The 57,671-nt window shown below is 65.8% G+C and carries 48 protein-coding genes, 1 tRNA gene and 2 pseudogenes (2 of these 51 cut by a window edge); 25 read left to right on the forward strand and 26 right to left on the reverse strand.

The features are described 5' to 3' along the window. The 7 genes from xylB to E3T50_RS09040 all read right to left on the reverse strand — a co-directional run. Positions 1-929: the 5' portion of a xylulokinase gene (gene xylB / locus E3T50_RS09010; RefSeq protein WP_134551535.1), read on the reverse strand. 487 nt of this gene lie to the left of the window's left edge; 929 of the gene's 1,416 nt are visible here — the first part of the coding sequence; its start codon is at positions 927-929; its stop codon lies off the left edge, out of view. A 40-nt stretch (positions 930-969) separates the two neighbouring features. Beyond that, positions 970-2,472, reverse strand: coding sequence for a mannitol dehydrogenase family protein (locus E3T50_RS09015; RefSeq protein WP_134551536.1), 1,503 nt, complete (start codon positions 2,470-2,472; stop codon positions 970-972). A gap of 11 nt (positions 2,473-2,483) precedes the next feature. After that, on the reverse strand, positions 2,484-3,188 hold the full coding sequence (locus E3T50_RS09020) for an HAD-IA family hydrolase (RefSeq protein ID WP_134551537.1): 705 nt from the start codon (positions 3,186-3,188) through the stop codon (positions 2,484-2,486). Continuing rightward, a complete protein-coding gene (locus E3T50_RS09025) occupies positions 3,185-3,991 on the reverse strand; it encodes a DeoR/GlpR family DNA-binding transcription regulator (protein ID WP_134551538.1) in 807 nt (268 codons plus the stop codon). The genes E3T50_RS09020 and E3T50_RS09025 overlap by 4 nt, the downstream gene beginning before the upstream one ends. A 37-nt stretch (positions 3,992-4,028) precedes the next feature. Continuing rightward, positions 4,029-4,919, reverse strand: a complete 891-nt coding sequence (locus E3T50_RS09030) for a carbohydrate ABC transporter permease (RefSeq protein ID WP_338145352.1) — start codon at positions 4,917-4,919, stop codon at positions 4,029-4,031. Further along, on the reverse strand, positions 4,916-5,902 hold the full coding sequence (locus E3T50_RS09035; protein WP_134458733.1) for a carbohydrate ABC transporter permease: 987 nt from the start codon (positions 5,900-5,902) through the stop codon (positions 4,916-4,918). Before E3T50_RS09035 ends, E3T50_RS09030 begins: the two co-directional genes overlap by 4 nt. A gap of 109 nt (positions 5,903-6,011) precedes the next feature. Further along, positions 6,012-7,352, reverse strand: coding sequence for an ABC transporter substrate-binding protein (locus E3T50_RS09040; protein WP_241990843.1), 1,341 nt, complete (start codon positions 7,350-7,352; stop codon positions 6,012-6,014). A 264-nt stretch (positions 7,353-7,616) separates the two neighbouring features. On the opposite strand from E3T50_RS09040, the gene E3T50_RS09045 reads away from it, so the two are divergent. Both E3T50_RS09045 and E3T50_RS09050 read left to right on the forward strand, forming a co-directional pair. Further along, entirely contained in the window at positions 7,617-8,381 is a 765-nt protein-coding gene (locus tag E3T50_RS09045) for a DeoR/GlpR family DNA-binding transcription regulator (protein ID WP_134551540.1), read from the forward strand. Positions 8,382-8,599: 218 nt separating this feature from the next. After that, on the forward strand, positions 8,600-10,048 hold the full coding sequence (locus E3T50_RS09050; protein WP_134551541.1) for an amino acid permease: 1,449 nt from the start codon (positions 8,600-8,602) through the stop codon (positions 10,046-10,048). A 4-nt stretch (positions 10,049-10,052) separates the two neighbouring features. Here the strand turns inward: E3T50_RS09050 and mmsB are convergent, their stop codons facing one another. The 3 genes from mmsB to E3T50_RS09065 form a co-directional block, all read right to left on the reverse strand. Next, positions 10,053-10,961, reverse strand: coding sequence for a 3-hydroxyisobutyrate dehydrogenase (gene mmsB / locus E3T50_RS09055; RefSeq protein WP_134458729.1), 909 nt, complete (start codon positions 10,959-10,961; stop codon positions 10,053-10,055). 71 nt (positions 10,962-11,032) lie between these two features. After that, positions 11,033-11,995, reverse strand: a complete 963-nt coding sequence (locus E3T50_RS09060; RefSeq protein WP_241990844.1) for a serine hydrolase — start codon at positions 11,993-11,995, stop codon at positions 11,033-11,035. 97 nt (positions 11,996-12,092) lie between these two features. Then, entirely contained in the window at positions 12,093-14,057 is a 1,965-nt protein-coding gene (locus tag E3T50_RS09065; RefSeq protein WP_134551543.1) for a M13 family metallopeptidase, read from the reverse strand. A 267-nt stretch (positions 14,058-14,324) separates the two neighbouring features. Between E3T50_RS09065 and E3T50_RS09070 the strand changes: the two genes are divergently transcribed. Continuing rightward, positions 14,325-15,605, forward strand: coding sequence for an MATE family efflux transporter (locus E3T50_RS09070; RefSeq protein ID WP_478213422.1), 1,281 nt, complete (start codon positions 14,325-14,327; stop codon positions 15,603-15,605). A 68-nt stretch (positions 15,606-15,673) separates the two neighbouring features. Here the strand turns inward: E3T50_RS09070 and E3T50_RS09075 are convergent, their stop codons facing one another. The 3 genes from E3T50_RS09075 to E3T50_RS09085 form a co-directional block, all read right to left on the reverse strand. After that, positions 15,674-16,942 carry an ABC transporter ATP-binding protein gene (locus tag E3T50_RS09075; RefSeq protein WP_166784258.1) on the reverse strand — a complete coding sequence of 423 codons (1,269 nt, stop codon included), beginning with the start codon at positions 16,940-16,942 and terminating at the stop codon, positions 15,674-15,676. After that, positions 16,942-18,522, reverse strand: a complete 1,581-nt coding sequence (locus tag E3T50_RS09080) for an ABC transporter permease (protein WP_198417972.1) — start codon at positions 18,520-18,522, stop codon at positions 16,942-16,944. The genes E3T50_RS09075 and E3T50_RS09080 overlap by 1 nt, the downstream gene beginning before the upstream one ends. Positions 18,523-18,594: 72 nt before the next feature. Further along, positions 18,595-19,635: an extracellular solute-binding protein gene (locus E3T50_RS09085; RefSeq protein WP_134551546.1), complete on the reverse strand. Its 1,041-nt coding sequence runs from the start codon at positions 19,633-19,635 to the stop codon at positions 18,595-18,597. Between the two features lie 222 nt (positions 19,636-19,857). Here E3T50_RS09085 and E3T50_RS09090 point away from each other — a divergent pair, with 222 nt between their 5' ends. Beyond that, the gene (locus E3T50_RS09090; protein WP_134551547.1) at positions 19,858-20,676 is read left to right on the forward strand and encodes an SDR family NAD(P)-dependent oxidoreductase; all 819 of its coding nucleotides are present in this window, start codon (positions 19,858-19,860) and stop codon (positions 20,674-20,676) included. A gap of 221 nt (positions 20,677-20,897) precedes the next feature. On the opposite strand, the gene E3T50_RS16835 is transcribed toward E3T50_RS09090, so the two are convergent. The 3 genes and pseudogenes from E3T50_RS16835 to E3T50_RS16960 all read right to left on the reverse strand — a co-directional run bounded on the left by E3T50_RS16835 (position 20,898) and on the right by E3T50_RS16960 (position 21,602). Then, complete coding sequence (locus E3T50_RS16835; protein ID WP_338145353.1) at positions 20,898-21,041, reverse strand: hypothetical protein; 144 nt, start codon at positions 21,039-21,041, stop codon at positions 20,898-20,900. Further along, complete coding sequence (locus E3T50_RS16840) at positions 20,990-21,247, reverse strand: hypothetical protein (RefSeq protein WP_338145357.1); 258 nt, start codon at positions 21,245-21,247, stop codon at positions 20,990-20,992. Before E3T50_RS16840 ends, E3T50_RS16835 begins: the two co-directional genes overlap by 52 nt. Further along, positions 21,244-21,602, reverse strand: a pseudogene (locus tag E3T50_RS16960) (alcohol dehydrogenase catalytic domain-containing protein). Before E3T50_RS16960 ends, E3T50_RS16840 begins: the two are co-directional and overlap by 4 nt. A gap of 500 nt (positions 21,603-22,102) precedes the next feature. On the opposite strand from E3T50_RS16960, the gene E3T50_RS09105 reads away from it, so the two are divergent. From E3T50_RS09105 to E3T50_RS09135, 7 genes are all read left to right on the forward strand, one after another. Beyond that, a complete protein-coding gene (locus E3T50_RS09105; RefSeq protein ID WP_134551549.1) occupies positions 22,103-23,404 on the forward strand; it encodes a GAF domain-containing protein in 1,302 nt (433 codons plus the stop codon). Positions 23,405-23,519: 115 nt separating this feature from the next. After that, positions 23,520-24,380, forward strand: coding sequence for a class II fructose-bisphosphate aldolase (locus E3T50_RS09110; protein ID WP_134551550.1), 861 nt, complete (start codon positions 23,520-23,522; stop codon positions 24,378-24,380). A 3-nt stretch (positions 24,381-24,383) separates the two neighbouring features. Further along, positions 24,384-25,175: an HAD-IA family hydrolase gene (locus E3T50_RS09115; RefSeq protein WP_134551738.1), complete on the forward strand. Its 792-nt coding sequence runs from the start codon at positions 24,384-24,386 to the stop codon at positions 25,173-25,175. Further along, a complete protein-coding gene (gene dhaL, locus E3T50_RS09120) occupies positions 25,172-25,804 on the forward strand; it encodes a dihydroxyacetone kinase subunit DhaL (RefSeq protein WP_134551551.1) in 633 nt (210 codons plus the stop codon). The genes E3T50_RS09115 and dhaL overlap by 4 nt, the downstream gene beginning before the upstream one ends. A gap of 43 nt (positions 25,805-25,847) precedes the next feature. Further along, entirely contained in the window at positions 25,848-26,843 is a 996-nt protein-coding gene (gene dhaK, locus E3T50_RS09125; protein ID WP_134551552.1) for a dihydroxyacetone kinase subunit DhaK, read from the forward strand. A gap of 169 nt (positions 26,844-27,012) precedes the next feature. Continuing rightward, positions 27,013-27,708 carry an endonuclease NucS gene (gene nucS / locus E3T50_RS09130; protein ID WP_134551553.1) on the forward strand — a complete coding sequence of 232 codons (696 nt, stop codon included), beginning with the start codon at positions 27,013-27,015 and terminating at the stop codon, positions 27,706-27,708. 99 nt (positions 27,709-27,807) lie between these two features. Continuing rightward, positions 27,808-28,476, forward strand: a complete 669-nt coding sequence (locus tag E3T50_RS09135; RefSeq protein ID WP_241978241.1) for an HAD hydrolase-like protein — start codon at positions 27,808-27,810, stop codon at positions 28,474-28,476. 58 nt (positions 28,477-28,534) lie between these two features. Here E3T50_RS09135 and E3T50_RS09140 read toward each other — a convergent pair whose 3' ends face one another. The 3 genes from E3T50_RS09140 to hxlB form a co-directional block, all read right to left on the reverse strand. Then, positions 28,535-29,965, reverse strand: coding sequence for an NAD(P)/FAD-dependent oxidoreductase (locus E3T50_RS09140; RefSeq protein WP_134551739.1), 1,431 nt, complete (start codon positions 29,963-29,965; stop codon positions 28,535-28,537). A gap of 203 nt (positions 29,966-30,168) precedes the next feature. Continuing rightward, on the reverse strand, positions 30,169-30,792 hold the full coding sequence (gene hxlA, locus E3T50_RS09145) for a 3-hexulose-6-phosphate synthase (protein WP_134458707.1): 624 nt from the start codon (positions 30,790-30,792) through the stop codon (positions 30,169-30,171). Positions 30,793-30,849: 57 nt separating this feature from the next. Further along, complete coding sequence (hxlB, locus tag E3T50_RS09150) at positions 30,850-31,443, reverse strand: 6-phospho-3-hexuloisomerase (protein ID WP_134551554.1); 594 nt, start codon at positions 31,441-31,443, stop codon at positions 30,850-30,852. A gap of 113 nt (positions 31,444-31,556) precedes the next feature. Between hxlB and E3T50_RS09155 the strand changes: the two genes are divergently transcribed. The 5 genes from E3T50_RS09155 to E3T50_RS09175 all read left to right on the forward strand — a co-directional run bounded on the left by E3T50_RS09155 (position 31,557) and on the right by E3T50_RS09175 (position 38,070). Then, positions 31,557-32,387, forward strand: a complete 831-nt coding sequence (locus tag E3T50_RS09155) for a LuxR C-terminal-related transcriptional regulator (protein ID WP_134551555.1) — start codon at positions 31,557-31,559, stop codon at positions 32,385-32,387. Positions 32,388-32,539: 152 nt separating this feature from the next. Then, on the forward strand, positions 32,540-34,180 hold the full coding sequence (thiC, locus tag E3T50_RS09160) for a phosphomethylpyrimidine synthase ThiC (RefSeq protein ID WP_277612663.1): 1,641 nt from the start codon (positions 32,540-32,542) through the stop codon (positions 34,178-34,180). Between the two features lie 661 nt (positions 34,181-34,841). Beyond that, positions 34,842-35,843: an AfsR/SARP family transcriptional regulator gene (locus E3T50_RS09165; RefSeq protein ID WP_134551557.1), complete on the forward strand. Its 1,002-nt coding sequence runs from the start codon at positions 34,842-34,844 to the stop codon at positions 35,841-35,843. Positions 35,844-36,104: 261 nt separating this feature from the next. Then, positions 36,105-36,731: a response regulator transcription factor gene (locus E3T50_RS09170; RefSeq protein WP_166784259.1), complete on the forward strand. Its 627-nt coding sequence runs from the start codon at positions 36,105-36,107 to the stop codon at positions 36,729-36,731. Between the two features lie 67 nt (positions 36,732-36,798). Further along, entirely contained in the window at positions 36,799-38,070 is a 1,272-nt protein-coding gene (locus E3T50_RS09175; RefSeq protein WP_166784260.1) for a sensor histidine kinase, read from the forward strand. 62 nt (positions 38,071-38,132) lie between these two features. On the opposite strand, the gene E3T50_RS09180 is transcribed toward E3T50_RS09175, so the two are convergent. Further along, positions 38,133-39,824: a multicopper oxidase family protein gene (locus tag E3T50_RS09180; RefSeq protein WP_134551560.1), complete on the reverse strand. Its 1,692-nt coding sequence runs from the start codon at positions 39,822-39,824 to the stop codon at positions 38,133-38,135. Positions 39,825-39,948: 124 nt separating this feature from the next. Beyond that, on the reverse strand, positions 39,949-45,726 hold the full coding sequence (locus E3T50_RS09185; protein ID WP_166784261.1) for a peroxidase family protein: 5,778 nt from the start codon (positions 45,724-45,726) through the stop codon (positions 39,949-39,951). A 245-nt stretch (positions 45,727-45,971) separates the two neighbouring features. On the opposite strand from E3T50_RS09185, the gene E3T50_RS09190 reads away from it, so the two are divergent. From E3T50_RS09190 to E3T50_RS16230, 4 genes are all read left to right on the forward strand, one after another. Continuing rightward, positions 45,972-46,694 (forward strand): TetR/AcrR family transcriptional regulator, encoded by a 723-nt coding sequence (locus E3T50_RS09190; protein WP_134551562.1) that lies wholly within the window; start codon positions 45,972-45,974, stop codon positions 46,692-46,694. Between the two features lie 75 nt (positions 46,695-46,769). Next, entirely contained in the window at positions 46,770-47,951 is a 1,182-nt protein-coding gene (locus E3T50_RS09195; protein ID WP_166784262.1) for an acyl-CoA dehydrogenase family protein, read from the forward strand. A 56-nt stretch (positions 47,952-48,007) separates the two neighbouring features. Beyond that, positions 48,008-50,509 (forward strand): excinuclease ABC subunit UvrA, encoded by a 2,502-nt coding sequence (locus tag E3T50_RS09200; RefSeq protein ID WP_134551564.1) that lies wholly within the window; start codon positions 48,008-48,010, stop codon positions 50,507-50,509. A gap of 69 nt (positions 50,510-50,578) precedes the next feature. After that, on the forward strand, positions 50,579-50,743 hold the full coding sequence (locus tag E3T50_RS16230) for a hypothetical protein (RefSeq protein WP_166784246.1): 165 nt from the start codon (positions 50,579-50,581) through the stop codon (positions 50,741-50,743). 7 nt (positions 50,744-50,750) lie between these two features. On the opposite strand, the gene E3T50_RS09205 is transcribed toward E3T50_RS16230, so the two are convergent. The 3 genes from E3T50_RS09205 to E3T50_RS16645 form a co-directional block, all read right to left on the reverse strand. Continuing rightward, a complete protein-coding gene (locus E3T50_RS09205; RefSeq protein WP_134551565.1) occupies positions 50,751-51,386 on the reverse strand; it encodes a hypothetical protein in 636 nt (211 codons plus the stop codon). Positions 51,387-51,398: 12 nt separating this feature from the next. Further along, positions 51,399-51,956 carry a type 2 periplasmic-binding domain-containing protein gene (locus tag E3T50_RS16640; RefSeq protein WP_338145356.1) on the reverse strand — a complete coding sequence of 186 codons (558 nt, stop codon included), beginning with the start codon at positions 51,954-51,956 and terminating at the stop codon, positions 51,399-51,401. 200 nt (positions 51,957-52,156) lie between these two features. Continuing rightward, complete coding sequence (locus E3T50_RS16645) at positions 52,157-52,372, reverse strand: hypothetical protein (RefSeq protein ID WP_241990847.1); 216 nt, start codon at positions 52,370-52,372, stop codon at positions 52,157-52,159. A gap of 116 nt (positions 52,373-52,488) precedes the next feature. Between E3T50_RS16645 and E3T50_RS09215 the strand changes: the two are divergent. Continuing rightward, a pseudogene (locus E3T50_RS09215) lies at positions 52,489-52,872 on the forward strand (NAD(P)-dependent oxidoreductase); the annotation flags it as partial. Between the two features lie 160 nt (positions 52,873-53,032). Next, positions 53,033-53,821: an EI24 domain-containing protein gene (locus E3T50_RS09220; protein ID WP_134551567.1), complete on the forward strand. Its 789-nt coding sequence runs from the start codon at positions 53,033-53,035 to the stop codon at positions 53,819-53,821. Here the strand turns inward: E3T50_RS09220 and E3T50_RS09225 are convergent. Both E3T50_RS09225 and E3T50_RS09235 read right to left on the reverse strand, forming a co-directional pair. Beyond that, complete coding sequence (locus tag E3T50_RS09225) at positions 53,818-54,759, reverse strand: cytochrome b/b6 domain-containing protein (protein ID WP_134551568.1); 942 nt, start codon at positions 54,757-54,759, stop codon at positions 53,818-53,820. The two genes, E3T50_RS09220 and E3T50_RS09225, sit on opposite strands and share 4 nt — an antisense overlap. A 598-nt stretch (positions 54,760-55,357) precedes the next feature. Next, positions 55,358-55,441, reverse strand: a tRNA-Leu gene (locus E3T50_RS09235). A 337-nt stretch (positions 55,442-55,778) separates the two neighbouring features. Between E3T50_RS09235 and E3T50_RS09240 the strand changes: the two genes are divergently transcribed. The 3 genes in view from E3T50_RS09240 to E3T50_RS09250 are tightly spaced (at most 3 nt apart) and all read left to right on the forward strand, a layout consistent with a single transcriptional unit that may run on beyond the window. Next, the gene (locus E3T50_RS09240) at positions 55,779-56,528 is read left to right on the forward strand and encodes an FhaA domain-containing protein (protein WP_134551569.1); all 750 of its coding nucleotides are present in this window, start codon (positions 55,779-55,781) and stop codon (positions 56,526-56,528) included. Further along, positions 56,525-57,079 carry an FHA domain-containing protein FhaB/FipA gene (locus E3T50_RS09245; RefSeq protein ID WP_134551570.1) on the forward strand — a complete coding sequence of 185 codons (555 nt, stop codon included), beginning with the start codon at positions 56,525-56,527 and terminating at the stop codon, positions 57,077-57,079. Before E3T50_RS09240 ends, E3T50_RS09245 begins: the two co-directional genes overlap by 4 nt. Positions 57,080-57,082: 3 nt before the next feature. Continuing rightward, on the forward strand, positions 57,083-57,671 hold the 5' end (the start) of the coding sequence (locus tag E3T50_RS09250; protein ID WP_134551571.1) for a PP2C family protein-serine/threonine phosphatase. The gene runs 641 nt beyond the window's last position; 589 of the gene's 1,230 nt are visible here — the first part of the coding sequence; its start codon is at positions 57,083-57,085; its stop codon lies beyond the right edge, outside the window.

Below are 57,671 nucleotides of genomic sequence, written 5' to 3' on the forward strand. Positions count from 1 at the left end.
GCACCGAAGCGCTCGATGTCGACGTCGAGCATGCGGGCCGTGGCCACGAGGGTGCGGGCGCCGTTGATGGTGGCGATGAGGGGAAGCTGGCCGCCGGCCGCGTCGGCGAACCCGGCGACCGAGCCGGAGGCATCCGTGATGCGGGCCGCGGTACTCGCGAACACGGTGCCGCTCGTGCCGATCGAGACGACCACGTCGCCCTCGTCGGCGCCGAGACCGAGCGCGGCCGCGGCGTTGTCACCGGCGCCGGCCGACACGATCACGCCGCCGAGAGTCCGGCCAGCGCGCGCTGACGGCCCGAGCACGCGTGGTACCCGGGCGGCACGGCCGAGGGCCGCCTCGAGCAAGTCGAGGCGGTAGTCGTTGCTGTGCACCGAAAAATATCCGGTGCCCGAGGCGTCACTGCGGTCGGTCGTTGGCTCGTCGGGCCGCCCGAGAATGTTCCAGGTGAGCCAGTCGTGCGGCAACAGCACCTGCTCCACCTGCGCGGCCAGTTCGGGGCGGGAATCACGCAGCCAGGCCAGTTTCGTGATGGTGAACGAGGCGACCGGTACGACGCCGACCTCCTCGGCCCACATCGACGCACCATATTGTTCGGTGAGCGCTGCCGCCTGCGGGGCGCTGCGCACGTCGTTCCAGAGCAGGGCGTCGTGCACCGGCGTGCCGGCAGCGTCGAGGGCGACCATTCCGTGCTGCTGGGCGCTCACGCCGAGGGCGAGAACGTTATCGGCGCCGGAGGCGGCTTCGGCGCCTCCGGCGGCCTCGAAGGCCTCCCACCAGCGCTGGGGGTCGATGCTCGTGCCGTCGGGGTGTGGCGCGCTGCGCAACTGCAACAGCTCTCCGGTGTCGGCGTCGACACTCACGACCTTGCAACTCTGGGTCGATGAGTCGACTCCCACCACCACACGACGATTCAGTGCCAACGACATCTCCTTTGTACCGGTTCCTGGGACAGCCTAATCGAGCGGGTTAGTTCGATTCCATGAGCTGCTCGAGAGTGCGACGGGCGCCCACCGTGTGCAGCAGGCCGAGCGCGCGGTCATACGCCGCCACGAACGCGGCGTCGTCGATCAGATCACCAAACAGGTTTCGGTCGCGCAGGAACGAGTGCGGGTCGGTCATGTTGCCGGCGGCGCTTTGCATGACGGCGTCCTTGATCCGATCCACCACGTCGATCGGTTCGCCCTGCTCGTCGGTGCCCTCGGCGTATCGCGCCCAACTCGCCACGATCGCGGCCGAGAGTGCGAGTGGGCCACCATGAGCCGACTGTTCCCGAATCACCGGCAGTAGCCACTTGGGAATGCGGTCGCTCGACTCGGCGGCCAGACGGGCCACGGTGTCTCGCACTCCCGGGTTGCTGAAACGCTCGATCAGCTGCGTCTTGTACTCTTCCAGGTCGATTCCGGGTACCGGCTTGAGGGTGGGTGAGCCCTCGCGGTCCATGTAGGCGCGCAAGAACGTGGCGATCAGCGGGTCGGCCGCGGCGTCGTGCACGAGGCGGTAGCCGCACAGGTGCGCGAAATATGCCAGGCCCTGATGGCTGGCGTTGAGCAGGCGCAGCTTCATGAGTTCGTACGGCTCGACGTCGCTCACGAGCTGGGCGGCCGATTTCTCGTACGGCGGGCGCCCATCGGTGAATGCGTCTTCGAGCACCCACTGCAGAAACGGCTCGCAGACGACGGGCCAGCGGTCGGCGAGCCCAAACGTCTCGGCGATCTGGGCTCGGTCGTCGTCGGTCGTGACCGGCGTGATGCGGTCGACCATGGAGTTCGGAAAACGAACCTCGGCGTCGATCCAGGCGCCGAGGTCGGCGTCCTGGGCCGTGGCGAATGCCACGAATGAGCGGCGTGCGACGCGACCGTTGTCTTGCAGGTTGTCGCAGGACATGACGGTGAACGGCTTGATCGCGCGGTCGCGACGGCGGCGCAGGGCTTCGACCACGAGGCCGAAGACGGTCGCTGGAACGGCATCCGCGTGCAGATCAGCGGCGACCTGCGGGTTCGTCAGGTCGAAACTGCCGGTGACCGGGTGAATGTTGTAGCCGCCCTCTGTGACGGTGAGTGAGACGATTTTCACCTCGGGGCTGGCGAGCCGTTCGATCACGGCTTCCTCATCGTCGGGGGCGAACAGGTAGTCGATGATCGACCCGATCACGCGGGCGTCGAGGCTGCCATCGGGGTGCTTGACCACCAGCGTGTACAGGCCGTCCTGCGCGAGCAGCGCGTCGCGCATGCGGGCATCGGAGGGCATGACGCCGACACCGCAGATGGCGAAGTCGCGAGCGAGGCCCTGCTCGAGCAGATCGTCGATCATGAGGGCCTGGTGGGCGCGGTGAAACCCGCCGACACCGAAGTGCACGATGCCGGCCGTGAGACCGGTGCGGTCGTAGCTCGGCACATGCACGGCAGTCGACAGCGACGAGAGCGTCGCCGCGCTCAGTTGGACCAGCGCGGGGGTCGTGGTGTCGCTCATGCGTTCCTCATTCATTGTGTAGTCAGTTCATGGTCGGGGTCGGGGCGCAACTGCAGCGCGTCGCCGAGGTGCAATCGGGTGCCGTCAAAGCGGATGCCGGTCAGGTCGGCCAGCACGAGATTGGCCCGGGTGTCGAGCCCCCGCTGGCCGATGCCGACGGTGAGGCCGATCTGCGCGGCCTGAGCCGAAACCACACCGGCGTCGGCGTCTTCGAACACCACGGCGTGGCGCGGATCGATGCCCAGCCGCTTCGCACCGAGCCGGTACGGATCGGGGGCGGGTTTGCCGCGGGCGACGTCGTCGAAGGTGACCAGGTCGGCCGGGCACGGCAACCCGGCAGCTTGCAGGCGGGCGCGGGCCACGAGGGACACGGCGCTGGTCACGATGGTGAAGCAGCCGGTCGGCAGGGCCAGGAGTAGGTCGCGGGCGCCGGGCAGGGCGCGCACGAGCGGGGCCGTCTCGATCTCCTTCTGCATCAGCGCGCGGTCGGCGCGGTCCACGTCGGCGGCCGGCACGAGTTCGGCGATCGTCTCCCGTGCGGGTCGCCCGTGAATAATGTCGCGGTCGAAGTCGAAGCCGGGCGCGTACAGCGCTGCCCACTCATTCCAGGCGACGGCGGCCGCCTCGTCGGAGTTGACGAGCACGCCGTCGCAGTCGAACAGCAGGCCGTCGACCGGATAGCTGCCGGTGTGATGCTCCAGCCCCGTGCTGCTCACTGCGCGACCTCTACTTCCAGCGGCACCGCGCGTAAAACGGGCACGCCGGCCTCGGCGGCCAGGGCGAGCACCGCGTCGCTCACACCGGCATCGACCACGAGATGGTCAACCTCGTGGAGCTGGGCGAACTTCACCAGCCCGTGTTCGGCCAGCTGGTCATGGTCGGCGATGAGCACGACGGTGCTGGCGGCATCCATTGCGGCGCGCTTGATGACGGCCGCCTGCGGACTGGCGGCGAGCAGCTGGCCGCCCGCAGTGAGCCCGCACACGCTGATGAACGCCGTGTCGAGGCGGATGTGTTCGAGCGACTGGCGCGTCCACTGACCGGATTGCGAGTCGTCGGCGGGGTCGACGGCGCCGCCGAGGTTGTAGACCGAGAGTTCGGCGTTGCGGCTCGCCACGAGCGCCACCGGAATCGACGTCGTGACGACCTGCAGGGCGGCCGAGTCTGGCACGCACACCGACAGTGCCTCGGCGATCGGCCCGGCATCGATAAAGAGGATGCCGCTGGCCGGCAACAGGGTCGCCGCGAGCGTCGCGACCGGGTGCGCCGCCGGTTCCGGCGCCGTCACGCGGTCGAGGTCGGTCACCGGGTCGGCCACGCTGATCGCCCCGCCGTGTGCCCGACGCAGCAATCCGTCGTCCTCGAGGGTGCGCAGGTCGCGTCGAATCGTCTCTTCGGACACGGCGAGTGAGTCGGCGAGTTCGTTCACCTCGACCCGGCCCGCGCCGGCGAGCGCCGTCAGAATGCTGGTGCGACGGTCGTCGGCGCTGCGGGTCGTGCCCGCTGGATCCGGTTTCATCTGGGTTCCCCTGGGTGTTCGTGTGTGAAACAGCCGGCTACTTGATCGCGCCCATGGCCAGACCGGTCACGAGACGCTTCTGCGCCAGCCAGCCGGCCAGGACGACCGGCAAGACCGCGAGGGTCGATGCTGCCGAGAGTACCGCGAGAAACTGGCCGCGCCCGTCGACGAAGCTGCCAAGGAACGGCGGTGTGGTGCGCGCCATGGTCGAGGTGAGCAGACTCGCGAGAAAATATTCGTTCCAGGCGAAGATGAAGCAGATCAGCGCGGCCGCGGCGATACCCGGCGCGACGATGGGCATGACCACCCGCACGAGTTCGGTGAAGAAGTTCGCGCCATCGATCTGGGCGGCCTCGACGATCTCGAGCGGTACCTCGCTGAAGAACGAACGCATCATCCAGACCGCGAGCGGCAGATTCATGCCGACGTAGAGAATGCTCAGGGCCGAGATATTGTCGAGCATTCCAAAGCCCTGCAGCAGCAGGTAGATCGGAATGATCGCGGCAGCGATCGGCATGAACCGGGTGGAGATGAAGAAGAACAGGGCGTCGGTCGACTTGATGATCGGACGAATCGACAGGCCGTAGGCGGCGGGGATGGCGAGCAGCAGCACGATGACGGTACTCAGGACGCTCGCGGTGAGGGAGTTGAGCAGGTAGACGCCGAACCCGCGGTCGAGCACCTCGGCGAAGCGGTCGAACGAGAGCGACGTGAAAATGGTCGGGGTTCTCGTCGCCGCTGCGGCTTCGGTCTTGAAGGCCGTGAACACCATCCAGGCCACCGGAAAAAAGAACCCGAGCGTGACGACCCAGGTGAAGAGGGTCAGGGCCGTGCTCGTGGCGCGGTGACGCATGCGCTTGGTATGCCGGCGCGGCGGGGTCGGGGCGTTTGCGCGATGAGCGGTGCTGACCGGGGTGGCGGTACTCATGGCTTGGCCCCTTCATTGGAGAAGATCTTGAATAGCAGGCGCAGCGCGACGCTCGCCACGATGATGGTCAGCAGCACGGTGATCACGCCGTAGGCGGCCGCCTCGCCGATTTCGAGTCCGACGAAGGCGCGTTCGTAGAGCAGGTACGACAGGGTCTTGGTGCCGCCGGTGCCGCGGGTCATGATGGCGATCGGGTCGAAGACCTGCAGCAGCATGATGCCGCCGAGCAGCACGGCCAGCTCGATGTACTGGCGCAGGTGCGGCAGTGTCATGTGCAGAAAACTGCGAATGGGGCCGGCCCCGTCGACGGATGCCGCCTCCAGCGTCTCCTTGCTCTGGCTCTGCAGCCCGGCGAGCAGAATGAGCATCATGAACGGGGTGTACTGCCAGGTGAGCACCATAATGACGGTCAGCGCCGGAAAATCGGTGTTCCACTGCACGGGGTCGACGCCGAGCGTCGAGAGGCCCCAGTTGACCATGCCGACATTCGCGTCGAGCATGGACCATTTGAAGATCAGTGCTGCGGCGGCCGGCATCATCAGAAACGGCGTGATGACGAGGGTGCGGGCCAGGCCCTGGCCGAAGAACTTGCGGTTGAGCAGCAGGGCGATGCCGAGGCCGAACAGTACGGAGAGCACGATCGACGAGCCGGTGATGACCACCGTCGCCGAGAGCGACTGCATGAACGCGCCGCCGGTGAAGACGGTCACGTAGTTGTCGAACCCGGCGAAGCCGCGCGAGCCGGGGCGCATCAGGTTCCAGTTCTGGAACGAGTAGTAGATGGTGACCAGGAAGGGAATCTGCGTCACCAGGATAGCGACGACGATGGCCGGCCAGACCAGGGTGCGAGCCAGGCGAAGGGCCTTCTTCTGGCCTCCAGTCAGGGGAGTTTTCGCGGGGCGACGTACCGAAGTGGGCGGCGCGGCGTGTGCCGGGCCGTGCCCGGGCTCAGCCACAGTCCTGATCAAGTCTGGCGCGGTCATGTCTGGCTTCACTCTCTCGGCAGTGCTTCTTGGCGGTGCTTCTCGGCAACGAAAGACGAGGGCGTCGCGGGCGGCGCCGACCTGGTCGGCGCCGCCCGCGCTCTACTGCCTACTTCTGGGCGTCCCCGGCTTGCTGCGCAAGCTCCTGGCCCTTGTCGAGAACGTTCTTGACCGTGTCCCGACCGGCAAACACGTCGGCGATGTCCTGCGACACCTGGTTGCCCAGGTCCTGGAACTCCGGCACGGTGACGTACTGGATGCCCACCCACGGCTGCGGGTTCACACCGGGCTGCGTCGGGTTGACCGCGAGCATGATGTCCTTGGTGATCGGCGCGAAAGCCTCAGCGGCAGCGAGGTAGTTCTCGTTCTCGTAGGTCGAGGTGCGCGATCCCGGGGGAACGCGCTCCCAGCCGAGAGTCGTGCCGACGAGGTCGATGTACTCGGTGCTGGTGGCCCAGCTCACGAATTCCCAGGCAGCATCCTGGCTCTTGCTGGTGTTCGGGATAGCGAGGTTCCACGCCCAGAGCCAGCCGGACTCCTTGGTCTCCTTGACCGGAGCGTGCACGTAGCCGACCTTGCCGGCGACGGCGGAGGTCTCACTCTCGAGGGGGCCAGCGGCGCTCGTGGCGTCGTACCACATGGCCGCGTTGCCCTGGGAGAACAGGTTGAGGCACTCCGTGAAGCCGGTCGAAACGGGGTCGGCCTCACCAGCATCCTTCACCAGGTCGGTGTAGAACTGCACGGCTTCGGCGAACTCCGGGGAGTTGACTTCGGCATTCCAGCCCTCATCGAACCAGCTGCCACCGAAGGTCTGCACGACGGTGGTCAGCGGGGCGAACAGCTCGCCCCAGCCGGGCTTGCCGCGCAGGCAGATGCCGGCCACGTCGTCGGTTTTGAGGGTGCGGGCAAAACCGGCAACCTCGTCCCAGGTGGGGTTGGTCGGCATGGTGAGGCCGGCGGCGGCGAACATGTCCTTGTTGTACATGAGGAAAGAAGACTCACCGTAGAACGGTACGGCGAAGAGGCTGTCGTCAACGGTGAGGGCTGCGCGCACGGGCGGCAGCAGGTCGTCGACGTTGTAGGCGGGGTCTGCTTCGGCGAGCGGGCCGAGGTCGACGAGCCAGTCGTTCTGGCCCCAGATCGGGACCTCGTAGCTGCCGACGGTGACAATGTCGTATTGGCCGCCCTGGGTGGCGACGTCCTTCGTGACGGCGTCACGCAGGTCGTTTTCCTCCATGGCGACGAAGTCCACCGTGATGTCGGGGTGGGAATCTTCGAAGGCGCCCTTGAGCTCCTCCATGTCCTTCATCTGCGGGTTGTTCACCGTAGCGAGGGTCAGGGTGACGGGGCCATCAGCCTGCTGAGCACCGCCTCCGGCTCCGCTGCATCCGGCCAAAAGCACACCCACCGAAGAGAAGGCGACTGCGCTGAGCACAAGCCTTTTCTTCATGGAATAAGACTTCGTCATCTCAAACCTCTTCATCGTCGACACGTCCTTGTGGACTGGTATGTAGCTACTTTGGCCCGATTGAGTGGAAAAAGCAACCAAATTTGTGGTTTAGTGACGTTTTGCGAAGATAAAATGCCCGAATCTACATATGTACCGATGCGATACCAACAAAAACGGATGACGTCGCCCGTCGCCCGCGCTCCCTGCTTGCTAGTCTGAGTCCACGAGAAACGACCGGTGCCGGGCACCTGCACGGAGGCAGTCATGTACCCAGCGGAACGACAGGCCGCGATCATCGCGCTCGCCCAGGGGGGCACAGGGGAGATTTCGGTGGCCGCGGCCACTGTTGCGCTCGGGGTCTCCGCGGAGACCATTCGCCGCGATCTTGTCGTACTAGAACGCCAGGGCCTCATTCGCCGCCAGCACGGCGGCGCCCGCCTCGTGCAGAGCACCCCGTTCGAGATTGCGCTCGCCCAGAGACGGCTCGAGAACGCCCCCCAAAAGCATCGGATCGCCCAGAGGGTGCTGCAGGAGCTGCCGGACGACGGGGTCGTCCTGCTGGATTCCGGCGCGCTCACGCTCGTGATCGCATCCGTTTTTCCGGAGGACCGGCGACTGATCGTCGTGACCAACAATCTGCCCGCCGTGCGGCTGCTCTCGCGCAAGCCCTTGCTCACGGTGCTCGCCCTGCCCGGTCGGGTGCGGAGTGTCTCGCAGGGCGCCGTCGATGAGTGGACTCGGGCACGCATCAGCCAGCTCAATGTCGATGTCGCGTTCGTCGGTGGTAACGGGCTGACCGCCGAGGCCGGGCTCACCACGACCATTCCTGACGAGGCCGAGGTGAAGCGCGCCATGATGCTGTCAGGGCGGCGGCGGGTGCTCGCGCTCACCTCGAGCAAGATCGGCCAGAACTCGTTCTGCCACGTCGCCGACGCCAACGAATTCGATCTCATCATCACCGACGATGGCATCGATCCGCGTCAGGCTCGCAAACTGAGCGCCGCCGGGCCGGAGCTCGCGATCGCCTGAGTCGCGATCGCCTGAGTCGCGGTCGTCTGAGTGGCGATCGTCTGAGTCGCGGTCGTCTGAGTGGCGATCGTCTGAGTGGCGGTCGGCGGCGGGTCGCTTCGCCACGATCCGCGCCAAAAGTCGACCGATCTGTTTTTGCAATCAGGAAAATCAGACGGTATAGGGTTTCTACGTGCCCCTCGCACTGAGGTAGACAGCATTTAGCCAATGGAGGCGTCATGTCCATTCAGAATCCCAACTCTGTCTTGCGGCGGAAGCCCATCGATGATGTCGGCGATGAATCCAAGAAGAATGGTCTGTTCAAGAGCCTCGGGCTGTGGCAACTCACCGCGATCGGCGTCGGTGGAATCATCGGCATCGGCATTTTCACCCTGGCCGGCCTTGTCGCCAACGGCGGCCCCGACGGCAAGGGCGCCGGCCCCGCCGTAGTCATCTCCTTCCTCATCGCCGGTCTGGCCAGCGCTGCCGCCGCCCTGTCCTATGCCGAGTTCGCCGGAATGATCCCGCGTGCCGGGTCGGCCTACACGTACGGCTATGTCGCCCTCGGCGAGATCGTGGGCTGGTTCATCGGCTGGGACCTCCTGTTGGAATACATTGCCATCGTGGCCGTGGTGGCCATCGGCATCTCCGGCTACTTCACCGAATTCATGTCCGGTATTGGCGTGCAGGTGCCAACCTGGATGCAGGGGACGGCCGACACCCTCGACGGCGGAGTGATCAACCTGCCGGCGATCATCGTCTGTCTGCTCGTCACATTCATCCTCAGCCGCGGCACCCAGACTTTCGGCCGCTTCGAACTCGTCGCGGTCGGCCTGAAGGTGCTGCTGATTCTCGCCATCATCGTGCTCGGCTTTTTCTACATCAAGACCCAGAATTACGTCCCGTTCCTGCCCAATGGATTCGGTGCCGTCTTCACGGGCGCGGCCACGGTGTTCTTCGCGGTGTTCGGTTACGACGCCATGAGCACCGCGGCCGAAGAGGCCAAGGACGGCAAGAAGCATATGCCGAAGGCGATTCTGCTTTCCCTGGCCATTGCGATGGTGCTCTATGTGCTGGCTACCCTGGTACTGACCGGCATGCAGAACTGGCAGGAGATCGACCCGACGGCCGCGTTCGCCGTGGCCTTCCAATCGGTCGGTCTGCCGGTGATCGCCACCATCATCTCGGCTTTTGCCGTTGTCTCCATCCTCACCGTGATGCTCACCTTCTTGCTCGGCGTCAGCCGGGTCTGGTTCTCAATGAGCCGTGACGGCCTGCTGCCCAAGTGGTTCTCGGGCACCGACAAAAAGGGCACTCCGCAACGCGTCACCTGGATTGCGGGCATCGCCTCTGCCGTTCTGGCTGGGGTCTTCCCGATTCGTCTGATCGCCGACCTGACCAACATCGGCATCCTGGCTGCCTTCGTTGTGGTCTGCGTCGCCGTCATCGTGCTGCGCCGCACCCGCCCCGATGTGCCACGCACGTTCAGGCTGCCGTTCATGCCGATCGTTCCCGCGTTCGGTGTGCTGGCATCCTTCTTCTTAATCACCCAGCTGCACTGGGAAACGTGGCTGAGGTTCGCCATCTGGCTGGTGATCGGCCTGGTCATCTACTTCGCCTACGGTCGGCGGAACTCCGTCATGAACCCGAAGAGCCCGCGCTACGTGGAGGTTGCGGCCGAGAAATAAGTCTTCACTCCGCTCGATCGGCGGCCAGGGTGCCGTCGACGAGCTTGACGATCATCGAGCAGTCCTTGCCGCCCTGGCCCTGGTCGATCAGGCGCTGGAACAGCTGCTGCACGTGCTGGCCGATCTCCAGCGGTGTGTCGGTGGCCGCAGCGGCCGCGATCGCCAGGCCAATGTCCTTATTGGCAAGCTCGGCGGTGAAGGTCGGCGCGAAGTCGCGGTTCACGGCCGCCGATGGCACCACGCCCGCAATTGGATACCAGGTGCGCAGCGGCCAGCTGTCGCCCGATGAAACGGATGCGATATCCCAGAACACCTGCGGGTCCAGTCCCAGCCGATCGGCCAAAACGGCACCCTCCGACGTTGCGGCCAGGTTGATGAACAGCATCAGGTTGTTGCAGATCTTCGCGGCCTGGCCGGTCGTCGCTCCCCCGGTCGGGATGATGTTCGCGGCCATTGGCTGCATATAGGCGGTCGCGTCGGCGACAGCATCCGCCGCACCGCCGATCATGAAAGTGAGCGTGCCCTTCTCGGCGCCGGTGATGCCGCCCGAGACCGGGGCGTCGACGAAACGAAAGCCCGCCGCCGCTGCGGCATCGTGCAGGGCCCGGGACGATTCGATGTCGATCGTGGACGACTCCACCAGGAGGGTTCTCGTGTCGGCGTGGGCCAGCACGCCGGAGTCGCCGAAATACACCGCACGGGCGTGCTCGCCCTTGGGCAGGATGGTGAAGACGACGTCGGCGCCGGCCACGGCATCGGCAATGCTGGTGGCACGGGTGACGCCGGCGGCCACCGCCAGGTCGAGGGCTTCGACGCTCAGGTCGAAGCCGCGCACGCTATGCCCCGCCTTCACCAGGTTTGCCGTCATCGGGCCACCCATGTGGCCGAGTCCAATCCATCCGATGACCGCCATGGCCCAGCTCCTTCGCGTCGATGACGGGCGTCTATGCCCGTCACCACCACGATGGCACAACTTGTCGGCGGCTAGTGCACGTATTCGAGCAGGTCAGCCCCGACCGCGCGCATGCCGTCGAGCACCGCGAGCCGGGTCATCAGCTGCGTATCGTCGAACAGCATCGAGACGGCGTAGGTCACGCCGGCACGCGGACCGCGCAGAATACCCACCTCGCTGCGTACGCCGGTGGTCGTTCCCGTCTTGTTGACCATGAGCAGACCGTGGTCGCTCTCCCGGTGCGCGAGCGGATCCAGGCCGAAGGCACTGGCCACAAGGGACAGGTCGGTGTTGAGCGACAGCCAGCCAATCACCCGCGCGCTCGTCTCAGCGTCGACGATCTCGCCGCGGGCGAGCGCGGTGAACAGCCAGGCGAGTTCCTTGGCGCTGCCCACCGAGAGATGTGGCGCGTCATCGGGTCCGCGTTTGTCGCGCACCAGGTCGAGCAGCGCGGTACGGCTGAGGCCCAGTTGCTCGGTGCGGGTGCGTACCGAGTGCAGCCCGACAGCGCGAATGAGAACGTTCGTCGCGAGGTTGTCACTCGACGCGCCGACCAGCGCGGCAAGGTCGGCGACGCCGAGCCGGGAAATCTGCAGGTGCTGCCAGACGCCCGAATCACTCACGGCGTCCAGGGGCGTGCGCTCAAACATTGTGGCCGGGCCGAATTCGGCGTCGTTCAGGCGCGCTGCCACCTCGATCAGCAGCAGCACCTTGCCGATGCTCGCCGTGGGCATCGACACGTGGTCATCGACCGAGAACAGCACCCGACCGGTCGAGAGGTCGGTCGCCCGAGCCGAGACCTGCACGCCGTTGATGGCGAGCTCGCCCAGGGCCACAAAGCCGCGGGCGAAGTCGTCGGGGGTATCCGTTGTGCGGTGTTTGCCGGTGGGCGGAGCGGCGTGGCGGGAACGACCGGGGTCGCCGGCTTCCGCTGAACCGGACGCGGCATTCAGCCGATCACTCGCACCGTCGGCGTCTCGACTGGAAAAGACCACTGGTGATTCGATCCTTTCTGCGGCGACGACCTGCGCCGGCCTCATCCCCGGCTCAGAAGCGCCTGTTACACACTAGTCCCGACGGGGGACAGGCGCGTTACCAGATGGTGACGCGATTCTCGGGGGCCAGCCAGAGGGCATCCGCTTGGGTCACATCGAAGGCCTCGTAGAACGCGGGAATGTTGCTGACGATCTGGTTGCAGCGAAACTCGTTCGGCGAGTGCGGGTCGATGGCCAGCAAACGGATCGCCTCGGCGTCGCGCAGCTTCATTTGCCACGCTTGGGCCCAGGAGAGAAAGAACCGTTCGGCACCGGTGAGTCCGTCGATGACCGGGCTCTCTTCGCCATTCAGTGAGAGCAGGTAGGCCTTCCAGGCGATGGAGAGCCCGCCGAGGTCACCGATGTTCTCGCCGATCGTCAGCGCACCGTTCACCGTATGGCCCGGGATGGCCTGTGGGGCGAGACCCTCGAATTGCGCGATGAGCGCGGTCGTGCGCAGCTCGAACGCTGCCTTGTCGTCGGCGGTCCACCAGTCGGTGAGCCGGCCGTCGCCATCGTACTTGGAGCCCTGGTCGTCGAAGCCATGACCGATCTCGTGGCCGATGACCGCGCCGATCGCACCGTAGTTGGCGGCCGGGTCGCGCGCATCGTCGAAGAACGGAAACTGCAAGATGGCGGCGGGGAAGACGATTTCGTTGAATCCCGGGTTGTAGTAGGCGTTGATGGTCTGCGGGGTCATGAACCATTCGTCGCGGTCGAGCGGCTTGCCGATCTTGCCGAGCTCGCGCTGAAACTCGAACTCCCCCGCAGCCTTGACGTTGCTGATGAGGTCGCCGGCGGCGATCTCGAGGCTCGAATAGTCGCGCCATTTCACCGGGTAGCCAATTTTCGGCGTGAACTTGCTGAGTTTTTCGAGGGCTCGTGTGCGTGTCTCCTCGGTCATCCAGTCGAGCGTGCTGATGCTGTTCTGGTAGGCCGCGACGAGGTTGGCCACGAGCACGTCCATGCTCACCTTGGCGCTCGGCTTGAAGTGGCGCTCCACGTAGATGCGGCCGACGGCCTCGCCCAGGGCGCCCTCCACGAGCGAGACGCCGCGCTTCCAGCGGTCGCGCAGCTGCGGGGTACCACTCAGGGTGCGGCCGTAGAAGTCAAAGTTCGCTTCGACGAATTCACCCGACAGATACGCCGCACTCGAGCGGATGACCTGCCAGCGCAGCCAGTCCTGCCACGTTTCGAGCCGGTCGTCGGAGAGGGCGGTAGCGAGCCCGGAGATGTAGCTGGGTTCCCGTACGACGACCTCTTCGAAGGCACCAGCCGGGGCGTCGAGGCCTTCCAGCCAGAGGTCCACGTTGGCGCCGGCAGCAAGCGCGGAGACCTGACCCCAGGTGCGGAGGTTGTAGGTCTTCTCGCTGTCGCGGGTGGAGACCTTGTCCCAGTGGTGCGAGGCGAGTTCGGTCTCGAGGTCGAATACGCGCCCGGCGCGTTCGGCGGCGTCGGCGAAACCGGCGAGGGTGAACATCCGCTCGAGGAATTCCTGATACTTGGTGCGGATCTCGGCGAACTTTTCTTCGCGGTAGTAGCTCTCGTCTGGCAGGCCGATGCCGCCCTGCGCGATGAAGACAAGATAGCGCTCGGGGTTGCCCGGGTCGTTGTCGACGTAGAGGTGGAAGGCACCGGCGACGCCGCCACGTTCGAGGCGGCCCAGGGTCGAGAGGAGTTCGGAGATGGTGGTGACCGCGTCGACAGCGGCAAGGTCGTCGCGCAGCGGGGTGGCGCCGAGCGCTTCGATGCGTTCTTCGTCGAGAAAGCTCGTATAGAGGTCGCCGAATTTGCGCTCCAGGCTGCCCGCAGGCGCGGTCTGCGCCTCGACGATGATCTCGCGCACGGCCTTTTCGGCGTCTTCGGCCAGCATCATGAACGAGCCCCAGCGGGCCTTGTCGGCGGGAATCTCGCTGCGCGCGATCCACTTTCCGTTCACGTGCCGAAAGAGATCGTCTTGCGGGCGCACCTCCGGGTCAAGTTCGTTCTGGTTGATTCCGGATGCAGTCGCCAGCTCAGTCATGTCTTCAGCCTATCCGGGGAGGGTGACAGGTTGTCGATCGGCCGGGTCGCGTCCGCTGCTCGACAGACTATTCGCCGCTCGTGTCTGCAACGCCTCGCGGGCGAGCCAGGTACCGGTGGTTGCGCCCACCAGAGCGGGCGCGGCGACCCACAGTTGGCGCGGCGACCGGTTGCCGGCCCCGCCACGGGGCGCGCGGGCCCGCCGTAGAGTCGAATCATCAATATTCTGCGGGCACAGCCTATCGACCGTGACATCCTGCGGCTCGCCGTGCCCGCGCTCGGCGCCCTCGTGGCCGAACCGCTGTTTCTGCTGGCCGATTCGGCAATGGTCGGGCACCTCGGCACCACCCCGCTTGCCGGACTCGGCCTCGCGAGCGCCGTGCTGCAGACCATCATCGGCCTCATGGTCTTTCTCGCCTACAGCACGACCCCGGCCGTGGCCCGCTGGCTCGGCGCCGGCGACACGAGACGGGCGGTGTCGGTGGGCATTGACGGGCTGTGGCTCGCCCTCGGCCTCGGCCTCGTTCTGGCGGCCGGCGGCCTGCTCGCCACCCCGGTGCTCGTCGGCGCGTTCGGCGCCGGGTCCGCCGTGACAGCGGATGCCGCCACCTACCTCGGCATCTCCATGGTCGGCCTGCCCGCCATGCTGCTGGTGTTCGCCGCCACCGGACTGCTGCGCGGCCTGCAGGACACCCGCACCCCGCTCTACGTCGCCGGGATCGGCTTCGGCGCGAACATCGCGCTCAACTATGTCTTCATCTATCTGCTGGGCTGGGGCATTTCCGGATCGGCCATCGGCACGGTCGTGGCGCAGTGGGGAATGGCCCTGGTCTACCTCGTGGTCGTCGCCACGCATGCCAGGCGCCACAGTGCCCCGCTGCGCCCGCACCGGGCCGGAATGCTGCTCGGTGCCCGCAGCGGAGGCTGGCTGTTCCTGCGCACGCTGAGCCTGCGCGCCGCCATGCTGCTCGCCGTCTTCGTCGCCGCCCAGCTTGGCTCCCCCGAGCTCGCCGCCTTCCAGATCGCGATGACCCTGTTCGCGACGCTCGCGTTCGCCCTCGACGCTCTCGCGATCGCCGCCCAAGCCCTCGTCGGTCTCGGCCTCGGCGCCGGGGATGTGGCCGGGGTGCGTGCCGTCCTGCGCCGCTGCCTGGAATGGGGCCTGCTCGCCGGCCTCATCCTCGCGGTCGTCGTGATCGGCACGAGCGGAGTACTCGGGCATGCGTTCACCAATGCCGACGCGGTGACGCAGCTACTGCCGCTGACTTTGATCGTGCTGGGGGCATCCGTTCCCCTCGGCGCGGTCGTGTTCGTACTCGACGGCGTGCTCATCGGAGCCGGCGACGCTCGCTATCTCGCACTGACCGGGCTGGTCAACCTCGCCGTGTTCGTGCCGCTGGCTGCCGCGGTGCTGTTCTGGGCACCGACCGGCGCGACCGGGCTCGCGCTGCTCATGGCCGCGTTTGCCTTCGGCTACCTCGGCGCCCGTGCCGTGACCCTGAGCCTGCGCGCCCGCACGCTCGCCTGGATGGTCGTCGGCGCGCGCTGATCCGTCGCAGAATCGCTCGTTCTGCCCGGTGAGAACAGGGAAGCCCGGGCGCCGGCCGAGCTATATTCTTATTCTGGAATATTCGCAGCACGCGCCTCGGCCAGAGGATAGGCCAAAGCGTTCTGGCAAATCCCGAGCGTCACCCGGTCGCCGACGCGGGGCAGGTCGGGCGCTGCGATACGCGCGCGCACCAACGTCTTCTCCGGGTCAGCGAGGGCGAAGCTGACCAGGGCATCGTGGCCAGCGTAGGCGATGGCCGTGGCGACGGCATCCACTGGCGGATGGGTCGAACCCCGCGCGCCCAGGGTCAACCATTCGGGTCGCAGCAAAACGCGCACGCGCGTACCGTCGCGAGGGACCATTTCGGCGCCCATCCAGTCCGCCGCCAAGACCCCGAAGGCGCACTCCACCCTGCCGTCTTTCCACTGGCCGTCGAGCTCAACGGTGTCGCCGACGAACCCGGCGACCCAGGGGTTCACCGGGCGCTCGTAGACATCCGCGGGGGTGCCGAATTGCAAAATCTCGCCGCCGCGCATGACGGCGACGTAGTCGGCGAGGGAGAGCGCTTCTTCCTGATCGTGCGTCACGAGCAGGCTCGTATTGTGCTGACCATGCAGCAGGGCTGCGACCTCGGTACGCAGGGCCGAACGCAGCAGCGGATCCAGGGCGGCGAACGGTTCGTCGAGCAGCAAGAGGTCGGGCCGCGGAGCAAGCGCGCGGGCCAACGAAACACGTTGGGCCTGGCCGCCGGAGAGCTGGGAGGGTGCGCGGTCGACAAGTTCGGCCAGGCCAACCAGAACGGCGAGCTCCGCGATGCGGCCCGCACGGTTGTTCTGGCGGCTCCGGTCGGGGCTGATGGGCGCCGGCGCGAGGGGACTGGCGTGCAGCGGAGCATTCGATCGCACGAGGGCGCGTCGGGTGCGGGCCATGCGACCACTCGGGGTGAGGCCCTCCAGCAGGCCGGCCACTCCCCCGGGAGCTTCGCCAGGTTCGCAATAGAGATCGTCGCTCTGCTTCGTGCGGGGCAGCCCGAAGCCGATGTTCTCGCCGACCGTGAGGTGCGGAAACAGCGAGGCGTCCTGCGGGACCCAGCCCATTCCGCGCTTTTCGGGCGCCCGTTGCACACCGGGGCCGGTGACGAGGCGTCCGCCGACCGTGATGGTACCGGCGGTGACCGGCAATAGCCCCGCGACCGCGCGCAGGAGGGTGGTCTTGCCGCATCCGCTCGGGCCGAGAACGGCCACGAGGGAGCCACGCGGAATGCGAAGACTGACGTCATCGAGCACCCGCGTGTCACCATAGGAGACGCTCAGCGCCTCGATTGTTACCCAGCCCACTAGTTCTCCCTTGCTGTGCCGCGGATGCCGGAGAGCAGCACCGCGGGCACCATTGCCACGAGCACGAGCGCCGCCGCGTAGGGCGCCGCAGCGCCGAACTCGAACAGGGCCGTGCGACTCCATAACTCGGTCGCGAGCGTGGACACGCCCGTTGGCCGCAGCAGCAGCGTCGCTGGTAATTCTTTCATGGCCGAGATGGCTACGAGCAGCGCGCCGATCGCGATGCCGGGCAAGGCCAGGCGCGCGGTGACCCGAAACCAGGTTTGAAACGGTGACAGGCCGAGCATGCGCGAGACATCGCCGAGGCTCTGCGGCACCGCAGCAATGCTGCTGCGCACGCTGCCGATGGCGCGCGGCATGAACAAGACGACATAAGCGAAGACGAGCACAACCGATGTTTGGTAGAACATCGGCACCGCGGCGAGCGCAAAAAACACGAGGGCGAGTCCCACGACGATGCCGGGCAGGGCGTGGCCGAGAAACCCCACGGCCTCGATCGCGGCGACCAGCCGGCCGCGGTAGCGGGCGGCGAGCGCGGCAATCGGCAGCGCAACCAGCACGGCGACCACGGCGGCGGCGAGCGCGAGGCCCAGTGTCGCGCCGATCGCCTCGATCAGTCGGGGCACGTCGATGGCCCGCAGGGTTTCCGCCTCGAGGAGGCGGCTGAGCAGCCCGACCACCGGAACCACGACCCCGCCCAGCGGCGCAGCAATGAGCAGCCCCACATACAGGAGACTCGCTTTGCCGGGCGCGCGAGCCGGCATGGTACTGCGACCGGGCACACGGTCGACCTGGCGCCGGCTGCGGCGTTCGCCGGCCACGACCACGAGGGCGAGCACGACGAGCACGAGTGCGAGCAGGGCCGCCTGGTTACGGTCGAAGCTCGCGCCGTATGCGGCGTTGATCCCCCAGGTGAGCGTCTGAAAACGCAGCATCGAGACGAGCCCGAAGTCACTGAGGGAGTAGAGGCAGACCAGCAGCGCCCCGGCGATCGCGGCCGGGCGGATCTGCGGCCAGGTCGCCGCCGCGAAGGCGCGCAACGGTCCACGACCGAGTGTGCGGGCCACCGACTCGAGATCAGCGGATGCCCCGCGCAGCGCCGCCGCAACCGGCAGCGTCACGTACGGCGTGCAGACCATGGTCATGACCAACCAGCTGGCCCAGAATCCGTTGAGGCTGGGAAACCAGACCAGCCAGCCGTAGGCGGCAAGATAACTCGGCACCGCGAGCGGCAGCGCCGAGACCAGCAGCAACGTGCGCTGGAATGGCAGGCGGATACGGGTGAGGATCCAGGCGCAGATCGTGCCGAGCACGAGGCACGACAGGGTGACGGCCGCGGCGAGCAGCACCGTGTTGACCGTGAGCTGCAGCACCCGCGGGCGCAGCAGGGTGTCGAGAAGCTCAGTGATCCCCGCCTCGGTTGTGCGCACCACGAGGTAGACCAGCGGAATAGCGGCCGTTGCGGCGCAGAGCGCGGCGAGCAGCAGCAGCCAGGCTGGGACGCCGGCTCGATACCGGCCGGTCACGCGCGCTGGTGGCGGTGCATCCGTCTCCAGCGGTGGACTAAGCAGTTCGGTCACGAGAGGCCACCGACGAAGGGTAGGGCGCGGCTGTCGATCTGAGCCTGCAACCGCGCCTTCACTACTTCAATGTTAGATCAGGCCGTGCTTGCCGAGCAGGGCCTGGGTGTCGGCAAGGGTCTCGAGATCGGCGAGGTCGAGATCCGGGTTGACGAGCGAGTCGAGCGTTGGCAGGCCGGCGGGGGCGTCGATGCCGGCAATCAGCGGATACTCGAACGTTTTGTCGACGAAGTACTGCTGCGCCTCGGCGCCTACGAGATAGTCGATGAATTCGAGCGCGTCAGCATCTCCCGCCGCTTGGGCCAGCAGGCCAGCACCAGCCACGTTCACAATGGATCCAGCGTCGCCAGCCTCCGGATAGGAGAGTTGGGCGCGCATGTTGGCCTCGCCGGTCTCGGCGGCCATGGCAAACCAGTAGTAGTGGTTGATGAGTCCGGCCTCGATGACCCCGTCGTTGACCGCGGCGAGGATGGCGCGGTTGCTGTCGAAGATGACCGGGTTGTTGGCGGCGACGGCCTTCACCCACGCGTCGGCGGCTTCTTCGCCGTTGAGCACCCGGTAAGCGGTGACAAAGGCCTGAAAGCTCGCATTGGTCGGCGCAATGCCGAATTTTCCAGCCCAGGCCGGGTCGGTGAAGGCGTCGACGGATGTCGGCACGTCGGCCGCCACCATGGCCTCACTGTCGTAGGCGATCACGCGGGCGCGGCCGGTGACGCCGACCCAGGTGTCGTCGGTCGAGGTGAATCCGGCGGGGACCGCATCGGTCGTCTGGGCGGGGAGCGTCGCGAACAGGTCGGCGTTGCTCAGAGCGCCGAGGGCCCCCGCGTCCTGAGCGAGGAAGACCTGGGCGGGGGTGGCGTCGCCCTCTTCGAGCAGCAGAGCACCGAGCTCGGCGGTGTTTCCGTACCGCACCTCGACCGTGATTCCGCTCTGCTCTTCGAACTGGTCGATGAGCGGCTGCACGAGCGCTTCATCGCGACCCGAGTAGAGCGTGAAGGCGCCATCACTGGTAGCTTCGGCGGTCGTTGCGGGTTGGGCAGCCTGCGTGCAGCCGGCCAGGGCGAGAACGATGGCGCCGGCGACGAGTCCGGCGATGGTGAGGGGGATGCGCATGGGACTCCAGGGACAAGGCGAACGATTTATAAGGTAAGGCTACGCTAACACGGCGGGGAGGGCGAATCGTGTGCCGCCGCCACGGCTGCGCACCCCGTCGTCTGACACGCGCGATGTTCGGCAATCGGCGTGCGGGGAATAGCCCGCGTCAGCGGTCGGTTAATTTACCTGAGCACCGCGGTTCAGGTCGCATTCGCGGCCCGTCTCGCCCGAATCGAAGGAATGATTATTTTGGATCTCAACAACCGACACGGCATCATCACCGGAGCAGGGCAAGGTATCGGGCGGGCCCTGGCGGTCGAATTCGGCTCTCGCGGCGCACACCTGCTTTTGGTGGGCCGCAAAGAGTCCACGCTCACCGCAACAGCCCAACTGGTCGAAGCCGCCGGAGGCACGGCCGAGGTCCTGGCGCAGGATCTCACCCTGCAGGGCAGTATTGACCGCGTGGCCGAGGCCGTCGGGTCATGGGCTACCGTCGACCTGCTCGTGAATAATGCCGGCAACGTTCGTGCCGGGCGGCTCGAAAACACCAGCGAGGCAGACATTCGATCGATGATCGATCTCAACCTCGTTGCCCCCCTGCTTCTGACCCGGGCACTGCTGCCGCGTCTTCGGGCCGGTGCGGACCGAGACAGCATCGTCCTGAACATTTCCAGCGGAATCGCCCTCCTCGGCATACCGTTCTATTCTGTATACGCCGCCACCAAGGCCGGCCTCGCTCGTTTCGGAGAGTCCCTGCGGCGCGAACTGACCGGAACCGGAGTGCACGTCGCGACCGTTTATCCCGGCGCGACGGATACGGACATGATGACGTCGCAGAACGCCGCCGCCTCACCGGGCTGGGAGCGCCGACCCCTCGACGACGTCATCACTGACCTGCTGGCCGGGCTTGAGGCTGGCGACCACGAAATCAACACCTCCCCCGAAGGTGGGCGTGGCATGCAGGAGCTCAACACTTCAGACCCCATGGCCATCGACGCCGCGATGGCCCCCGGGCTCGCCGATTTGGAAGCCGCGGTCAGGGACCACCGCAGCATCTAGGTGATCGCTCGCCGGGCTGGCGGCCCGTCCGCCCGGCCGGCGGCATCCGTTCGCCGATAAAACGGCACAAAAGCCTGGCGACCGCCGCGCGTGAACGCGCAGTGACCGCCAGGCCGGGAATACGATCTATCGGCTGATGACAACCTTCAGGGCCTTGGTTTCGGCCGCACGACCGAAGATGTCATACGCTTCCAGCATCTGATCGAAGCTGAAGTGGTGGGTCACGAATTTTTCGGCGGGGAGCAGTCGGCGGCAGAGGACACGACCGTGCTCGTCGCGCCGAATTCCTTGGCCTGCTCGAGACGGTTGGCGTCTAGGTCGATGGCGATAATCGTCGCGGCGCCATAGAGGCCAGCCGTCGCCATCGCCGACAGGCCAACCGGCCCGGCTCCGATCCGGCGACCACGTCACCGGGCTTGACCTGACCGTTCTGCACGCCGATTTCAAAACCGGTCGGCAGGATGTCAGACAGCTTGACGGCCTGATCTTCGGTGACGCCATTCGGCACTTTGTAGAGCGAGTTCTCGGCGTTGGGCACGCGCACGAATGCTGCTTGGGTGCCGTCGATCAAATGACCGAAGATCCAGCCGATGCCGCTCGTTCCTCGTCATCGAGGCAGTGCGAGTACAGTCCGGTCTTACAGTTGGCGCAGTGTCCGCAGGACTTGACGCACGAAATGATGACCCGATCTCCGACGGTCAGCGTGCTCACAGATGAACCGATTTCGGTAATGGTGCCACACCCTCATGGCCGAGAATTCGGCCCTTCGTGATGGCGGGCACATCACCCCTGAGAATATGCAGATCCGAGCCACAAATGGTGGTCGTCTCAACCCGCACGATCACGTCGATCGGGTTGATGATCTCGGGATTTGGAACGTCGGTCCCGGACTTGTCGCCGGGACCGTTATAAACCAGTGCCTTCACGGACTTTCTCCTTTTATTGCATCGCGGGCCTCTTACGGCAGGAGGGTTCGCCCCGTTCCGGGCTCGTTACTTTTAACATGCGCCTCGAGTCTGAGAGCCTGAGGCACGTTCTGCGGCGGCGGGTGCGCGACGCGGCATCGCTCAAACCGGTCCAATACGCCTTACTTGCGAAATGCTCCGTTGACTGCGCCGAAAGGCTCAGCGCGCACCTGCCGTTCGCCACCCGGCGGCTGATGATCAAGTCCGACGGCAGTGCTCTTCGTTCTCGCGTCGACCACCCCGCTCGTGCATGTCGGCCCGGCAAAGCCTTTGGCATCCTCAACGCGCTCTATCTGGTTTTTGTGCTGATGGTGCTGGTCGGGCTCGCCGTGCGTGGTGACAGCGGGTGGTTCCCAGCCACATCGAAGCACCAGCCGGTAGCGCCACGGGGGCCCGGCCCATAGGGTGAAGTGCTGTTCCCGGAACTCGGTCGTGCTTTCACACTCAGAGACGAGAAAACTATGGCCCAGACCTCGCCTGCCGTACCGGCCCCGAGCGACATCCTGATCGATGCCCGACCGCAGGCCGACCGGCCCGGCGACAAAGTGGCGGTGTTCCTCGCTGAAGGCCTGACCGGCGATGCGGGGCTCGGACCGCTGCTGGAACGGATCCTGCTGAGCGCCGCCCAGCTGCTCGGGTGCGGCATGGGCTCGATCTGCACCATCGATGAGACCGCTCAGGTCTACCGCAAGGAGGTCGACCTCGGCGCCGAGTGCCGGGCGGGCCAGGTCTTCCCGCTGGACGAAGGCGTGACCGGCGCCGTCGTGCGCGCCGGCGGATCCGTCGTGTTCAACGAGTACTCCCAAGTACCTGGCGGTCACCTCGGCCAAGACGACGCCCGCTACCAACGGCCGGTCATTGGCGTGCCGATCAGGCTCCCGTCGGGTGTCATCGGCGCCTGCGTCGTCTTTGCAAACACCTCCGAGCGTCTCTTCACCAGCCAGGATGCCCGGATGCTCGAACTCTTCGCCGCCCAGGCGGCCAGCGCCATCGCCGACTTCCGGCTGCACACCGTCGCCATTGAGGTCAGCATCAGCCTGGCCGAATTGCACAAGACCGAGCGCGCGGCGCTGGCGCAGGGGTTCGGCCGGCCGGGCGGCGATGGACGGGCCGGGCCGGCCCGAGTGTCCCCCGGGCGCCTGAGCGGGACACGCCCCCATCGGGTGCTCGTCCTGCACGAACAACCGGTGATCCGCGCCGGCCTGGTGCACCTGCTGGCTCAGGAGGGGACGGGGATCGAGGTGGTCGCCGAGTACGGCGACGCGGCCGGCGCACTGTCTGGGGCACGGCACCTCCAGCCCGACGTCGTCGTCACCGACATCAATCTGGTCGACCGGCCAGGCGCCGACCTGTTGGGGTCGCTGGCCCGCACCTGTCCGGGAACGGCCGTGGTGCTCCTGGTCGGAGACCCGCACGATGAACGGATCCGACAGGCGGCTCGCTCCGGCGCCCGGGGGTTCCTGAACCGTTCCGCCGACGGGCAGTCACTCGTCCGGGCGGTTGACTCGGCCGTTGCCGGGGACGCCGTTGTCTCGGGCTCCCTGCTGGAACAATGGGGCGAACCGGCCGGTCCTGCCCGCCTGACGTCTCGCGAGCGAGAGGTGCGTCGCCTCGTGGAGAGCGGGCTCCGAGACAAGCAGATCGGTGCCGAGCTCGGCATCTCGGTGAAGACCGTCGAGAAGCACGTCGGAACAATCCTCCGGAAGACCGGGGCGGCCAACCGCACAATGCTGGCCGGGCTGGCTCATCCACGGCCTTCCTGAGCGGATGCCACCGACCGCGAAGAGCAGGGACTTCCCCCAGACGGATGGGGGGACTCCCCGATAGCGAACGATCCGGGTGCGGGGATATCGTGACACAAAGCCAAAGGGGGCAGTCGTGCCAATCGTTTCGTTGAAGGAAATCGTCGATCGCGCGTTCCAGGAACGCTACGGCGTACCGGCCGTCAATGTGTTCAACGACCTCACCATGCAGGGTGTGCTGGATGCGGCGGTCGAGGTGCGGTCGCCCATCATCGTGCAAACCTCGGTCAAGACCGTTCGGTCGATCGGCACGAAGGTACTGTTCTCGATGTGGCAGTCCATGACCGCCGACATCGAGGTGCCGGTGGCCCTGCACCTGGACCATTGCCCCGACCGCGACGTGATCAGCGAATGCCTCGCCATCGGCTGGAACTCGGTGCTGTTCGACGCGTCTGCGCTGCCGGTCGCTGAGAACCAGCGCCAGACCATCGAGGTCGTCAAGGAGGCTCGGGGTTACGGCGCCCATGTCGAGGGTGAGATTGAATCCATCACCGGCGTCGAGGACGGCGTCGGCTCCGACCAGACGGCGGCGCGGCAGACGCTGGACGTCTCGCTCGCATTCATCGAGGCGACCGGTGTCGACGTCTTCGCGCCGTCGATCGGCAACGCCCACGGCGTGTACACGTCGAAACCAACACTGGACTTCGACCGGGTCAGCGACCTGGTAGCGGCGCATCCGCTCCCCATCGCCCTGCACGGCGGCAGCGGAATGACGGATGCGCAATTTCACGATTTGATCCAGCGCGGCTGTTCCAAGGTCAACATCTCCACCGCGCTCAAGATGACCTACCTCCAGTCCACACTGGCCAACCTGCGGCTCGCCGAGCAGGCCGACAAGTGGGACCCGCCGACGCTTTTTCGCGCCGTGAGCGGCGATGTCGTCGACCTGACCCGCGGCTTGGCCCGTACATTCGGTTCTGCCGGCAAGGCGTGGTGAGTGATGCCGGCGCTCATCTTCGACTGCGATGGTGTGCTCGCCGACACGGAACGTGACGGACACCTGCCCGCCTTCAACGCCACCTTCGCCGAATTTGGTCTGCCCGTGCACTGGAGCGAGGAGGACTACGCCGGGAAGCTGCTGATCGGCGGCGGCAAGGAACGCCTCACGAGCCTGCTCACCCCGGAGTTCGTTCAGGCGGCGGGATTGCCCGTCGACCCAGCCAGCCAACAGGAGGCGGTCGCCTCCTGGCACCGGCGCAAGACGCAGATCTACACCGACCTGGTCGCCTCCGGAGCCCTGCCTGCCCGCCCGGGAATCGCCCGGATCGTCGCTGATGCTGCCGCTGACGGTTGGCTGCTGGCCGTCGCCTCGACCTCGGCCGAAGCCTCCGTGCGTGCGGTGCTGCTCTACACCGTGGGCGAGATGCTGGCCGCACGGTTCCAGGTTTTCGCCGGGGACATCGTGGCCGCCAAGAAGCCAGCACCCGACATCTACACCTATGCGCTCGAGCACCTCGGCGTGACCACTGACGAGGCGGTCGTGATCGAGGACAGCAGCAACGGCCTGCGCGCGGCCCGCGCGGCCAGGCTGCGCACCGTCGTCACGGTGAGCAGCTACACGGCCGACGAGGACTTCGCCGGTGCCGCCCTCGTCGTCACCTCGCTCGGCGAGCCGCACGGCGTGACCACGTCCGTGCTTCGTTCCCCCGCCGGCGTGGTGCCGCGCGGGTTTGTAACGCTGGACGACGTCCTGTCCGTACTGCGCTCCCCCGACCCCGAGGAAGAATCATGACCAGCTCTCAGGACACAACGGAATTCGTGGTGCGGTCCATCGCCGAGGAAGCGCTGGCCAACGAGAAGTATTTCGGTGAACTCGACTCGGTCGTGGGCGACGGGGACTTCGGATACTCCCTCGCGCGCGGGTTCGAAGTCGTGCTCTCGGGCTGGGATGGCGTTGACCGAAGCGACCCCGGCATTTTCCTGAGCAAGATCGCCATCATCATCACCAGCACCATCGGCGGCACCTCCGGGCCCCTCTGGGGTACAGCCTTCCTTCGCGCCGGCACACAACTCACGGGCCTCAACGAGGTCACGCCAGCGAACTCGATCGCCGCCCTGCGCGCGGCGATCGAGGGGATCAAACATCGTGGCAAGTCCGATGTCGGCGACAAGACCCTCCTCGACGCCCTCGTTCCCGCTGTCGACGCACTCGAGAATGCATTTCAAGCCGGGGACGACGCGAAGACGGCGCTCGGAAAGATGGCGACGTCCGCCCGGCAAGCCGCAGACGCCACCAGTCTCCTCCAGGCTCGCCGCGGTCGCGCGAGCTACACCGGTGAACGCAGCATCGGTTCGCCCGACGCGGGCGCGATCGCCATCGCCGTGCTGGCCGAGCACCTCGCCCGTACCTGGCCCACCTAGTACCCCATCAGCCATCCGATCCCGACAACGACGTGGAGACAGCATGAAGAAGTTCATCAACGACCCCAAGCAGTTCGTCCCCGAGATGCTCGAGGGCATCGCCCTCGCGAACCCCGACACGCTGCGCTACGTACCCGAATACCACCTCATCCATCGCGCCGACGCCCCCAACCATGACAAGGTCACCATCATCCAGGGCTCCGGCTCCGGCCATGAACCCGCCCACGTCATGACGGTCGGCCGAGGAATGCTCGATGGCGCGTGCCCCGGGGACGTCTTCGCCGCGCCGCCGATCGACTACATCATCGGGTCGACCAAGCTCCTCGCCTCCAACAAGGGCGTACTGCTTTTGGTCAACAACTACACCGGCGACCGGATGGCGTTCGAGATGGCGGAGGAAGCATCCAGTGCCGACGGCATCACGGTGCGCACGCTGTTCATCGATGATGACGTCTCGGTGCAGGACTCCACGTACACCGTCGGCCGCCGAGGGGTGGCTGGCAACTTCTTCGTGATGAAAGCAGTCGGGGCCGCCGCGGAGACCGGGGCCGACCTCGACGAACTGGTGCGCATCGGCGAGAAGGTAAATTCGGTCACACGGACCATGGGCGTGGCGCTGACGGCGTGCACCCCGCCCGCCCGTGGGGCGCCCCTGTTCGAACTCGGCGACGACGAGATCGAGATCGGTGTCGGAATTCACGGCGAACCCGGACGGCGCCGCGCGTTGTGGATGCCCGCCAACGAGATCGTGGACGAGTTGCTCGGCGCGATCGTTCCCGATCTGCCGTTCGTCAGTGGAGACCGGGTCGCCGTGATGGTGAACGGTCTGGGCGGCACTCCCATCAGCGAGCTGTACATCCTGTACGGGATCATCCACAAACGCCTCACCGAGCTCGGCATGACGATCGGTCGCAATTACGTGGGTGAGTACTGTACGTCCCTGGACATGGCCGGAGCTTCGATCACGCTCGTGCGACTCGACGACGAGATCGAAATGCTCCTGGCCGCCCCGGCGGAGATCGCCATGCGCGTTTTCTGACCCGCCCGACGCGGGGCCGTAACCGCGGCCGCCGAGTTCCCCGCCGGCGCGAATGCCCGCCAACGAACATGGCCGGTACGTTGGCGGGGGCAACCTCGTCTCGCACGTGAGCACGGCGATCGGCGAGGTGCTCGCACCCACGAACCACGAGAAGCCGTAAGCTCGACCAGTGCGCCTTGTAATTGCGAAATGTTCCGTTGACTATGCCGGAAGGCTCAGCGCGCACCTGCCGCTCGCCACCCGGCTTCTGATGATCAAGTCCGACGGCAGCGTGCTCGTGCACTCCGACGGCGGCTCCTACAAACCGCTCAACTGGATGAGCCCGCCCTGCTCGGTCACCATCTCCGAGCCGGACAGCGATCAGACGGATGCCGGCATCACCGCCCTCTGGACGGTCACCCACGCCAAGACCGCCGACCAACTCGTGGTCAGCGTCTACGAGGTGCAGCACGACTCCGCGCACGATCTCGGCATCGACCCCGGCCTCATCAAGGACGGCGCCGAGTCTCACCTGCAGAAACTCCTCGCCGAGCACATCCACTTGCTTGGTGAGGGATTCACCTTTGTACGCCGCGAATACATGACGGCGATCGGGCCCGTCGATATTCTCGCGCAGGATGCCGCCGGCCGGTCCGTCGCGGTCGAACTCAAGCGCAACGGCGACATCGACGGAGTCGAACAGCTCACGCGCTACCTCGAGCTGATGAACCGCGACCCGCACCTCGCGCCGGTCAATGGGGTTTTTGCCGCCCAGACCATCAAACCGCAGGCCCGCAAGCTGGCCGAGGATCGCGGCATCCGCTGTCTGCTGCTCGATTACGACGCCATGCGCGGCCTCGACGACACGGCCTCGAAACTGTTCTAGCGCAGGTTTACGGCGTCGGGTCGCACAGACGCAACCGCGGGAAAGCTGATCAACATGGGCAAATGGGAGATTTCACGGCTCAGCGATTAGGCTTGTTGAGTGAATCCAACATTGACGCGCACCTGGAGCGCTATCCTTTTTGACCTCGACGGAACCATCACCGATTCCGCCCCGGCCATCACCAGCTCTTTGGCCCGCACCTTCACGTTGCTCGGCCGCCCCGTTCCCTCCGATTCCGAGCTTCTCTCGTATGTCGGTCCGCCGATGCTCGAGGCCTTCCAGGAATACGCTGGAATGACCCCCGACGAGGCCGTGGAGGCCATCGCGGTCTACCGCGCCGAGTACCACGGTGCCGCCTCACTCGATACGGCTGTCTATCCCGGGATCGCCGGTCTGCTCGAGCGCATCCATGCGGCCGGAATTCCCCTGGCACTGGCCACCAGCAAGCCAGAGCTCAGCGCGATCGCCATCCTGACCCACTTCGATCTCGCCAAGTATTTCACTGCAACCGTCGGTGCTTCCGCCGACGAGACCCGCAGCAAGAAGACCGACATCGTCGCCGAAGCACTGGCCCGCCTGGCTGTGACCGGGGTCGACACGAGCGCCGCCGTCATGGTCGGTGACCGCAGCTACGACGCTGTCGGCGCCCAAGCCAATGGCATTCCGGCCATTCTGGTGGAGTGGGGCTACGGCTCACCCGCCGAGGCCGCCGCGGCGACCGCCGTCGTGCACTCCACCGACCAGCTCGCCAAGCTACTGCTCGGTTGAGTCCCTGGCCGCGAGGGGCGGGGTTGCCCGTACCCTGGTGGCCAGAAGTCCTTGGTTGCTAGGAATCGAAGCCGAGCCCCAGGGCATCGAGGGTTTTGAGCAGTGCGTTGCGGCGACCCCGGTTGTGGTCGGCGCGATTGAGCGCCCAGCGCGTCGCCTGAATTCCAGCGGATGCCATCGGCTCCGGTGGAAACGAAAGCGGCCGTCCCCGCACCATGGCCAGTTCAGTGCGTTCCGTGGTGCGGCCGGCCAGCTGGTCGAGCATGACCTGGGCCGCGAAGTGTGTGGCGCCCACGCCGAGCCCGGTGAATCCGGCCGCATAGCTGATCCGCCCGGCGCGGGCCTGGCCGAAGAAGGCACAGAACTGCGTGGAGGTGTCGATGGCGCCGGCCCACTTGTGGCTGAAGCGCACTCCGGCCAGCTGCGGGAACGTCGTGAAGAAGTGACTCGCGAGCTTCTCGAAGGTCTCCGAACGGTTCTCGTAGCAGCTGCGCACTCTGCGTCCGTAGTGATACACAGCGTCGTAGCCGCCGAACAGAATGCGGTTGTCGGCGCTCAACCGGTAGTAGTGGAACTGGTTGGCGAGGTCGCTGAGGCCCTGCCGGTTCTGCCAGCCGATCGCGGCCAGCTGGCTCGCGCTGAGCGGTTCGGTCATCAGCACGTAGTCGTAGACCGGCACGGTGGCGAGCCTGTTGCGCTTGAGCAGGGACGGAAAGACATTGGTGGCGAGCGCTGTCCTCCGGGCCGTCACGGTGCCGCCCGCGGTCATGACCCGGGTGCCCTGGGCGACGGTGAGCGCGGTCGTGTCGAGGTTCTGCACGAGCGAACGCTCGAAGATCTCCACGCCGAGCTCGGTGGCCACCCGCGCCAGCTCGGCGGCGAGCTTGCCCGGATGCACAAGGGCATTGCTGCGCCGGTGCCAGACCCCCGCCAAATAGGTCGGTGACGCAATCTCGGCCTGCACGGCCGCCGCATCGAGAAACAGGGTGTGCTCATCGGGCGTCACCTCGCGCAGCCAGTCGATCTGATGCTCCTCGGTGGCCAGGTCGATGGCCCCGGTGCGCTCGAAATCGCAGTCGAGGCCAAGGGCGGCCACCGCCCGCTCAATTTCATCGAGGTTCTCCTGACCGAGTTCGGTCAGACGATCGATCTCCTGGGGCCACCGACTGCGCCCGTTTTCTTCGCCGTGGGTCAGGCTCGCTTCACAGAAGCCACCATTGCGACCGGATGCCGCCCATCCAACCGTGCGCGCCTCCAGCAGCACCACCCGGGCAGCGGGATTCTGTTGCTTGGCCAAGACCGCGCTCCACAGGCCGAGGTAGCCGCCGCCGACGATGGCGAGGTCGCAGGTGAGGTCGCCCGAGAGCCGGGGATAGTGCGCGCGCGGCCCGAGGTCATCGAGCCAGAAAGAACCCTGCCGCGTGCCGGCGAGCGAGGCGGCGACGACGGATGCCGCTGGCCGGTCTCGATCGAAGATGGTACTGGTCAGGCGGTTACTCACGGCGGGCGCGTCCTCTCACGGCAACGATGCCGCTGACTGGTCTTGGGCGCCCCCAGCCTAGCGGCGCTCGACGACAGTGCTGGAATCCGTTCTTGATGCGCTTCGCGCGCTGGCCGCCCCGTGCCGGACGTCCCACACGCACAAAAGTGCCGCCCCGCGTAAGCGGGACGGCACCAGGGTAAGCGTTGAGACTAGATGATTGCGGCGCGCAGGGCGGCGGCGGCAGCGGCCGGGTCCTCGGCGCCATAGATCGCTCCGCCGGCAACGGCAACCGTTGCTCCGGCGCGCTGCACCGCGGCGATGGTCGCGAGGCTCACACCACCGGCGAGGGAGAACGGAACCTTGGCGGTCTCGCCCTGGTTGAGCAGCTTCGCGAGCGAGAAGCCGGGCTCAGCCTGCTCGTCGAGTCCGGCGTGCATCTCCACGAACTGGGCGCCAAGCGCGGTGACCTCGCGGGCGCGGGTGACCTTGTCGGCGACGCCGATGAGGTCAACGACGATGCCCTTGCCGTGCTTGGTCGCGGCGGCGACAGCACCGATGATAGTGCTGTCCCCGGCCGTGCCGAGCACGGTGACAAGGTCGGCACCAGCGGCGAAGGCGATGTCGGCTTCGAGCTCGCCGGCATCCATCGTCTTGAGGTCGGCGAAAACAATCTTGTCGGGGTGCGCGGCCTTGATCGCGGTGACGGCGCGCAGGCCTTCAGCCTTGATCAGCGGGGTGCCGAGCTCGATGATGTCGACGTGCGGGGCGACCTGGGCGGCGAGCGCGAGTGCGGCGTCGGTGGTCAGTACGTCCATTGCTACCTGAAGCTTCATGGGGTTCTACTTTCTGTTCGTGAGTAAGGGTGGAAGGTTTGTGTAGAGTTGCGCGCCTTATTCGAGGTTCGCATGGCGTGGCCAGAGCTGCTCGGCCGTGGCCCCGCTCGCCTGCCACAGCGCATGAAAAATTGCGTCGCCCACGAGCAGAACGGACTGCTCGAACAGGCCGCCCGAATACTGGGCTGATACCTGGCCGGCATGGTCCTGCTTGGCGGCCGCGGGAATGACCACGGTCACCGCGGCCAGCCGCCCGAGCGGCGACTCGGGCGCCGTGGTGAGCGCGAGAATGCTCGCGCCGACGCCGTGCGCCGTCTCGGCGGCGCGCACGATGGCTCCCGTCGTTCCGGAACCGCTGGCAACGAGCAGCACGTCGCCCGCCGTGATCGCCGGGCTCGTCACCTCGCCCACCACGTGCACGTCGAGGCCGAGGTGCATGAGCCGCATCGCGGTCATCTTCAGAGCCAGGCCCGAACGGCCGGCACCGAGCACGAAGACCCGTGGAGCCGACGCGAGCAGGGCCCCTGCATCGTCCAGCGACGAATCGGATGCCGCTCGGAGCGCGTCGACAACGCGACCGTTCTCTGCAGTAATGATACCGATGGCATCCGCTACTGCAAGTCGCGTTTGGGTGGTTGTCGTTTCGTTCATAGAACAATCATCCATTCCGCTGAGCGGGAGTGCAGCCCGCCAAATGGGCGGTTTTACTATCCAAACGAATGGCTCCGAGTTGGCTATCAGGGTGGTTCGGATAGGATGACCGCATGACGCTTTCCCCGCCCATCCAGCCCGCGCAAAACTCGCGCACCGCGGCCGCCGAGCGCTCCAAACTCATCGCCGACTTGACCGATGCGCACGCGACCACACTGGAATCATTGCTTGCCGTACTGCGCTCGAGCAGAACGAGTGACACCGCTGCCCGCCAGAGGGCGACCGAGCTCGCCGCCGCCGCAATGGTCGCGCTGCGCGCGGTGAGCGACCTCGACCGCAGCCTCACCGAGGAACCCGTTGCGCGTGCCTTCGAACGGCTGCGCGATGACCTGCGCCCGCTCGTGCGTTTCGGCGACCTCGACGTACAGTTCATCGAGCCACCGGTGAACGGGCGTGCGCTGCCCGGCGAGGTCGCCCACGAAGCCAGGGCCATCGTGCGCGGCGCCGTGCTCGCTCTGGTCGAGCAGACCGGTGTCGCCCGGGTGCGGGTGCAGTGGGACTGCGACGGCAGCAACCTGCTCATTCACATTCGCGACGACGGCCCGGGTGACCTCGACGCCGAGGTGGCGAGCGTGCGCCAACTGGCCGCCCGCGTCGTCGCGCTCAGCGGCACCCTCAACGTGGAGGCAACGGCGGGGTGGGGATCCGAGATGGCGGTGTCGCTTCCGCTGGACGCGCCGACAGCATCCGTCACGGCCGCCGCGACCTGGGGGCTCAGCCCGCGCGAACGCGGTGTGCTCGAACTCGTGGCCTCGGGCGCCCGCAACAAGGCAATCGCCGAGACATTGACCATCAGCGAGAACACGGTGAAGTTTCACGTGGCCAACCTGCTCCGCAAGGTTGGCGCATCGACCCGCGCCGAACTGGCCTCCCTCGCCCGCTGACCGCTAAGGTGAAAGCGTCAGAAGACACACACCAACCACGGGAGCGCGCACCAGCGAGCTGAGAGGACGGCCAGGGCCGTCGACCGTTGAACCTGTCCGGGTAATGCCGGCGTAGGGAGCTCCACGCAATGCGCACACCTGACGAAATAGCCATGTCAGAAACCGTCACCACCGGCCCGATCAAGGGCAGCAGCAAACGATACGAACCGGTTCCCACGTGGCCCGGGCTTCAAATCCCAGTGCGCCGGGTGCACCTCAGCAACGGCGAACACTTCGATCTGTATGACACGTCCGGCCCGTACACCGACGCTACGGCTACCATCGATCTCCAGAAGGGGCTTCCGCAGATGAGAGCCGGGTGGGAACATCCGCTGCCCATCGACGGTGCCTCCACCCAGCTGGTCTGGGCTCGGGCGGGTATCGTCACACCGGAAATGGCCTACATCGCCGCCCGCGAAGGCGTCTCGGTCGACCTCGTGCGCGACGAAGTGGCGCGCGGCCGGGCGGTCATTCCAGCCAACCGCAAGCACCCCGAGAGTGAGCCGATGATCATCGGCAAGGCCTTCACCGTGAAGATCAACGCGAACATCGGCAACTCGGCCGTCACCTCGTCAATCGCCGAAGAGGTGGAGAAGATGGTCTGGGCCGCCCGCTGGGGCGCCGATACCCTGATGGATCTCTCCACCGGCAAAGACATTCACCTCACCCGGGAGTGGATCATGCGCAACTCGCCCATTCCGGTGGGCACCGTTCCGCTTTACCAGGCCGTCGAGAAGGTCAACGGCGACCCGGCACTGCTCACCTGGGAGATCTACCGCGACACAGTGATCGAGCAGTGCGAGCAGGGCGTCGACTACATGACCGTGCACGCCGGCGTGTTGCTGCGCTACGTGCCACTCACCGCCAACCGCGTCACCGGCATCGTCTCGCGCGGCGGCTCGATCATGGCCGCGTGGTGCCTCGCGCACCACGAAGAGAGCTTTCTGTACACCCACTTCGTGGAGCTGTGCGAAATTCTGCGCCGCTACGACGTGACCTTCTCGCTCGGCGACGGCCTGCGCCCCGGCTCGATCGCCGACGCCAACGACGAGGCCCAATTCGCCGAATTGCGTACCCTTGGGGAACTGACCAAAATCGCGAAATCCTACGGCGTGCAGGTGATGATCGAGGGGCCGGGTCACGTCCCGATGCACAAGATCGTCGAAAATGTGCGCCTGGAGGAGGAACTGTGCGAGGAGGCCCCGTTTTATACGCTCGGCCCGCTTGCCACCGACATCGCGCCAGCCTACGACCACATCACGAGCGCGATCGGCGCGGCCATCATCGCCCAGGCCGGCACCGCCATGCTGTGCTACGTCACCCCCAAAGAGCACCTCGGGCTGCCCAACCGCGACGACGTGAAGACCGGCGTGATCACCTACAAGATCGCCGCCCACTCCGCCGACCTGGCCAAACAGCATCCGCGCGCCCAGGAACGCGATGACGCCCTCAGCCGGGCCCGGTTCGAGTTTCGTTGGACCGACCAGTTCGCGCTCTCTCTCGACCCCGACACCGCGCAGAGCTTCCACGACGAAACGCTTCCGGCCGGCCCGGCCAAGGCCGCCCACTTTTGTTCCATGTGCGGGCCCAAGTTCTGTTCCATGCGCATTTCAGCGGATGTTCGGGTCTACGCCGAAGAGAACGGCCTCACCAGCCTCGAGGCGATCGAGGCTGGCATGGCCGAAAAGTCGGCGGAGTTCACTCGCCTTGGCAGCTCGGTCTATCTACCGCTGCGCGTGGTCTCGGCGGAGTAACACTGAGCGCGCGGGCGCGCGCATCCGTTCGCCGATTCGTGAGTATGAAACGTTTCCCGCAAGAAATGGTGTCAAACCCACGCGTCTTTCAGTGCCGACTCCGATCCGGCAAAGTCGACCCCGAGTCGATGAATTGCTCCCGACCGGCGCTCTGAACGCCCGCGAAACCGTCCCGGGTTGCAGGGTGTTCCCTCGGTGCTGACACAAAGATTCCGCCATGACTTTCGCAGACGCGACGCTCCCCTTGGTTCGTCCTGACAACGGTGGGAAGCATCCAGGGACCACCCGTCGAGCGCGGACGCGACACGCACTCACCCATTTCCAGCAGCGCCGCACCGCGCTCCGGGTTTGCTCGACCCAGCAGGCGGCGTCGGCTGGCATGTCCATTCTCACGACCCTGGTTTTTAACGTTCCACATGAGGTCATCGCCGTGGTTTTCGACGTTCCACATCAGGCTGTCGCTGTGGTTTTCGACGTTCCACATCAGGCTGTCGACGTGGTTTTCGATAGCCGCAGGGGTCACGGTTTTCGCTCGGTACCGGGCACCACAGCACACCCTGAACCGACCCCCGAAATTAGGGGTAATCGACTAGTCCACACGCGGCTTCCCCCCTCAACAGCGACCGGGCACCATGGGCACATTCCAACAGTGGAGGTCGCCATGACAACCGTATTCGAGACTCGAGCACAGCCCACCACGACAGCCATAGCCCATCTGAACGTGCACGTATTCGGAAACCTGACCGTTCGTCGCGGATCGGTCGTACTGCACTCCCACCAACTGGGTGGCCCGAAGCCGCGCCAGATTCTGGAGATTTTGCTCGTGCACCTCGGACTGCCCGTCTCGAAGGACCGCCTGATCGAATTACTCTGGGGTTCGAACGCCCCGGTCGAAGCCCTACCGACCCTCGAAAGTTACGTGAGTGTCTTGCGCCGCCATCTGCAGCCCGGCGCAGGAAAATTCGGTCCGCTGCAGACCACGACCGGCGGCTACGTGCTCGACCGGGACCTGGTCGACGTCGACCTCGACCAGTTTGACGTTTTGCTGCAACGAGCCCAGAAGACTGTTCCGAGCCTGGCCTACCCCCTGCTGCTGCGGGCTCTCAACCTCGCCAAAGCACCCCTTCTCGGCGACGAACTCGTACCAGCCTGGGCAGCGGAAGCCCGCGACCTGCACGCCGCCCGACTCACCGGCGCCCGCATTCTCGCCTCAGAGACCGCCGCGGCTCTGCACCGAATCGATGAGGCGCTCGAGTTCGCGAACCGGGCACTGGCCGACGAGCCATTCAATGAACGAGCCTGGACGGCTCTCATCCTCGGACTGGAGACGAGCGGGCGCCATACCGAGGGCCTGCAGGCGTACGACCGCTGTCGCCACGCCATGCGAAACGAGTTGGGCTGCGCTCCCGGGCCGATTCTGCGCGCTGCCCAGCTTCGGCTGCTGAACGCGACAGCAGACGGTGACGGCGACCTGGCGGACGTGCTCTCCGCCCTGCTCATGCTGCACGACCGACTCCGCCTATCGCCGGCCAGCGGGCCGAATATCCGTCCTAACGCGAGGGCGGCCTCTATTCTTGCGCGACCACAGCCGGTTGCGGAGTCGATCCGGGAGGCCACCGATGTTGTCACGTCATTTCTGCGGCGCGCTGTCACTCACGCCTGAGCTGGCAGCCCGTGTACCCGTCGCCCCACCACATGGGGGAATCGAGGGACGGGACTCGACAGATGCTCGTGTTTTGCGCATAATGGTGTCGCCGACCGGAATAGTGCACTGCTCTCCGCCAGCAACGAGGCTCGAAAACGGGCAGAGAGGTCGCCGGAAATGACCTCGCAGATGTTCCCGAGTGAACCCGTTGTGCATGGGACAACCGCGACCGCCTCCCTAACGGGATTCGCCACCACAGAGCAAATTCGCATTCTCATCGTGGACGACCACACCACCTTCGCCGAATTGCTCACCGGTTCCCTCAATCGTGAACCCGACCTGTGCAGTGTCGGCGCGGCCAACAGCGTGGCTAGCGGCATCGCCGCGTGCCTTGCGCTTGCCCCTGACGTCGTCGTCATGGACTACCACCTTCCCGACGGCAGCGGCCTCGTCGCGGCCACCGCGATCCTCGCCCGCGCGCCACACACCCGCATTGTCATTCTCACCGGCGACCCGGCACTGGAAGCCCTCGAGCAGGCCGCCGCGATCGGTGTTTGCGCGTTCCTGCCCAAAGACGGCTCCCTCGCGACGGTGCTTGAGACCCTGCGACACGCGCGCATCGGCGGTTTCATCGTGCATCCGTCCCTCGTCAGCCTGCTGAGTGCTCGGCGTCGGCAGCACAGTGCGGAGATTCCGTTTCCCGACCTGACCAAACGTGAGCTCGCCGTGCTCCGACTCATGGGCGAGGGTTCCGACGTGCGGGCCAACGCCAAGACCCTGGGAATTTCCGAAAATACCTGCCGCGGCTACGTAAAATCCATCCTCGGCAAGCTGGGCGCGCATTCTCAGCTTGAGGCCGTCGTGATTGCGACCCGACTTGGTCTGGTGCCGGCCCAACATGTCTAAGCGACCTCCGAGGCTTTCCCGGCGGGAAGAGAATCAGGCTGCCGAGCGCTCAGAGGTACGAGCAGCGGTGCAGCGTTTTCTCCTGACCGGACTCATCGCCCTGGTGGTCGTCGCCGTTCCCGTGGGGCTCTGGGTGCGCGCGCAGGCCGCAGCCAACGCTTTGAATAACGCCGTGTTGTTAACGCAACGCCTGGCCGACTTCTCGCTCGGCCCGCTACTGACCGAGGCGGTGCTCGACGGCGTCGCCGGTGCTGACCGCCAGCTCAATGAGCGGCTGGAACCCCGTCTGGCCGACGGTGCCCTCGTGCGCATTAAGGTTTGGGACGCCTCCGGGCGAGTGATCTACTCGGACCTACCGATGCTGGTCGGTCGACGTTTCGACCTGCCAAGTTGGGCTCCCGACCTGCTGGCTGGCGGCCAGGGGCGGGCCAGCCTGGAGGCCCAAAACGAAGTTGAAAATCAATTTGAATCTGGTACCGGTGATCTGGTGGAGGTCTACGTTCGCACGATCGCCGTCGATGGTCAGGCTTTGGTCGTGGAGGCGTATTTCGATGACGCGGATGTGCGCGCGGATCAGAGCTCCGTCCTGCTCGGCTTGATCCCCACTTTCCTGTTGTCGCTGGGCGCCTTGCAGCTGGCCCAGCTCATTCCGGCCATTCAGCTGGCCCGTCGAATACAGGGCCACCAATCGATCCGCCGCAAGCTGCTGCAACACGCCATCGACGCCTCCGATCTGGAACGCCAGCGCATCGCCCGCGACCTGCACGACGAGGTCATCCAGGATCTCGCTGGCTTGTCGTATGCCCTCGAGGCCGAGGAGATGCACTCGACGCCCGAGAATCGCCCGCTCTTCGCGCAGGCCAAGGCAATCCTGCAAAAGAACGTGAGCACCCTGCGCTCCATGTCCTCTGAACTGTATCCGCCCGACCTTGATGAGCTGGGCCTGCCCGAAGCACTCGCCCAGCTTGCCGCGCGCGTGCTCGAGCACGGAATCGAAGTCAAGCTTCAGATACCGGCAAACTGTGACCTCGACCGCGATCGAGCTGCCATGTTCTACCGGGTGGCCCGAGAGGTGCTCGCCAACACCGTGAAGCATGCCCACGCCGGCATCCTGGAACTGACTCTCATGCAGGACGACGACCGTACCATCCTGCTCATCCACGACAACGGATGCGGCTTCGACCTGTCCGCCGACGCACCAGACACCCACCTGGGCCTGCGCATCATGCGCGACACCATCCAGGTCGCCGGTGGTTCACTCGAGGTACGTTCCTGGATGGGCGGTGGCACCTCCGTCATGGTCACTCTGGATCGACAAGCTCCCGCTTGGACGCGGTAACAGGCAGCTCGGTCACCTCGGCTGCCGAAACAGCCCCGCACCGAATCGATTCACCTGAAGCTCTACGTGCCCGCCGGGAATCCCGGGCGATAGACCGGCGGGAAGGAACCCATCGCTGTGGTGTCAACCACGGGAACGTCCGAGGTGATCGGATCGTTCACCCGGTAATCGCCCACGGCAAACTGGATCATCATGTCATGGTCCTCGTGCGAGAGATTGTGACAGTGAATCATGTAGCGGCCGCCGGCCTCCTTCCCGGTATCGAACTGCATCAGCACCGTGACGGATTCATTCTCACCGACATAGAAGACGTCCTTGGGCCCCTTTTCCCAGGCAAACGGTTTGCCTCCGTTGATATTGCGGCCGATGATCTTGCCGTCCACCAGGTGGACGTGCACCGGGTGGAACCAGCCGCCCGAGGAGTTGGTGATGGTCCACTGCTCCACGTCGTAGGGCTGAGGATTGCCGAACAGCTTGGTGAAATTCGACTGCTCCACGTCGGCCCAGGTCGTGCCGTTGATTTTCCACAGGCCGTTCCCACGCTCCACCACCATTCTCCGCTTCACCTTGGCCATGTCGGGGGTGAGGCTCATGGTGGTCAGGCCGCCCAAAGCGGAATGGATCGCGCCGCCATCGTCGAGGGAGGTGGGGATGGCCGAGATGGAACCGGTGTTCGAACCGGAGTCGGCTACGACCTCGAATTTCATGATCTTGCCGGTATCGGCGAAGTCCACGTTGTTCTTGTTGCTGAGGTTGCGCATCTCGACCGTTTGCCCCGGCTTGTACCGGCGGAAGTCGATCAGAATCTCGTAGCGTTCGGCCGTGCCCTGACGCCACGATCTCACCGCTTGAACGGTGGGCATCATGCCGCCGTCGGTGCCGACGATGTAAATCGGCTCACCGGTCGAGAGGGTCGGCCGGTAGGAGCGTCCGACTGAGGCGATCAGCACTCGAAACCGGTAAATGCGGGGCTTGACCTTCATCGTGGGCCACGGCACACCGTTGACCATGATGATGTCACCCCACACTCCCTTGTGGTCGTTGTCGTTGTAGCCGAGCGAGCCGTCGGCTTTGAACATGGCATCCGAGATCATGAGCGGCACGTCGAATTCGCCCTGGGGCAGCTGCGCCTGTTCGAACGGGTCGTGCAGGGCATAGATGCCAGCCAACCCCGCGTACACATTCTGCGCGGTCTGATGCATGTTGTGGTCGTGGTACCACAGCGTGCGCGCCGACTGCCAGTTGGGGTACTGATAGTTCTTGACCTTGCCGACGGCGGTGAAGTCGTTAGCGTAGCCGTCGTACTGCGGCAGCGACGCCGAGCCGTGCAGGTGGGTGACGGTGTTGAACGCACTCGGGTGTAGCAGACCGTTGGTTGACAGGGCGTTGCGAATGCGCACTTCGCTCCGGGTGCCTTGGCTCAGCCGGATGGTCGGGCCGGGGAAAATCCCGTTGTAGCCGGCGACCGTCGTGGACAGTCCGGGAACGAACTGGGCCTGACCGAGTTTCTGGGTGAGGGCGTAACGGGCAAAGGGGCGCGACGGGTCTCCGTCATCGAAGCCTGTCTCGTATGGCAATAATTCCGGGGGACGACGGAACACGCCGGCGTAGGGCACCGGCATGTTCGCGGGTGCGAGCAGGCTTTTCGTCAGAAGCGGGGCTGTGGCGATCGGCGCGTCATCGCCTCCGCTCATCCCAACAACGCCGAGCGCGCCGAAGGCCCCCAGCTGCAGGACTTCTCTGCGTGATGTCATGACTTCTCCTCAAGGCTTGGCTGTTGGATGGTGCTGTTCAACGGCGTTGTACTGACTTTGACAATGGGGACCGGCCGGCGACTGGAAACCAGTCGCCGGCCGGGTGGAGCGGATCAGCTATCCCTTAGAGCAGGGTTCCGGTCGTGAACGTCCAGGTGCTCGTCACCAGCGGGTTACCGACCAGATCTCGAACACTCGTGTTGCCGCCGGTGACAGTCACCCGGTACTGAACGTTCGAACTCAAAGTCACCGACGGGTTGATGGTCAACACGTTGGTGGTGGCGTTGTACGCTGCCACCGAGGTGACGACCGCGCCGGTGGAGACCCGCGTGATCTGAACCGTGGTGGCGCTGACTCCGGTGATGTCTTCACTGAAGGTCGCGCGCACGTTGGCATTCCGCGCCACTCCGGTCGCTCCCGCTGCGGGAGTCCTCGAGGTGATCGTCGGTGCCGGACCGGTGGTGAAGGACCAGGAACTGGCCACCATCAGGTTGCCCGCCACATCACGGATGCCCGAAAGGGTGGCCGTGTAGGTGCGGTCGGCGAGCAGGGTCGCGCTCGGGTTCAGCGTCGCGACTCGCGTCGTGGCGTTGTACGACACCACTGCGGGGACCGCCGTGGTACCCAGCCGAAGCACGAACGTCGTGCCGCTGACCCCGGTGACCGGCTCACTGAACGTCGCCGTCAGGTTGCCGGTCTGGCTGACCGAACGAGCTCCCGATGCCGGGGTGCGCGCCGTCACCGTCGGCACCACGAACTCCGTGCGCGGCGTGACCGCCACCGACCGGGCCGAGACCGCGCCGATGCCGACCGCATTGATCGCGGCGACATCGAAGGTGTACCCGGTTCTGTTCGTCAGCGACCCGATCACCGCGCTGGTGACGTCGCCCACCGTCGTGGTGCCCGTTGCCGTCGCGCCCGCTCCGATGAAGGTGCGAACCCGGTAGCCCGTGATCGGCGCGGCGTTAGCCACCGGCGCCGGGGGCGTCCAGTTCACCGTCACCGAGGCGTTACCAGCGATCGAGGTTCTGATCGTCGGAGCTCCAGCTACCACCTGCACAACCGGTGCGGTCGGTGTGACTGCCACCGAACGATCTGAGGCAACTCCGGTGCCGACCGAGTTGATCGCGGCGACATCGAAGGTGTACCCGGTTCCATTCGTGAGCGATCCGATCACCGCGCTGGTGACATCGGCCACCGTCGTGGTGCCCGTCGGCGTGGTGCCCGCCCCGGTGAAGGTACGAACGACGTAGCCGGTGACCGGCGGAGCGTTGGTGACCGCTCCCGGCGCCAGCCAGTTCACGGTGACCTGGGCGTCACCGGCGACCGAGGTGCCGATCGTTGGGGCTCCCGGCACCACCTGCACAACCGGCGCTACCGGCGTGACCGCGTTGGACGAAGCCGAGAACAGACTCGTTCCCTCCGCGTTCGTGGCGGACACCTGGAACTGATACGTGGTTCCGTTGGTCAGACCGGTCACGACCAGGCTGGTCGCGCCTGCAGCTGCCGTCTGGACAGCGCCAACCTGCGCACCAGCGGCATCCAGCACCTTCACCGAGAAGCTGGTGGCGATGCCGCCAGCTGCCGGGATCCAGTTCACGGTCGCCTGCGCGTCACCGGCAGTTGCAGTGCCGATGACGGGAACGCTCGGAGCCACGGTGTCGGAGAACACCAGTCGTTCGATGTTCCGCAAGGTGTCGGTGCCATTGGTGCCGACGTTGTCGACCACCGTTGTGGTCGAGCCCGGCGAGCCGACGGCTGCGCCAACGGGCACCGTGGTGACGGTGTAACCGGCTTCCGCATTGGTGAACACGGCGGAGTCGATGCCGCCAGATCCCTGCAGGATCTCGCGTACCGCCACTATGTCGCCCGGGTCGACCGTGCCAGCGAAGACAGCTTCCTGCAGCGTCGGTCCGGTGAGTGCACCAGCACCGTCAGTCAGGTACTGGCTGCTCATCGCGCTCTGGTTCGAGCCGTTGAGGCTGGCGCTGCCGATCTCCGTCGCCGGGTCGCTCGGGTTGGTCCGAACGCTCAGTCGCAGGCTGAGGTACGCGTCACCGTCGATGATATCGTCGGCGCCTCGTCCCTCGATCAGGTCGCTGCCGCCGCCGCCGAGGAGCACGTTGCCGGCGCCCCAGACGTTTGGACCGGTCAGGATCGGGCAGTCACCCTGTGCCGACTGTGCGACAACGGATGCCAGCGTGGTCGTGAATTCTGGAATCAGCGCGTCGAAGCCCGCAATGCGGTCAACTCCGGCCTGGTCCACAACGTCACAGCCGATGAAGCCGCCGCCGCCCACTGCGCTGGGAACCACGTTGTCGCCACGGAGGATGTCATTCAGCTTCCAGCCCGAGAGTGCCTCGACTTCGTTGTACTTGTCGCGTACACCCACCTGCAGGATGTCCAGCGGGGCGATCGGTAGAGCCAGATCGGAGTCCTGAGCCTGGGGGTCACCCTGGCCAGTCGACCAGTCGTAGCCGGAACCGCCGGCGACCTTTTCAATGCCAGGACCACCGACGCCAATGTCGTCGCCGCCCTCCATGTCGTAGTCGTCGTCGCCGCCCTGGCCGATCATGAAGTCGCTACCCGGCTTCTGCGAGTCGTCCAGGAAGAACAGGTTGCTGCTGTCTCCAATCATGAGGTCAGGCTGGTTGCCGCCCTCTTCCCAGTCGTCACCACCGTCACCGAAGGCTGCGTCGAGGCTTTCACCGAGAACGATGAAGTCGTCGCCGGCGCCGCCGAATGTTGTGTTGGCATTGGCTCCACCGTTCGTGAAGTCCTTGCCTTCGCCGCCCATGATGATGTCGAGTCCGGGACCGGCATCGATCGCGTCGTTGCCTGGGCCGCCCTTGGGCACGTCGTCTCCGGCCAGGTCGGTGATGATGTCGTTGCCATCACCGCCGAGAGCCACGTCGGCGCCGCCACCGCCTTCGATGACGTCGTTGCCGAGGCCACCCCAGAAGGTGTCGTTGTCGTTTCCTCCGTAGATCCGGTCCACGTTACCGGTGCCGTTGTAGACGGCCTGGCCGTTGATGCCGGCGGGGTCGACCGCGTTGCGGGCGCGGTACTTGATCGTGCCGTCAGGCATGCGAATCAGCAGAGCCGTCTCATCACACTCGGATTGCGGGTCGTTGGCGACGGTGTTGCCCGAAGCCGCGAAGCCTTCGACGGTTCCAGCCAGGTTTTTCAGCTCGAACTTGCAGTCGGCCGTGGCGAAGGGGTCGGCCTTCAGGGTGTGCGCCGTGGTGTTGCGCATCATGAGCTCGGCAAAGGAGTTGCCCTCCAGTTGGGTGCGGAGGTTCATGCCGGGCGTGCGGGCGAGATAGTACAGACGGTCACCGTTTTGCAGGTCGGTCATCTGGTTCTCGAACACATAGTTGAACGTCGTGCCGAGCAGGCCACCGAACGGGGTCGTTATCTCAGCCAGGCCGCCGACCCAGAGGTCGACGCCGTCGAGACCGGTGATCGAGTGCGTGCCCGAGTTGGCCCACGTTCCCGTGCTGTTCATGAAGTCCATGGCACCGTCCGGAGAAGCTTCTCCGGCCAGGGCGTCGGGACTGACGATCAGTCGGGCAGCATCACGCTTGCCGTCGAGCGTGGTCGCGCCGGTGATGGTGGGGAACTGACCATAGGCGGCCACGAAGTTGATCAGCGATTCCGGGTGCTTGAGGTTCTCACCGAAGTCGATCCAGTTCGTGTACGGCTTGAGCGCCCCGTCGTTGGTCTTGTTGAACAGCTCGCGACGGAACGGGTTCAACCGCGGTACGCCTTCCGAACGCGCGCGAGTCATGTTGATCGCGGCCAGGTCGAGCGGCAGTCCCAGGAGGTTGTTGCGCAGGGTGTCAGTGACGAACTCGTCGAGTTCGTTACCGACCTGGTCGCTCATGCCCATGATGACGCTGCCGGCCGCCTCCTCGGAGGTCAGCTGCCCATCCGGTCCACCGTCGGTGTACGCGGGTGGGTTGAGGAACCCGTCGAGCAGGGAAATGTCGTTCTGGCTACCCAGAACGTCATCACTCGTGCCGAACAGTCCGTCTGCTCCCGGCTTGTCCTCGTTGCGACGCGAGATTGTCTCGGTCAGCATGGAGTGCCCAAAACGGTAGACGGCGTGCGCGAACTCCGCTTTGACCGCCGGGTTGATCTCGGTCTGGGTGAAGGCGAACGGTTCGAACGGGTTGATACCGGGCTGCACCTTGCGCGCGAATTCCTCGAACACGAGGTGCTGGTATTCCATCTCGGTGACGAACCGTGCAGCCTGGAACAGGCGTTCCCCGTTCCAGCCAGCGGCTCCTCCGGCCAGCTTCCACTCGGCCAGGGCGGCAATGCCCTTGGCTGAGGTGTCATTGGTCAGGGTGTTCTCGATGGTCTCGATCAGGCGGTCATGCTCCGAGTGGAAGACCTGGTGAATGGTGGTCAGGCCGATGTTCTCGTTGACGCGACCGTCACCGGCGATGAAGTGAGCGTTGAGCATCTCATCGTCGTAGGTTCCGGCCGGCTGGCTGGCGAAGTCAGCGGATGCCGTCCCGTCGAGGTCCGGGGTGAGTCCGGCCTTCGGCTCCGCGTTGTGCGCGATGTCGGTCAGGAACGGCGTGTTGAAGTAGAGCACGGTGCTCGGAACGGGCACGGGGTTCGCCGTATCACCCTCGACCAGGCCGGTCGCGGTGGCGTACTGCGGCATGCCGCGCGCTGGTCCGGGGATGAACTTGCCGTAGGCATCCGCGGCGAGCATCGGAATGTTGAGCACATCCTTGTCGGCCAGAAGCAGCCCGAGCACGTTTGCGGCCTGCGCCTTGGTGGTGGCCCAGGTGGCCATGCCGCCCGCGGTGGGTCCGGTCGGTCCTCCGAGCAGCTTGCCGGTGGCAACGGGTCGCCCGGCCTCGGTCACGTATTCCCGGAGGAAGACCTGGTGGGAAGGGTGCGAGGAGTAGGTCTGGCTCTGGTCGACCCAGGGCGAGTCCGTATTGAGTGCGTCTTGAACATCGTCGGCGCTCTCGTCGGCGGGAGTGGCCGGGTTGTCGCCGACGATGCCATCGGGGCCGGGCTGGTTTTGCGCCCGGGTCAGCACCATGAAGGCTTGGTTGGCGGGAACCTCGTCGCCGTTGCCGGCGATCCCGTCGGGGCCGGAAACGCGCAGCGGGTCATCCGCTTTGAGGGGCACGAAGACCGTGCCCCCGCCCTTCACTGTCTGATCGATCCCGTGGTCGAAAAACTGACCGAACAGGGTGAACATCGAGTTGTACGGCGGTGAGAGGCCGACGTCGGTCGTCACGTTTGGCATGAACAACGTCTGGTTGGAGGGAATACAGCCCGCGGGAATACCCAACGGCACGGTCGGACTCGGGTCGGTGGTGCACGCCACGACGCCCGCGTTGCCCTGGGTGCGCACGGGGTTTCCGGCTGCGGCGATGGCGGCCGGATTGGTCGACGTCTGGTCGACGATCAGGTTGCTAACCGTGCGTGGCTCGCTGTCGAAGACCAGGCCCTTTTTCTGGGCGTAGGAGGTCTGGTTCGGCGGTCCGAATCCGGAGGGTGTGACATCTGCACTCGAGAACACCGGTGTCGCGAGGCGCGGGAAGACCTGATCGGCCGCGCCGAACTGAGCCTGACCGGGCTGCAGGTTATTGCAGGAGCCGTCGACCGTGCGCAGCCCGAGTGAGAGCAGCGGGCTGGCGATTTGATTGGGTCCGGTTCCAACGAGGGCGCCGCACGGGCCGGTGGCCGAGGTGGTATTGGTGACGTGCGTTTCCGCTATCTTGATCTGCTTGAGAATGTAGGCGAGGTCCGAGGGAGTGACGGCGAACCCCTGCCCGACCGGGGCGACGGCCGCCTGGGCCGGGAGCGCAGCTGTCAAGCCCAGCCCGGCGTAGAGCACGGCGGCCATGCCTGCGGCGAGCAGGCGCATGGGTTTTCCAAAGACGTGCGGTGGTCTTCCACCGACTCGGGGAGGCGGACTACCTCGCATTCCGCTGGCAGTGCTGTTGCTTCGAACGATCCCTTTACCTTCGAACCTGCTCATGACGGACCTATCTCTTCAGGGTGAGCGAATGCTGTAAGAGTGCGACGTGGGCCTTGGGGAAACCTTGTGCCTGCGCCAGTCGGGGCACCCATCGATTTCTTCCGCTGATTCCGTGCTAATTTCGCCAGACCATGTCTGATCCGTCTACAGCCTCCCCGCGACCCGATCTCACCGTCCGCAGCCGCGTCGACGTCGCTGACATCGCCATTGGCCTGTTTCAGGCCCAGGGCTACGAAGCCACGAGTACCGCCCAGATGGCCGCCGCTGCTGGGGTGTCCCGCAGCACTTTTTTTCGTCAATTCAGGTCGAAAGATGACGTGATCTTCGCCGACCACGACGAACTGCTTGAGCAGATCACCGACTATTTCACCGCCAAGCACGATGATCCGTGGCTGGCCGTGTGCGAAGCAGCCATATTCGTATTCGCGCGGTTTCGAGAGCGCCTCGAGATCGTGCGGGTGCGGGATCTGGTCGTGCGCCGGGCATCCGTTCTTCGTGACCGCGAAACGGTGATGGTTTCGCGCTACGAAAAGACCTTTGCGGCGTACCTGCGGCTTCAGCTGCCCGGGGTCGACCCGGTTCTTGCGATTCAGTTCGCCGCGGCCGTGACAGCCACGCACAACTTTGCGCTGCGCCGCATGATCCGTGCCGGCGAATCGAGCGAACTGCTCGATTCGGCAGGCCTGGCGGCCCAGCTGCACGCGGTACGCCAGCGGTTTGCTCCGACCGATGACCACCGTGCAGCCGCGGCCACGCCCGCCAGCGAGCTGCTGGTCGCGGTGTTTCCCGCCTCGACCCTGCCCGCAGATGTAGCCCGGGCGATCGAGGACCGGCTCCGCTCCTCAACAGTTTGACACTATGTGTCACTTGACCTGAGACCCAGTGTCAGGTAGAACTGGAGTCACATGCGCTTACTGCGAAAGGCTCTGATGCCCGATTACGATGTCTCCGCCCCCCTCGACACTGACTACTACGGTGTCTTCGCCGATGTTCCAGCCGCCGATCGGGCGTTCTGGAGCCGGGCGCGTTCCTTTGCGGTCGAGACGCTCGACGAGCTGAGCGCGGCCTGGGACAAGGCGGAGTATCCGCTGCATCTGGCTCGCCGGCTGGGTGAACTCGACCTCCTCACCGATGGCGTCACGGGCCCGGGTCTCACCCCCATGTCACCACTCGCCGCCGGACTGGTGAATATGGAAATCTCCCGCGGCGACGGTTCAATGGGCACCGTCGTGGCCGTGCAGGGCGGCCTCGCCCTGCGCAGCATCGCCATGTTCGGCAGTGACGAACAAAAGGCTACCTGGCTGGTTCCACTGGCTCGTGCGGACAAGCTCGGCGCCTTCGCCCTGACCGAACCCAACCATGGCTCGGACTCGGTGGCCCTCGAAACCACCGCGCACCGCGACGGCGACGCATGGGTCATCAACGGCGAGAAGAAATGGATCGGCAACGGCTCGGTCGGCGACGTGACCGTGGTCTGGGCCCGCGACGACGACAACAACGTACGCGGCTTTCTGGTCGACCAGTCACTGCCCGGCTACCACGGCGAGACCATGCTCGGCAAGGGATCCTTGCGCGCGGTGCATCAGGCCCGCATCACCCTCACCGACGTGCGGATTCCGCTCGACGCCGTATTGCCGGGCACCCAAACCTTCAAGGACACCGCGGTCGTCTTATTTGCGACCCGGCTCGGTGTGGCCTGGTCGGCGCTCGGGCACGCCACCGCGGTCTTCGAGGCGGCCCTGAACTATTCGCAGCAACGCGTGCAGTTCGGCAAGCCCATCGCCGGTTTTCAGATCGTGCAGGAGCGCCTCACCCTCATGCTCTCCGAACTCACCTCGATGCAGCTGCACTGCATGCGGCTCGCCGAACTGGACGCTGCCGGTACCCTGCGGCCCATCCAGGCCAGCCTCGCGAAGTTCCACAACACCCGAGCGGCTCGCACTCTCGCCTCGCTCGCCCGTGACATGCTCGGCGGTAACGGCATCCTGCTCGAGAACCACGTCATCAGGCATCTCGCCGACATCGAGTCCATCCACACCTACGAAGGCACCGAGAGTATCCAGTCGCTGCTCATCGGTCGCGATCTGACCGGGGTCAGCGCCTTCCACTAGACGTTGAAGCCCCGGGTTCCCGCACGATTTGCACGGGGACGAGGTAATCTGGCGCGATGCCTCCAGATAATGCGAATCAGTCGGCCATTTCCTCCGTCCCTGGGGATGGATTCGTGCGGGTTCGCGGAGCCCGCGAGAACAACCTGCGAAACGTCGACGTCGACGTGCCGCGGGATGCGATCGTCGCCTTCACCGGGGTATCTGGTTCGGGCAAATCGTCGCTCGCTTTCGGCACAATCTTCGCCGAGGCTCAGCGCCGCTTCTTCGAGTCGGTCGCGCCGTACGCCCGTCGCCTGATCGCGCAGGGGCATACGCCGCATGTCGACGAGATCACCGGGTTACCGCCGGCGGTCGCCCTGCAACAACGCCGGGGAACACCCAGTTCCCGATCCAGTGTCGGTACGGTGACAACCCTGTCCAATTCGATGCGCATGATGTATTCCCGTGCGGGTATATATCCGGCGGATGCGGCCGGCCGACTCGAATCCGACTCCTTTTCGCCGAACACCGCGATGGGCGCCTGCCCGCGCTGCCATGGTCTGGGAATGGCGCACACTGTCAGCGAAGCGTCGATGGTGCTCGATGCCACCCTGAGTATTCGAGAGGGTGCCATCACGGCCTGGCCCGGTGCCTGGCAGGGCAAGAACCTGCGCGACATCGTTGCGGTGCTCGGCTATGACATCGACCGGCCCTGGCAGGACCTGTCCCGCGCCGACCGGGATTGGATTCTGTTCACGGAGGAGCAGCCGGTCGTGGAAGTCGTTCCGCAACGCGATCGCATCGCCAAGCCATACCAGGGCCGATTCTGGAGCGCGAAGAGTTTCGTGCTGCACACCCTCGCCGACAGCAAGAGTCCGAACGTGCGGCAGCGCGTGCTGCGGTACGTCGACACCGGCCCGTGCCCCCTCTGCGGCGGCAGCGGGTTGAAGCCCGACGCCCTGGCGGTCACGGTGTCCGGGTACTCGATCGCGGTGCTCAATGCCCTGCCGATGACGGCCCTGGCCGAGGTTCTGCGGCCCATCGTGTCTGGCGGCCTGGGTTCGTCGGAGGTTGCCATCACCCTGGCCGGCGACCTGCTGCGCCGCATCGACGTGCTGCTCGAGCTGGGACTCGGCTATCTCGCGCTCGGCCGGTCGACCCCCACCCTGTCGCCCGGTGAAATGCAACGGCTGCGCATCGCCACGCAGTTGCGTTCTGGACTGTTCGGTGTCATTTACGTGCTCGATGAGCCCTCGGCCGGCCTGCACCCGGCGGATGCCGAGCCGCTGCTGCTCGTACTCGAGCAGCTCAAATTGTCGGGCAACTCGGTCTTCGTGGTCGAACACAATATGGATGTCGTCGGTCGCGCCGACTGGGTCGTCGACGTGGGCCCGCGGGCGGGCGAAGGTGGCGGCGAGGTCCTCTACAGTGGGCCGACCGCCGGCCTCGCGGAGGTAGAGACCTCCATCACGCGGCAGTACCTGTTTCTTGCGGACCGCGAGCCGGTGGTGCGGGGCGAGCTGCGGCATCCGCTGGGCTGGGTGGGCCTGACCGGCATCACCCGGCACAACCTGCAGGGCCTCGACGCAGAGATTCCACTCGGGGTGCTAACGGCCGTGACCGGTGTTTCAGGCTCGGGTAAGTCGACCCTGGTCAGCCAGGTTCTCGCCGAAGCCGTGGGGCGACATCTGCATCCCGAACCAGACGACGTACCGGTGCTCGACCTCGGCGACCCCGATGCTGAGGTGGAGTTCGAGGAACGCCTGACGGTAGCCGAGGTGACAGGGCTGGAGGCCATTGATCGCCTGGTCCAGGTGGACCAGAAGCCGATCGGCCGCACCCCGCGGTCCAACCTCGCCACCTACACCGGCCTGTTCGACGCCGTGCGGGCCACCTTCGCCGCCACCGACGAGGCCGAAGCGCGCGGCTTCACTGCGTCACGGTTTTCGTTCAACGTGGCCGGTGGCCGCTGCGAGACCTGCCTCGGCGAGGGTTTCGTGGCGGTCGGACTGCTCTTTCTGCCGGGCAGCTACGCGCCGTGCCCGCAGTGCGGCGGGTCGCGCTACAACCCCGAAACACTCGAGGTCACCTACCGCGGCAAGAACATTGCCGAGGTGCTCGGCCTCACAGTGGATGCCGCGCTCGTCTTTCTCACCGATGTCGCCGTCGCCGCGCGCAGCCTCGAAACCCTGCGGGAGGTGGGGCTTGGGTACCTGCGCCTCGGGCAGCCGGCCACCGAGCTCTCCGGCGGCGAGGCCCAGCGCATCAAGCTGGCAACCGAGTTGCAGCGCGCCCGTCGTGGCCACACGCTCTACCTGCTCGACGAGCCGACAACCGGGCTGCACCCCGCCGACGTCGAGCTGCTCATGCAGCAGCTCGGGCGCCTGGTCGACGCCGGTAACACCGTCGTCGTGGTCGAACACGAGATGGATGTGGTCGCCGCCGCCGATTGGGTGATCGACCTGGGCCCGTCCGGTGGCGACCAGGGCGGCCGCATCGTCGCCGCCGGCACCCCCGCCACGGTGGCCGCCCACCCCACCAGCCGCACCGCCCCCTATCTCCAGCGGCGCCTGGCCTGACCGCAGGAGAGCGGGCCGGCGATGGTCCAAAGTCCTGGTGACTCCGCCGACGCGGGCCGACCATTTCGCTTGCACAGGGATAACGAGGTCTCGGCGCCGGCGTCGGGCATTCGTGGTGCGTTCCTGTGCGGCGCGATCATCGCACGGTTCGCGATTCCGGCCGCGTTCCTCGTGCGGCGTCCGCCGCTCGGCGAGCCGGTCGCCATCAGACGCTACTCTTCAGCGCTGGTTTAGCGCTGGTTCAGCGGATGCGCTGTGCCAGCACTGCAGGATGCTCGGCGGGCAGGCCGTGCCGCCGACCATCCTGCAGCAGCAGCACGTTCTTCTTCTCCCAGTCGCCAAGCCCCTGGCGGAGCGAGTCGATCGCGGCGCTCTCCGCGCAGGTTCCGGCGGTGCGGCCGCAGGAACACTTCGCGGCCGGACCGTCGTGGTGCAGCGCGGCGATGCGCCACAGGCCGGCCATCGCCCAGTCGATCTGCCGACGGGCGAGTTCGGTGTTGCGTTCGGCACGCCTGACCAGATCGTTCTGCAGGAGCTGGCGCACCCCCTCGATCCCCGCCGAGAACTGGCCGGCGACGAGGGCACCGAGCTCGGCGACCTGGTCTCGCAGAATGGTCAGGTCCTGGTCTCTGGCGACGAGCAGGGCATCCGTTTCTGCGATGTACTCTTCGTGAGCGGTCTCTGATGCGCCCCAACGCGCCGCCCACAACCGCACGTGCTCGAGGTCGCGGCGCTCACTCTTCTCAGCCCCGATATGGTGCAGGCACAGGGTGCAGACCACCTGATCACTCGTCGAGGTGAAGTGAAACGGCTGCACGGCCAGGCAGCACAGGCACGACACTTCGAGGTCAGCGTGCAGCGGATGCGCGTGTGTCACCGTTGATCCACCTCACTGTTGTACCTCGAGGATACCGGTGCCGCGCTCATTCCCCAGGACAACGCGTGCATGCGCTCCTCCGGCGTCTCGCTCGGCCACCAGGTCACTTCGGTCACCGCGGGATCCAGCCGCTGTTAGCTTGTCGCACGGAAACGACGGCCTGATCTTCTCGATCGGGCCGTCGTTTCTTCGCGGGTGAGCCAGGTATCCGCTTGTCCGGTCAGTCATTGAAAGCGGCCGGCCGACTGGCGATCTCGAGCGTGATGGCCTCGATCGCGGCGCGCACCACTGCAGAGCGCAGCGATTCGGCCGGACGACCGCCCAGATCGGCAGCTGGCGTTGAAAGTCGTCCGGCAGTACCGGAATGAATTCCGGCCGATCGTGCACGAGAAAATTCGGCAAAAGCCCGATACCGGCGCCTGCCTGCACCGCCTCCAGCTGCGCGAACAGGCGAATCGGCTGAAAGGTCGTGGCGGGCTCGGGCAGCTCGGAGGATCGGTAGCCGAGATCGGTGGCGAGCAGGGCGCTCTCGACGTACGACACGAAACTGTGCGACTGAATATCGGCCAGCGATTGGGGCGTACCGCGGCTGAGAAGATACCGCGGCTGGCGTAGAGCCGCAAGAAATAGTCGGTGAGAAACATCGCCTGCGCATTCTTGACGTCGTTACGTCCGGCCACGATCTCCAGATCGACGACCGACCGGTTCTGACTGACCTTACGGGTGGCGCTGAACATTTCGATATTGATGCGCGGATGTCTCTGCTGCAGCTACACGAGCGCCGGCGTGACGATCTCGGCCCCGAAACCGTCGATCGTGCTGATGCGCAACAACCCCGACAGCGGGTCGGTCTGTCTGATCGTCGTCGTGAGGGCGCCGAGCCGGTCTTCGATCGCCTCGGCCGCGTCGATCGCGTGCCGACCCAGCCGAGACACGGTGAGCAGCACGAGCAGGTCGTTCGGGCTCGGGAGCGCGCGTGTACTCACGGATCCGTCCTCTCGAGCATGTGCATCTGCGCGCATACCCTCTGTGAAATATTGCCCTGATTGCAGGCTATCCGGCTGCGAGGGTGGAGGCAGCGCACAAGCAAAGGAGCTTCGTCATGTCAGTAGTCGCATGGATCGGATTGGGCAACATGGGTGGGCCCATGTCAGCAAACATGGTGGCCGCCGGTCACGAGGTGCGCGGCTTCGATCTGAATCCGGATGCCGTCGCCGTAGCAGTGAAAACGGGCGTCACCGCCGCGCGAAGCATTTCCGACGCGGTCGCCGACGCCGACATCGTCTTCACCATGCTGCCGAAGGGCGAGCACGCCCGCGCTGTGTATTTCGGTGACGAGGGAGTGCTGGCTGCGGCCGACAAGGCAACCCTGCTGGTGGACTCGTCGACGATCGACATCGACACGGCCCAGGCATTACACGATGCCGCAGCCACGGCCGGTTTTCGCTTCGTCGATGCTCCGGTCTCGGGCGGCATGAGCGGCGCCATCCGCTTTTACACCCGCGGTAAGGTCGTCACCACCCGCTGGCCCGACCCGGCCACGTCAGAGATCGATCTCGGTTTTCCGCAGATGGCCTAGTCGACTCGGGTCCCCAACTTCTCGGGAGCCCACGTGCGCTCGCACGTGAGCGGACTAGGGTGTGTGGGTGCCACCGGACTCGTCTTCAGCCCGCCCCACCGCCGCGCGCGAGTTCTTCGCCGGGGCCGGTTTTCTCGGTCGCGGCCTAAAAATGTGGAGCACCTCGCCGCGCCTCATGCTGCTCGGTGCCCTGCCCGCCCTTATCGTCGGCAGTGCCTATATTGCTGGCATCGTCGTACTTCTGGTCAACCTGGAGACGATCGCAGCCGCCATCAGCCCCTTCGCGAGTGGCTGGGACGAGCCGTGGCGCACGGGAACGCGAGTCGTGGCCGGCGCCGCCGTCACGGCCGGCGGCGTCCTGCTATTGGCCTACACCTTTGTGGCCGTGACCCTGCTGGTCGGCGATCCCTTTTATGAGCGCATCTGGCGGGCGGCGGAGACCACTCTCGGCGACGCGCCGACGGAACCGCAGCGCGGTCCACTGCGCGGCATTCTGCGCTCCCTGGCTGATGCCTCGCGGCTGATGCTCCTCGCCCTGCTGGGCGCGATCATGCTGCTGCTCTTTGGCCTGGTTCCCGCGCTCGGCCAGCTGACCGCGCTCGTTCTCGGGGCAATATTCGGCGGCTGGATCCTCACTCTCGAACTCACCGGCTTCGCCTTCGACGCTCGCGGCTTCACCCTCACCCAGCGACGACGGATGCTGCGTGCCAAACGCGCCCGCAGCCTCGGGTTCGGTGTGCTCACCTATCTTTTGTTCCTGATTCCGGGCGCGGCCGTCTTCGTGATGCCGGCCGCGGTGGCCGGCGCGGTCCTCCTGAGCCGGGACGTTCTCGACGCCACGACCCCGGCCGTTTAGCGCTGGCGGTGGATGATTCGCCCGCTGCGCGCCGCGATGGCACGGACCACGTTCGGGCGCGCCCCAACCCAGATCGCGGTCGTGAACAGGATCGAACCGACAAGGATCCACACCCCGGTCCAGCCGTCGTCATTGCGCGCCGCGTACATGTGGTTGAGGTTGGCGCGGGCGCCGGTCGTGAGCACGAGCGTCACGTGCACGACGATGAACGCCACGAAGAAAATCAGCACCGCAAAGTGGAGTTTGCGTGCAACCGGCAAGGGAAAGAGGTGGTCGAGCCGCCGAAACCGCGCAGACAGTCCCGGTGACATGCGCAGGCCCGTCCCGAGCGCGATCGGTGCCGCGATGAACACGACCACGAAGTAGCTGAGCAGCTGCAGTGCGTTGTAGTACACCCACCCGTTGTCGGTCGGCCAGTCGAGCGAGGCATATTGCAGTCCGGCCGACACCGCGTTCGGGAAGACGTCCCAGTTGAGCGGTACGAGGCGCAGCCATTGTCCAGTGGAGAACAGCAGAACGTAAAACAGGACGCCGTTGACGACCCAGAGGGTGTCAAAGACGATGTGCTGCCAGAGATTGAGAGTGATTCGAATCGGGGGATTCTTCGTGCGGAACAAACCCGTGTTCTTGCGTGTCCAGAAAATGGACGGGCGTTTGGTCGTGCGCACCTGCCAGCCGGTACGAATGACGAACAGAATGAAGAAGGCATTGAGGCCGTGTTGCCAGGCCAGCCAGGCCGGTATTCCCACCGGGGTGGCGGCGAGGTGCGTCGAGACACCGGGATAACTGCGCGTGAACGATTCGACCGGCGGAAGGCCGCGAATTCCATTCGCCGCGAGCACAACCAGTGCCAGCGCAACGAGCAGGGCGGGCACAATCCATACCAACTGCACAGAACGCAGCCAGAAGGCACTGCGCCGGGAGGCACCCGTCGTCATCGCGATCCGTTCTCGCCCGACCGGGGGGCCGTGGCGTCTTCGTAAGGCTACTTGCCCACCCCGCCATGGTGTGTCCTTCATAGACGCGGTAGGTCACATACCGGGGTCGACGCTGAGGCCGTTGCGGTACCGAGCCAGGGCGCGTTGAGCCGAATGAGGGGCCTCGGCCTCCACGACCGCGTTGCAGTTGCGCAGCCTGGATGTATTCCTGAATCAGCGTGATGCCATCGTGCGGCTCCACGAACTCGTCAGACGCCACGTACGCGGCGAGCTCGTCGTGGCTCGTGAACTTGCGCACGCCGAGACCCTTGCCGCCTTGCGCATCTCGAGCACGTGCCGACCATTCACCATGCGACGTATTTCGCCGAGTTGCTGCCGGGCGATGACTCTTCTTTATGAGATGAGGATCCCATAGCGCGGGTCCCGGCGGTAGGTCGAAGAGGAACAAGAGACTCCGCACGCCCACCCCGGCAGCCAGAACGTGATCGTGGAGGGCAAGGCCCTTCAAAGGCGCAGGCCGGCCAAGTATTTCTACTCAACCGGCCCGTTCGCTTGGATTTCATGAAAACGCATACTCAATTTCCTGAAATACCCACAGTGCGCGAGAGGGGACTTGAACCCCTACGTCCTTTCGAACACTGGCACCTGAAGCCAGCGCGTCTGCCAATTCCGCCACTCGCGCGAACTTAGGAATGCTAACACTGTGAGGGGGGTCAGCGCCATTCGACGGCGCGTCGCGCGATCACGCCGGCCGCATCCAGCCTTAGCGCGCCACTTACCGGTGGCCGCACCCGCTCTAACTGGCGCGCGCACCGGCAGCTGGCGCGCCGACAGCGGATACCCGTGAGCGGCCATGCCCGCAGTAAAAAAGTCCCAAGGAATGCCCACAATGGGCGTGGAATTCAATGATAGACGCTCCAGAGGTAGTATGACGGTTCGTGCCGTTTGCGCCCTGAAGGTGGGTTGTCACCCGAGACAAGTAACATGCTCATAGCCAAACGGACCGGATCGGGAGACCTGTGGGCATACTGGATAACTTTGAAAAGGGCTTGGAACGCGCCGTCAACGGCGCTTTTGCCAAAACCTTTCGATCGGGCTTGCAGCCGGTGGAAATAACCTCCGCGCTGCGTCGTGAGCTCGACACCAAGGCCGCTGTTGTAGCGCGGGATCGCATCCTCGCTCCCAATCGCTTCACGGTGCGCATGTCCCACACCGACTATGCCCGCATGAGCGCGCTCGGCGTCACGCTCATCGACGAGCTCACCGCCCTGGTGCAAAAACACGGCACCGAACAGCGCTACCAATTCACCGGCGGCATCGCCATCACACTGCAAGACGACAGCAGCCTCAGTGAGGGGATGGTGCAGATCGACTCCAGCTCGGTCACGAGCACCGTCGCCTGGACCCCGGTAGTTGACATCAACGGCACTCGCCACCCGCTGGTCAAGGCCCGCACCGTGATCGGTCGCGGCTCCGACGCCGACATCACCATCGACGACACCGGCACATCCCGCCGCCACGTTGAAATCCTCTGGGACGGTGCCCGAGCGCAGGTGCGCGACCTCGGCTCGACCAACGGCTCCCAACTCAACGGCGCCCCGGTCACCCAGGCCATCCTCGAGCCCGACTCAACCATCACCATCGGTCGCACCCGCATCGTGTTCCGCGTGCTGGCCCAAGCGTCACGAGATACCCCTGCGGTCCCGCCGCCAGCCGACCCGGCCACCGAACGCCACGACATGGGCGGATTCTGGGGGCCGGGCGCATGAACGTCAGCGAACTAACCCTGCTGGTGCTGCGCATCGGCTTTCTGCTCCTACTCTGGATGTTCATCTTCGGCATCGTCTACGCCCTGCGCAGCGACCTGTTCGGTCAGCGCGTGCGCAAGATGAATTCGCAAGCCGCCGCCGCGTTCCCGGCATCCGCTGCTCCCGCGCCAGCCCCGCCCGCCGCCCCGGCTGCCGCACCCTTCACGGCCACGGCCTCGCGCGCCAGCCCGATCGACGACGCGGGAATGGCTACGAGCCAGAACACCACCCGCTTGGTCATCACGAGCGGGCCGAAGGCCGGCTCCGAGTTTCCGCTGGGCACCGAGACGATCACCATCGGCCGCTCGAGCGACTCCAGCCTGGTCATCCGCGATGACTACACTTCCACGCACCACGCCCGCCTCATGCTCTGGAACGACGAGTGGATGCTGCAAGACCTCGACTCCACCAATGGCACATTCCTGGCCGGTTCTCGCGTCACCGTACCAACAAAAATTCCCCTGAACGCCACCGTGAAGATCGGCGCCACCAGCTTCGAGCTTCGGCGGTAGGTCATGGCGACGGTCAGTCATAGCGCAGCCGCGTCTCACGTCGGCAAGATTCGCTCCAACAATCAGGACTCCGGCTACGCCGGACGCTCCCTATTTGTGGTCGCCGACGGCATGGGTGGTCACGCCGGCGGCGATGTGGCGTCGTCGATCGCCACGAAGCGCATCATCGAGGCCGACCAGCACTATGCCAGCGCCCAGGACGCCGAATTCGCCTTGCAGGCCGCTCTCATCGGCGCTAACGCCCAGCTGGCCGAGACGGTGTTCGAACACGCCGAACTGACCGGCATGGGCACGACCGTCAGCGCCATCGTCGTGCTCGAAGGCGAGGTCGCGATCGCCCACATCGGCGACTCACGCATCTATCTGCTGCGCGACAATGAACTCTCCCAGATCACCATCGACCACACTTTCGTGCAGCGCCTGGTCGACAGCGGTCGCATCACCGAGGCTGAAGCCATGGTGCATCCGCGCCGCTCGGTGCTCATGCGCGTGCTCGGCGACGTCGAGGCGAGCCCGGAAATCGACACGTCCATCCTGGCCACGATCGCCGGCGACCGCTGGCTGCTCTGCTCCGACGGCCTCACCGGCGTCG

The organism is Cryobacterium gelidum, assembly GCF_004403985.1.
Lineage (GTDB): Bacteria > Actinomycetota > Actinomycetes > Actinomycetales > Microbacteriaceae > Cryobacterium > Cryobacterium gelidum.

Excerpts from the sequence above, each read along its gene's own strand:
- E3T50_RS09015 (WP_134551536.1), bottom strand. The coding sequence starts at position 2,472 with ATGAGCGACACCACGACCCCCGCGCTGGTCCAACTGAGCGCGGCGACG.
- E3T50_RS09025 (WP_134551538.1), bottom strand. The coding sequence starts at position 3,991 with ATGAAACCGGATCCAGCGGGCACGACCCGCAGCGCCGACGACCGTCGC.
- E3T50_RS09030 (WP_338145352.1), bottom strand. The coding sequence starts at position 4,919 with ATGAGTACCGCCACCCCGGTCAGCACCGCTCATCGCGCAAACGCCCCG.
- E3T50_RS09035 (WP_134458733.1), bottom strand. The coding sequence starts at position 5,902 with ATGACCGCGCCAGACTTGATCAGGACTGTGGCTGAGCCCGGGCACGGC.
- E3T50_RS09040 (WP_241990843.1), bottom strand. The coding sequence starts at position 7,352 with ATGAAGAAAAGGCTTGTGCTCAGCGCAGTCGCCTTCTCTTCGGTGGGT.
- E3T50_RS09045 (WP_134551540.1), top strand. The coding sequence starts at position 7,617 with ATGTACCCAGCGGAACGACAGGCCGCGATCATCGCGCTCGCCCAGGGG.
- E3T50_RS09050 (WP_134551541.1), top strand. The coding sequence starts at position 8,600 with ATGTCCATTCAGAATCCCAACTCTGTCTTGCGGCGGAAGCCCATCGAT.
- mmsB (WP_134458729.1), bottom strand. The coding sequence starts at position 10,961 with ATGGCGGTCATCGGATGGATTGGACTCGGCCACATGGGTGGCCCGATG.
- E3T50_RS09065 (WP_134551543.1), bottom strand. The coding sequence starts at position 14,057 with ATGACTGAGCTGGCGACTGCATCCGGAATCAACCAGAACGAACTTGAC.
- E3T50_RS09085 (WP_134551546.1), bottom strand. The coding sequence starts at position 19,635 with ATGCGCATCCCCCTCACCATCGCCGGACTCGTCGCCGGCGCCATCGTT.
- E3T50_RS09090 (WP_134551547.1), top strand. The coding sequence starts at position 19,858 with ATGATTATTTTGGATCTCAACAACCGACACGGCATCATCACCGGAGCA.
- E3T50_RS16835 (WP_338145353.1), bottom strand. The coding sequence starts at position 21,041 with ATGGCGACGGCTGGCCTCTATGGCGCCGCGACGATTATCGCCATCGAC.
- E3T50_RS09105 (WP_134551549.1), top strand. The coding sequence starts at position 22,103 with ATGGCCCAGACCTCGCCTGCCGTACCGGCCCCGAGCGACATCCTGATC.
- E3T50_RS09115 (WP_134551738.1), top strand. The coding sequence starts at position 24,384 with ATGCCGGCGCTCATCTTCGACTGCGATGGTGTGCTCGCCGACACGGAA.
- dhaL (WP_134551551.1), top strand. The coding sequence starts at position 25,172 with ATGACCAGCTCTCAGGACACAACGGAATTCGTGGTGCGGTCCATCGCC.
- dhaK (WP_134551552.1), top strand. The coding sequence starts at position 25,848 with ATGAAGAAGTTCATCAACGACCCCAAGCAGTTCGTCCCCGAGATGCTC.
- hxlA (WP_134458707.1), bottom strand. The coding sequence starts at position 30,792 with ATGAAGCTTCAGGTAGCAATGGACGTACTGACCACCGACGCCGCACTC.
- hxlB (WP_134551554.1), bottom strand. The coding sequence starts at position 31,443 with ATGAACGAAACGACAACCACCCAAACGCGACTTGCAGTAGCGGATGCC.
- E3T50_RS09155 (WP_134551555.1), top strand. The coding sequence starts at position 31,557 with ATGACGCTTTCCCCGCCCATCCAGCCCGCGCAAAACTCGCGCACCGCG.
- thiC (WP_277612663.1), top strand. The coding sequence starts at position 32,540 with ATGTCAGAAACCGTCACCACCGGCCCGATCAAGGGCAGCAGCAAACGA.
- E3T50_RS09165 (WP_134551557.1), top strand. The coding sequence starts at position 34,842 with ATGACAACCGTATTCGAGACTCGAGCACAGCCCACCACGACAGCCATA.
- E3T50_RS09180 (WP_134551560.1), bottom strand. The coding sequence starts at position 39,824 with ATGACATCACGCAGAGAAGTCCTGCAGCTGGGGGCCTTCGGCGCGCTC.
- E3T50_RS09185 (WP_166784261.1), bottom strand. The coding sequence starts at position 45,726 with ATGCGCCTGCTCGCCGCAGGCATGGCCGCCGTGCTCTACGCCGGGCTG.
- E3T50_RS09190 (WP_134551562.1), top strand. The coding sequence starts at position 45,972 with ATGTCTGATCCGTCTACAGCCTCCCCGCGACCCGATCTCACCGTCCGC.
- E3T50_RS09195 (WP_166784262.1), top strand. The coding sequence starts at position 46,770 with ATGCCCGATTACGATGTCTCCGCCCCCCTCGACACTGACTACTACGGT.
- E3T50_RS09200 (WP_134551564.1), top strand. The coding sequence starts at position 48,008 with ATGCCTCCAGATAATGCGAATCAGTCGGCCATTTCCTCCGTCCCTGGG.
- E3T50_RS09225 (WP_134551568.1), bottom strand. The coding sequence starts at position 54,759 with ATGACGACGGGTGCCTCCCGGCGCAGTGCCTTCTGGCTGCGTTCTGTG.
- E3T50_RS09245 (WP_134551570.1), top strand. The coding sequence starts at position 56,525 with ATGAACGTCAGCGAACTAACCCTGCTGGTGCTGCGCATCGGCTTTCTG.